Annotated in this window: 51 protein-coding genes and 1 pseudogene; 27 read left to right on the forward strand and 25 right to left on the reverse strand. The window is 61.4% G+C overall.

Annotated features, from left to right (window positions below; translation table 11 throughout):
• Positions 1–217: 217 nt before the first annotated feature.
• From EIEH_RS10385 to EIEH_RS10395, 3 genes are all read left to right on the forward strand, one after another.
• Entirely contained in the window at positions 218–1,954 is a 1,737-nt protein-coding gene (locus EIEH_RS10385; protein ID WP_015872667.1) for an ABC transporter permease, read from the forward strand.
• 36 nt (positions 1,955–1,990) lie between these two features.
• Positions 1,991–3,310: an ABC transporter ATP-binding protein gene (locus EIEH_RS10390; RefSeq protein WP_015872668.1), complete on the forward strand. Its 1,320-nt coding sequence runs from the start codon at positions 1,991–1,993 to the stop codon at positions 3,308–3,310.
• 99 nt (positions 3,311–3,409) lie between these two features.
• Positions 3,410–3,913: a GNAT family N-acetyltransferase gene (locus EIEH_RS10395; protein WP_015872669.1), complete on the forward strand. Its 504-nt coding sequence runs from the start codon at positions 3,410–3,412 to the stop codon at positions 3,911–3,913.
• A 319-nt stretch (positions 3,914–4,232) separates the two neighbouring features.
• Here EIEH_RS10395 and rraB read toward each other — a convergent pair whose 3' ends face one another.
• Positions 4,233–4,664 (reverse strand): ribonuclease E inhibitor RraB, encoded by a 432-nt coding sequence (gene rraB, locus EIEH_RS10400; protein WP_015872670.1) that lies wholly within the window; start codon positions 4,662–4,664, stop codon positions 4,233–4,235.
• Between the two features lie 170 nt (positions 4,665–4,834).
• Here rraB and argF point away from each other — a divergent pair, with 170 nt between their 5' ends.
• Positions 4,835–5,836 (forward strand): ornithine carbamoyltransferase, encoded by a 1,002-nt coding sequence (gene argF / locus EIEH_RS10405; protein ID WP_015872671.1) that lies wholly within the window; start codon positions 4,835–4,837, stop codon positions 5,834–5,836.
• 68 nt (positions 5,837–5,904) lie between these two features.
• Here the strand turns inward: argF and EIEH_RS10410 are convergent, their stop codons facing one another.
• The 4 genes from EIEH_RS10410 to glpA form a co-directional block, all read right to left on the reverse strand.
• Positions 5,905–6,387, reverse strand: a complete 483-nt coding sequence (locus tag EIEH_RS10410; RefSeq protein WP_015872672.1) for a NanQ anomerase/TabA/YiaL family protein — start codon at positions 6,385–6,387, stop codon at positions 5,905–5,907.
• A 221-nt stretch (positions 6,388–6,608) separates the two neighbouring features.
• A complete protein-coding gene (glpC, locus tag EIEH_RS10415; protein WP_015872673.1) occupies positions 6,609–7,808 on the reverse strand; it encodes an anaerobic glycerol-3-phosphate dehydrogenase subunit GlpC in 1,200 nt (399 codons plus the stop codon).
• Complete coding sequence (gene glpB / locus EIEH_RS10420; RefSeq protein ID WP_015872674.1) at positions 7,808–9,070, reverse strand: glycerol-3-phosphate dehydrogenase subunit GlpB; 1,263 nt, start codon at positions 9,068–9,070, stop codon at positions 7,808–7,810. The genes glpC and glpB overlap by 1 nt, the downstream gene beginning before the upstream one ends.
• On the reverse strand, positions 9,060–10,709 hold the full coding sequence (glpA, locus tag EIEH_RS10425) for an anaerobic glycerol-3-phosphate dehydrogenase subunit A (protein ID WP_015872675.1): 1,650 nt from the start codon (positions 10,707–10,709) through the stop codon (positions 9,060–9,062). Before glpA ends, glpB begins: the two co-directional genes overlap by 11 nt.
• A gap of 424 nt (positions 10,710–11,133) precedes the next feature.
• On the opposite strand from glpA, the gene glpT reads away from it, so the two are divergent.
• Together glpT and glpQ are read left to right on the forward strand one after the other, a co-directional pair.
• The gene (gene glpT / locus EIEH_RS10430; protein WP_015872677.1) at positions 11,134–12,486 is read left to right on the forward strand and encodes a glycerol-3-phosphate transporter; all 1,353 of its coding nucleotides are present in this window, start codon (positions 11,134–11,136) and stop codon (positions 12,484–12,486) included.
• A gap of 127 nt (positions 12,487–12,613) precedes the next feature.
• A complete protein-coding gene (gene glpQ, locus EIEH_RS10435; protein WP_015872678.1) occupies positions 12,614–13,693 on the forward strand; it encodes a glycerophosphodiester phosphodiesterase in 1,080 nt (359 codons plus the stop codon).
• Between the two features lie 50 nt (positions 13,694–13,743).
• On the opposite strand, the gene EIEH_RS10440 is transcribed toward glpQ, so the two are convergent.
• Positions 13,744–14,379, reverse strand: coding sequence for a hypothetical protein (locus tag EIEH_RS10440; RefSeq protein ID WP_035609466.1), 636 nt, complete (start codon positions 14,377–14,379; stop codon positions 13,744–13,746).
• Between the two features lie 263 nt (positions 14,380–14,642).
• Between EIEH_RS10440 and EIEH_RS10445 the strand changes: the two genes are divergently transcribed.
• The 5 genes from EIEH_RS10445 (at position 14,643) to kch (ending at position 21,675) form a co-directional block, all read left to right on the forward strand.
• Complete coding sequence (locus EIEH_RS10445; protein WP_015872680.1) at positions 14,643–15,254, forward strand: glutathione S-transferase; 612 nt, start codon at positions 14,643–14,645, stop codon at positions 15,252–15,254.
• Positions 15,255–15,329: 75 nt separating this feature from the next.
• Positions 15,330–16,721, forward strand: a complete 1,392-nt coding sequence (selA, locus tag EIEH_RS10450) for an L-seryl-tRNA(Sec) selenium transferase (RefSeq protein ID WP_015872681.1) — start codon at positions 15,330–15,332, stop codon at positions 16,719–16,721.
• Positions 16,718–18,595 (forward strand): selenocysteine-specific translation elongation factor, encoded by a 1,878-nt coding sequence (gene selB / locus EIEH_RS10455; protein WP_015872682.1) that lies wholly within the window; start codon positions 16,718–16,720, stop codon positions 18,593–18,595. The genes selA and selB overlap by 4 nt, the downstream gene beginning before the upstream one ends.
• 159 nt (positions 18,596–18,754) lie before the next feature.
• Positions 18,755–20,284, forward strand: a complete 1,530-nt coding sequence (exaC, locus tag EIEH_RS10460) for an acetaldehyde dehydrogenase ExaC (protein ID WP_015872683.1) — start codon at positions 18,755–18,757, stop codon at positions 20,282–20,284.
• Positions 20,285–20,388: 104 nt separating this feature from the next.
• The gene (kch, locus tag EIEH_RS10465; RefSeq protein ID WP_015872684.1) at positions 20,389–21,675 is read left to right on the forward strand and encodes a voltage-gated potassium channel protein; all 1,287 of its coding nucleotides are present in this window, start codon (positions 20,389–20,391) and stop codon (positions 21,673–21,675) included.
• Positions 21,676–21,762: 87 nt separating this feature from the next.
• On the opposite strand, the gene ridA is transcribed toward kch, so the two are convergent.
• The 6 genes from ridA to aaeX form a co-directional block, all read right to left on the reverse strand.
• On the reverse strand, positions 21,763–22,149 hold the full coding sequence (ridA, locus tag EIEH_RS10470) for a 2-iminobutanoate/2-iminopropanoate deaminase (protein ID WP_012849935.1): 387 nt from the start codon (positions 22,147–22,149) through the stop codon (positions 21,763–21,765).
• A gap of 99 nt (positions 22,150–22,248) precedes the next feature.
• Entirely contained in the window at positions 22,249–22,710 is a 462-nt protein-coding gene (gene pyrI / locus EIEH_RS10475; protein ID WP_015872685.1) for an aspartate carbamoyltransferase regulatory subunit, read from the reverse strand.
• 12 nt (positions 22,711–22,722) lie between these two features.
• Positions 22,723–23,658 carry an aspartate carbamoyltransferase gene (gene pyrB, locus EIEH_RS10480; protein ID WP_015872686.1) on the reverse strand — a complete coding sequence of 312 codons (936 nt, stop codon included), beginning with the start codon at positions 23,656–23,658 and terminating at the stop codon, positions 22,723–22,725.
• Between the two features lie 380 nt (positions 23,659–24,038).
• Positions 24,039–25,985 (reverse strand): p-hydroxybenzoic acid efflux pump subunit AaeB, encoded by a 1,947-nt coding sequence (gene aaeB, locus EIEH_RS10485; RefSeq protein WP_015872688.1) that lies wholly within the window; start codon positions 25,983–25,985, stop codon positions 24,039–24,041.
• 13 nt (positions 25,986–25,998) lie between these two features.
• Positions 25,999–26,934 (reverse strand): p-hydroxybenzoic acid efflux pump subunit AaeA, encoded by a 936-nt coding sequence (aaeA, locus tag EIEH_RS10490; RefSeq protein WP_015872689.1) that lies wholly within the window; start codon positions 26,932–26,934, stop codon positions 25,999–26,001.
• A gap of 10 nt (positions 26,935–26,944) precedes the next feature.
• Positions 26,945–27,148 (reverse strand): p-hydroxybenzoic acid efflux pump operon protein AaeX, encoded by a 204-nt coding sequence (aaeX, locus tag EIEH_RS10495; protein WP_012849940.1) that lies wholly within the window; start codon positions 27,146–27,148, stop codon positions 26,945–26,947.
• Positions 27,149–27,456: 308 nt separating this feature from the next.
• On the opposite strand from aaeX, the gene aaeR reads away from it, so the two are divergent.
• Entirely contained in the window at positions 27,457–28,377 is a 921-nt protein-coding gene (gene aaeR, locus EIEH_RS10500; protein WP_015872690.1) for an HTH-type transcriptional activator AaeR, read from the forward strand.
• Between the two features lie 54 nt (positions 28,378–28,431).
• Here aaeR and tldD read toward each other — a convergent pair whose 3' ends face one another.
• The 9 genes from tldD to csrD all read right to left on the reverse strand — a co-directional run bounded on the left by tldD (position 28,432) and on the right by csrD (position 41,777).
• Positions 28,432–29,877: a metalloprotease TldD gene (tldD, locus tag EIEH_RS10505; RefSeq protein WP_015872691.1), complete on the reverse strand. Its 1,446-nt coding sequence runs from the start codon at positions 29,875–29,877 to the stop codon at positions 28,432–28,434.
• A 7-nt stretch (positions 29,878–29,884) separates the two neighbouring features.
• Entirely contained in the window at positions 29,885–30,727 is an 843-nt protein-coding gene (nit1, locus tag EIEH_RS10510) for a deaminated glutathione amidase (RefSeq protein WP_015872692.1), read from the reverse strand.
• Entirely contained in the window at positions 30,724–34,509 is a 3,786-nt protein-coding gene (yhdP, locus tag EIEH_RS10515; protein ID WP_015872693.1) for an AsmA2 domain-containing protein YhdP, read from the reverse strand. The genes nit1 and yhdP overlap by 4 nt, the downstream gene beginning before the upstream one ends.
• Positions 34,510–34,571: 62 nt before the next feature.
• Positions 34,572–36,041: a ribonuclease G gene (gene rng, locus EIEH_RS10520; RefSeq protein WP_015872694.1), complete on the reverse strand. Its 1,470-nt coding sequence runs from the start codon at positions 36,039–36,041 to the stop codon at positions 34,572–34,574.
• Positions 36,031–36,624: a Maf family protein gene (locus tag EIEH_RS10525; RefSeq protein WP_015872695.1), complete on the reverse strand. Its 594-nt coding sequence runs from the start codon at positions 36,622–36,624 to the stop codon at positions 36,031–36,033. Before EIEH_RS10525 ends, rng begins: the two co-directional genes overlap by 11 nt.
• A 40-nt stretch (positions 36,625–36,664) precedes the next feature.
• On the reverse strand, positions 36,665–37,153 hold the full coding sequence (mreD, locus tag EIEH_RS10530; protein WP_015872696.1) for a rod shape-determining protein MreD: 489 nt from the start codon (positions 37,151–37,153) through the stop codon (positions 36,665–36,667).
• Positions 37,153–38,211: a rod shape-determining protein MreC gene (gene mreC / locus EIEH_RS10535; RefSeq protein ID WP_015872697.1), complete on the reverse strand. Its 1,059-nt coding sequence runs from the start codon at positions 38,209–38,211 to the stop codon at positions 37,153–37,155. The genes mreD and mreC overlap by 1 nt, the downstream gene beginning before the upstream one ends.
• 155 nt (positions 38,212–38,366) lie before the next feature.
• The gene (gene mreB / locus EIEH_RS10540) at positions 38,367–39,410 is read right to left on the reverse strand and encodes a rod shape-determining protein MreB (protein ID WP_015872698.1); all 1,044 of its coding nucleotides are present in this window, start codon (positions 39,408–39,410) and stop codon (positions 38,367–38,369) included.
• Between the two features lie 474 nt (positions 39,411–39,884).
• Positions 39,885–41,777, reverse strand: coding sequence for an RNase E specificity factor CsrD (gene csrD / locus EIEH_RS10545; protein ID WP_015872699.1), 1,893 nt, complete (start codon positions 41,775–41,777; stop codon positions 39,885–39,887).
• A 332-nt stretch (positions 41,778–42,109) separates the two neighbouring features.
• Here csrD and EIEH_RS10550 point away from each other — a divergent pair, with 332 nt between their 5' ends.
• From EIEH_RS10550 to fis, 12 genes and pseudogenes are all read left to right on the forward strand, one after another.
• Positions 42,110–42,721, forward strand: coding sequence for a HupE/UreJ family protein (locus EIEH_RS10550; protein ID WP_015872701.1), 612 nt, complete (start codon positions 42,110–42,112; stop codon positions 42,719–42,721).
• A 62-nt stretch (positions 42,722–42,783) separates the two neighbouring features.
• Positions 42,784–43,761, forward strand: coding sequence for an acrylyl-CoA reductase (NADPH) (gene acuI / locus EIEH_RS10555; protein ID WP_015872702.1), 978 nt, complete (start codon positions 42,784–42,786; stop codon positions 43,759–43,761).
• 118 nt (positions 43,762–43,879) lie between these two features.
• Positions 43,880–44,880: pseudogene (msrP, locus tag EIEH_RS10560) on the forward strand (protein-methionine-sulfoxide reductase catalytic subunit MsrP).
• Positions 44,880–45,479, forward strand: coding sequence for a protein-methionine-sulfoxide reductase heme-binding subunit MsrQ (gene msrQ / locus EIEH_RS10565; RefSeq protein ID WP_015872703.1), 600 nt, complete (start codon positions 44,880–44,882; stop codon positions 45,477–45,479). Before msrP ends, msrQ begins: the two are co-directional and overlap by 1 nt.
• A 241-nt stretch (positions 45,480–45,720) precedes the next feature.
• On the forward strand, positions 45,721–46,170 hold the full coding sequence (gene aroQ, locus EIEH_RS10570) for a type II 3-dehydroquinate dehydratase (protein WP_035609473.1): 450 nt from the start codon (positions 45,721–45,723) through the stop codon (positions 46,168–46,170).
• A gap of 75 nt (positions 46,171–46,245) precedes the next feature.
• A complete protein-coding gene (gene accB / locus EIEH_RS10575) occupies positions 46,246–46,710 on the forward strand; it encodes an acetyl-CoA carboxylase biotin carboxyl carrier protein (RefSeq protein WP_015872705.1) in 465 nt (154 codons plus the stop codon).
• 10 nt (positions 46,711–46,720) lie between these two features.
• A complete protein-coding gene (gene accC / locus EIEH_RS10580) occupies positions 46,721–48,070 on the forward strand; it encodes an acetyl-CoA carboxylase biotin carboxylase subunit (RefSeq protein WP_015872706.1) in 1,350 nt (449 codons plus the stop codon).
• Positions 48,071–48,210: 140 nt separating this feature from the next.
• Positions 48,211–48,453, forward strand: coding sequence for a YhdT family protein (locus tag EIEH_RS10585; protein ID WP_015872707.1), 243 nt, complete (start codon positions 48,211–48,213; stop codon positions 48,451–48,453).
• Positions 48,443–49,897, forward strand: coding sequence for a sodium/pantothenate symporter (gene panF / locus EIEH_RS10590; RefSeq protein ID WP_015872708.1), 1,455 nt, complete (start codon positions 48,443–48,445; stop codon positions 49,895–49,897). Before EIEH_RS10585 ends, panF begins: the two co-directional genes overlap by 11 nt.
• A 13-nt stretch (positions 49,898–49,910) precedes the next feature.
• Positions 49,911–50,792, forward strand: coding sequence for a 50S ribosomal protein L11 methyltransferase (prmA, locus tag EIEH_RS10595; protein WP_015872709.1), 882 nt, complete (start codon positions 49,911–49,913; stop codon positions 50,790–50,792).
• A 754-nt stretch (positions 50,793–51,546) separates the two neighbouring features.
• Positions 51,547–52,551 (forward strand): tRNA dihydrouridine synthase DusB, encoded by a 1,005-nt coding sequence (dusB, locus tag EIEH_RS10600; RefSeq protein WP_035609476.1) that lies wholly within the window; start codon positions 51,547–51,549, stop codon positions 52,549–52,551.
• Positions 52,533–52,829: a DNA-binding transcriptional regulator Fis gene (gene fis, locus EIEH_RS10605; RefSeq protein ID WP_000462905.1), complete on the forward strand. Its 297-nt coding sequence runs from the start codon at positions 52,533–52,535 to the stop codon at positions 52,827–52,829. Before dusB ends, fis begins: the two co-directional genes overlap by 19 nt.
• Positions 52,830–53,082: 253 nt before the next feature.
• On the opposite strand, the gene EIEH_RS10610 is transcribed toward fis, so the two are convergent.
• On the reverse strand, positions 53,083–53,628 hold the full coding sequence (locus EIEH_RS10610; protein WP_035609479.1) for a hypothetical protein: 546 nt from the start codon (positions 53,626–53,628) through the stop codon (positions 53,083–53,085).
• 2 nt (positions 53,629–53,630) lie between these two features.
• On the reverse strand, positions 53,631–53,930 hold the full coding sequence (locus tag EIEH_RS10615) for a DUF211 domain-containing protein (protein WP_226092364.1): 300 nt from the start codon (positions 53,928–53,930) through the stop codon (positions 53,631–53,633).
• 378 nt (positions 53,931–54,308) lie between these two features.
• Here EIEH_RS10615 and EIEH_RS10620 point away from each other — a divergent pair, with 378 nt between their 5' ends.
• Both EIEH_RS10620 and EIEH_RS10625 read left to right on the forward strand, forming a co-directional pair.
• The gene (locus tag EIEH_RS10620; RefSeq protein ID WP_226092365.1) at positions 54,309–54,701 is read left to right on the forward strand and encodes a hypothetical protein; all 393 of its coding nucleotides are present in this window, start codon (positions 54,309–54,311) and stop codon (positions 54,699–54,701) included.
• 188 nt (positions 54,702–54,889) lie between these two features.
• A complete protein-coding gene (locus tag EIEH_RS10625; protein WP_015872715.1) occupies positions 54,890–55,225 on the forward strand; it encodes a DUF2002 family protein in 336 nt (111 codons plus the stop codon).
• Between the two features lie 7 nt (positions 55,226–55,232).
• On the opposite strand, the gene EIEH_RS10630 is transcribed toward EIEH_RS10625, so the two are convergent.
• Both EIEH_RS10630 and EIEH_RS10635 read right to left on the reverse strand, forming a co-directional pair.
• Complete coding sequence (locus tag EIEH_RS10630; RefSeq protein WP_015872716.1) at positions 55,233–55,922, reverse strand: LrgB family protein; 690 nt, start codon at positions 55,920–55,922, stop codon at positions 55,233–55,235.
• Positions 55,922–56,338: a CidA/LrgA family protein gene (locus EIEH_RS10635; protein ID WP_035609488.1), complete on the reverse strand. Its 417-nt coding sequence runs from the start codon at positions 56,336–56,338 to the stop codon at positions 55,922–55,924. The genes EIEH_RS10630 and EIEH_RS10635 overlap by 1 nt, the downstream gene beginning before the upstream one ends.
• A 228-nt stretch (positions 56,339–56,566) precedes the next feature.
• Between EIEH_RS10635 and EIEH_RS10640 the strand changes: the two genes are divergently transcribed.
• Positions 56,567–57,505, forward strand: coding sequence for a LysR family transcriptional regulator (locus EIEH_RS10640; protein WP_015872718.1), 939 nt, complete (start codon positions 56,567–56,569; stop codon positions 57,503–57,505).
• The last annotated feature ends 98 nt before the right edge of the window (positions 57,506–57,603 follow it).

The following is a 57,603-nucleotide window of genomic DNA, read 5'->3' on the forward strand; positions in this document are numbered from 1 at the left end:
ACGACGACGACGACGACGACGACGACGACGCGCNCTCNNTNTNTTTTTAGTGTACGCCCGCGTCGGCCCGTAAATGCGCGATACCGGTGCCAAGCCTGCCGCAACGGTTATAATCACAGACAGCGTAATCAACCACCTACCGATATTGGGGGCCATCCGCGCACGCACTCCGCTATCATCATGCCGGATCGCGCCGCCCCCTGATGCGAGGAGCCCGATGGATATTCGACACCCCGGCAGCCACGGGCCGCTTAGCCTGAACCCCAATCGCTGGGATATCGTCGCCTTTCCGCTGATCATCAGCCTTATCGCCATGATGGCCATCGGTTTTCATCAGGCGCTGCAGCCCCTCGCCAGCCTGGGAAAGCAGAGCATCTCCCTGGCGCCGGATGCCCTGCCGGACTATGCCCTGCGCACCACCCTGCGCATGCTGCTGGCCATGCTGGCCTCGCTGCTGTTCACCCTGATCTACGGCACGCTGGCGGCCAAAAGCCGACGGGCGGCCAAGGTATTGGTGCCGATGCTGGATATCCTGCAGTCGGTGCCGGTGCTCGGCTATATCTCGTTTACCGTCACCTTCTTTATCGCCCTGTTCCCCGGACGGGTACTGGGGGTCGAACTGGCGGCCATCTTCGCCATCTTCACCAGCCAGGCCTGGAATATGACCTTCAGTTTTTACCAGTCCCTGCGCACCGTCCCCGGCGATCTGGATGAGGTCGCCCGCGGCCTGCACTTCACCGGCTGGCAGCGTTTCTGGAAGCTGGATGTCCCCTTCGCCATGCCGGGGCTTATCTGGAACATGATGATGTCGATGTCCGGCGGCTGGTTCTTTATTGTGGCCTCAGAGGCGATTACGGTCGGCAATACCCATTTTACCCTGCCGGGCATCGGCGCCTATCTGGCCGAGGCGATCCTGCAGCGCGATCTCCACGCCATCGGCTGGGTGCTGCTGACCATGGTGGCGGTGATCCTCATCTACGATCAGCTGCTGTTCCGCCCGCTGGTCGCCTGGGCCGACAGGTTCCGTATGGAGAATACCCGCACCGCCAATCCCCCCACCTCCTGGCTGCTCAACCTGCTGCGGCGCACCCGCCTGTTCCACCGGCTATTCACGCCGCTGGGACAGCTGCTGGGCTGGCTGGCACGCCTGCCGCTGCGCTGGCCCGGACAGCCGCGCTACCGCCCCGCTCCGGCACCGGGGCGCTCACAGCGCTATCTCGATCTGCTCTGGAGTGCCGCTATCCTCTTGCTGACTCTGTATCTGTGTACCCGGGTCATCCTGTATGTCCACAGCGGCGTTTCACTGCATGAGGTCGGCTATGTCCTGCTGATGGGGCTGGTAACCCTGCTGCGCGTCAGCCTGCTGATCCTGATCTCCTCGTTGATCTGGGTGCCACTGGGGGTGCTGATCGGCCTACGCCCGGCACTGGCCGGTAAGATCCAGCCGCTGGCCCAGTTTTTGGCCGCCTTCCCGGCCAACCTGCTGTTTCCTGCCTTCGTCATCGCCATCATGCACTTTCAGCTCAACCCCGATATCTGGCTGTCGCCTCTGATCGTGCTGGGCACCCAGTGGTATATCCTGTTCAACGTGGTGGCCGGTACCATGAATTTCCCCAATGACTATCGCGAGGTCACGGCCAATCTGCATATCCGCGGCTGGCAGTGGTGGCGCCAGATCATGCTGCCGGCCATCTTTCCCTACTATGTCACCGGCGCCGTCACCGCCGCCGGCGGGGCCTGGAACGCCAGTATCGTGGCCGAATATGTCCAGTGGGGTGATACCCGGGTGGTGGCGCACGGTCTGGGGGCCTATATCGCCGAAAACACCGCCAGCGGCAACTTCCCCAACATCATCCTGGGCATCGCCATCATGTCGCTGTTTGTCACCCTGTTTAACCGCCTGCTGTGGCGCCCACTGTACGCCTATGCAGAATCCCGCTTTCGCGCTAACTGATCCTGAACACCTGAACACTAACCGAGGAGCCGCGCCATGACCGATCCCCTTTTCCCAACGCCGCACAACGTCACGTCAGCGTCTATCCTGAGCGTACAGAACGTTGATCACGGCTATGAGCAGGCACACGGCGTCCAGACCATCCTGCAGGGGGTTAACCTGACGCTGCGCGAGGGCGAGATAGTGGCCCTGCTCGGCCGTTCCGGGTCGGGAAAATCCACGCTGCTGCGCATCATATCGGGCCTGATCACCCCCAGCGCAGGCCAGGTGGACTACCTTGGCGCGCCGGTGCATGGCCCGGCCAGGGGGGTGGCGATGGTGTTCCAGACCTTCGCCCTGTTTCCGTGGCTGACGGTGCTGCAAAACGTGGAGGCCGGTCTGGAGGCGCAGGGCATGGCGGCAGCCGTTCGGCGTACCCGGGCGCTGGCGGCCATCGACCTTATCGGCCTGGACGGTTTTGAAAACGCCTACCCGCGCGAACTCTCCGGCGGAATGCGCCAGCGCGTCGGCTTTGCCCGCGCCCTGGTGGTTGACCCCACGCTGCTGCTGATGGACGAGCCGTTTTCGGCCCTCGATGTCCTGACCGCCGAAACCCTGCGCACCGACCTGCTCGACCTGTGGGGCACGGGCAGGCTGCCGATTAAGTCGATGCTGATCGTCACTCACAACATCGAAGAGGCGGTGTTCATGTGCGATCGCATCCTGCTGCTCTCCTCACACCCCGGCAAGATCGTCGCCGAGATAGCCGTCCCCTTCCACCATCCACGCAGCCGCCTCGATCCGCCGTTTCGCCACCTGGTCGATGAGATTTACGCCCAAATGACCGCGCGCAGCGGCGACAATACGCTGCGTCACGAGCTGAAGCTGGGCTCCTGGCTGCCCCATGTCTCCACCAACCTGATCGCCGGGCTGCTGGAAACCCTGGCAGCCGCCCCCTACCACGGCCGCGCCGACATGCCCGATCTGGCGCTGGCACTACACATGGAGGTCGACCGGCTGTTTCCCGTCGCCGAGGTGCTGCAACACCTGGACTTCGCCAGCGTGCAGCAGGGCGACATCATCCTCACCCCGGCTGGCGAGCAGTTCGCCGTCATGGACACCCAGCCGCGCAAGGCGCTGTTCGCCACCCACCTGCTGCGCCATGTCCCGCTGGCCACGCTGATTAAAAACGTGCTCGACGAGCGCCCCGGCCACCGGGCACCGCGGGTACGCTTTGAGCAGGAGCTGGAGGATGTGCTCTCCGATGACGCGGCGCGCGAAACCCTGGACACCGTGATCAACTGGGGACGCTATGCCGAGATCTTCTCCTATAACGATCAGAGCGGCTCTTTTAGCCTGGAGGACGTCGAATTTTAATCCGCATCGCGCCGCTTTCCCCGGCGGCAGCTTGCATAATGGAGGGCGACGGTGCTATTTAAGAGGCCTCTTACCCGCTCACTGAACAGGGATCCCCAGATGACCGACCAACCCGCCCCCGACATCCGCATTCGCCCACTGACCGCCGCCGACAATGGGGCGATTGCCGACGTGATCCGCCGCGTCTCTGCCGAATGCGGCCTGAGCGCCGACAAGGGGTTCACCGTCTCCGATCCCAATCTGGATCGTCTGGCACAGACCTATGCGACACCGCGCAGCGCCTACTGGGTCGTCGAACTGGAGGGGCTGGTGGCAGGGGGCGGGGGCGTCGCGCCGCTGGAGGGGGCGGCACCACACCTGTGTGAGCTGCAAAAAATGTACTTTCTGCCCGCGCTGCGCGGACGCGGTCTGGCCAAGCGCCTGGCCCTGCAGGCGCTGGACTTCGCCCGTGCGCAGGGGTTCACCCACTGCTATCTGGAGACCACCGCCACCCTGCACGACGCCATCACCCTGTACCGTCATCTCGGCTTTGAGCCTATCGACGCCGCGCTGGGTGCCACCCGCCACGTGGACTGTGAAGTTCGCATGCTGCGTACGCTATAGGCGATCGGCCTGCGGAACACCCGCCGCCCAGGAAGAGGACAATCTGGCCCAATCGACGCACCCTCGGAGTGCGGCCAGGCAGGCCAGGTCTCAACCACCGCAATGGCTGTATCGTCCGGGAGAGGCGCCGCCTGGGACTCTCGTATCCCCCGGCAGTGCAGGATGCACAAATACGCGATCCCTCTGGGGGTATGGCTAACTCAGGGGCGTCATCGCTGACGCAATGCTGGATGCACCCTGTCTGGCAGGGGCGCTTACGTGGGGCAAAAAAACAGGAGCCCACAGGCTCCCGTCAGCACGATCACGATCGGTGTCGATCTCAGTGGCGACGACCGTCGTCGTCCTCGTCGATCGCCTCGTTGTCGTACTCCTCGCCGTCGTCACCCTCTTCGCCGTCCGGATCCTCAAAATAGGTTCCCCAGCCGTCGTAGCTGACGTCGTGTTTTTCCGCCAGGGCGATCAGCTGCTCGACCTGGGCGTCGATGATCTCGGCGTTCAGACCCACTTCGCTTATCACATCACAGCACATCAGCAGGATGCCCTCTTCAACCTCCAGCTCCTCAGCATCGGTCACTTCGTAACCCAGCTTGAACGCCTCCACGGCGGCCTGCTCCAGCGCCTCAAAGCTCTCCGCCGACAGATGGTGCTCAATGGTGTACAGCGCATCCGGATCGCTGCCATCGTCCAGCAGCTCCTCGATAATCATGCGGGTCTCTTCACGCTGTTCTTCCAGCAGCTCTCGGTTTGCCATTTCACTGATCCTCAATCGCTAAGCCTTTGACGCATTCTCCCACAGGCGACGGCGCCTCACCACTCAAGAAAAGACAATATTTCACGCTCGGGGGTTGAAAATGAATTTTAATACACATAATGTGAATATAAATTCATCACAACACACCCCCACAGACGGAGATGTTCCATATGGATCAGCTTAATCAGCAGCACTTTCTGAGGTTACTGGATTTCACCCCGCAGCAAATTGCATATCTAATCAATCTGGCCGCCGAGCTGAAACAAGCCAAAAAACAGGGGTGCGAACGCCCCCGTCTGCATGGGAAAAACATCGCGTTGATCTTTGAAAAGGACTCCACCCGTACCCGCTGCTCCTTTGAGGTGGCCGCCTACGATCAGGGCGCCCACGTCACCTACCTCGGCCCCAGCGGCAGCCAGATAGGCCATAAAGAGTCGATCAAGGATAGCGCGCGGGTGCTCGGCAGGCTGTATGACGCCATTCAATACCGCGGCTTTGGCCAGCAGGTGGTGGAAACCCTGGCGCACTACGCCGGCGTACCGGTATGGAATGGCCTGACCGATGAGTTCCACCCCACGCAGATTTTGGCGGATCTGCTCACCATGAGCGAACACTGCGCCAAGCCTCTTTCCGCCATGAAGCTGGCCTATCTGGGCGACGCGCGCAATAACATGGGCAACTCACTGCTGGAAGGCGCGGCACTGATGGGGATGGAGCTGCGGCTGGTCGCGCCCAGGGCCTACTGGCCGGAAGCCGGACTGATCGCCCAATGCCAGACCGTGGCGCAGCAAACCGGCGCCAAGCTGGTGCTGACGGAGGACGTCGCCGAAGGGGTACTGGACGCCGACTTCCTGTATACCGATGTGTGGGTCTCCATGGGCGAACCCAAATCGGTCTGGCAGGAGCGCATTACCCAGCTGCTGCCATATCAGATCAACATGCAAACGCTACAGCTGAGCGGCAACCCGCAGGTGAAGTTCCTGCACTGCCTACCCGCCTTCCACGACGAGATGACCGGCGTAGGGCAGCAGATGGCCGCGCAGTATGGGCTGCACGATGGTATTGAGGTGACCGATGAGGTGTTTGAATCACCCCACAGCATCGTCTTCGATCAGGCGGAGAACCGCCTGCATACCATCAAGGCGGTGATGGTGGCGACCCTGGGAGAATAATGGCGCGCGCAGCCTCTGAGGCAGCGCACCACGCGGCCAGCGGTCACTGCCGCTGGCCGCCGTAACCGCTACAGCAGGCCGAGCGCCTGGGCATCCAGCTTGATCACCGCCTTGCGCACCCGTGCCGGCCCATCCAGCGCACACAGTGGTTTATGCACCTCGCCGGGATAGAACACCACAAAATCACCCGCGCACAGCGTCAGCAGTTTCTCCTGCAGACCGCCCGCCCCCACCGGCAGGAAAGCGATATCCTTCTCCGCCAGCAGATCCTCTCCGGCTACGCCCGGCGCCAGATTGCTGAAGCCCATGCCCTCCTGCCCCTCCAGCACGATCTGGATATCCAGATAGCGGGCATGGTATTCGGCGCGGCGCGTTTCGGCCGGTGCCGTATCATCGTGGGCGATCAGTACGAACTGGCGCTGCGCATCAATTTCATAGCAGCCCGCCGGGGTCTCGGCGCTGAAGTTGGCCATCACATATTCAATCGCCTGGCGCAGCGCGACCGGCAGATACGGCATCTGATCCAGATAGTGAACGTTACCCGTTAACATGACTCATCATTCCCTTATTTATAAAACTGTGTTTTATTTTAACCGGACTGGACGGACGTAACTGCGCCGTTCGCCACATTTATGGCAGGGGTGTCAGAAAGAAAAAAAGTCCCGGCGCAGGCCGGGACCAAACAGGGACACTCACTCAAACAGGAATTAATAACAATAGAAAACAGTATAATACAGCGTTACCCTTCTCAGCCTGCAGCGCCACCGACAGACTACGCCAAGGCCTGCGCCAGCAGGGTGATCGGATGCTCGCAGCGCTTGCTGGTGGACATTTCGATCTGCCATTTACAGGTTTCACAGTCGGTCACCACCAGATCCACCCCACTGGCTTCGATCTGACGGAACAATCCGGCGCCGATGCCCTGTGCGGTCTCGTAGTTCTCTTTCTTGAAACCGTAGGTACCGGCGATGCCGCAGCACTGGGAGTCCAGAATGATAAGCTCTACACCCGGGATCATCTGCAGCAGCGCCAGGGTATAGGGCGCCCAGCCCATTCTCTCCATATGGCACGGCGTATGGTAGGCGATCTTCAGGTTCAGCGGCTTTAGGGGCAGCGTGCGTCCGCCGTCGAGCAGACGGTAAAGATGGCGGGTCGCCAACTCGACCCGGTCGCGCACCGGCGTGGTATCGATATCCAGTACGTGCGGGTATTCATCGCGCAGCATGAAGGTGCAACTTGAAGAGGTCGCCACCACCGGCAGCCCCTTCTCCAGCACCGCCTCGCTCAGGGAGTCGGCGTTCACCCGCGCCTGTTTCCTGGCCTGATCGATAAAGCCGTTGGCCACCAGCGGCACGCCGCAGCACTTCTCGCGCGACAGCAGCTGTACCCCGATATCCATGGCGTTAAACACCCGCACCAGATCCTTGCCCAGCTGCGGATGGTTGTAGTTCACGTAGCAGCCGTGAAAGAACGCCACCTGCTCGCTAAAGCGCGCCTGCTCCGCGCTCTGCTTGCGCATCCAGCTGCGGAAGGTGCCATGGGAGTACTTGGGCAGCTCGCGGCGGTGGTCGATCTTCAGCGCCTTATCCAGCAGCTGACGCACCGGCTTCAGGCCGGTGGTGGCGTTGATCAACGGCGCAAACGGCGTAGAGAGGGTGCCCATCAGATCGGTATGGCTGAGGATGGCGTCGCGCAGCCTGGGCTTATGGTTACCGTACTGATTCTTGGCACGCAGAATGATGTCGCCGATCTTCACATCGGACGGGCAGGCCACCTCACAGCGCTTGCAGTTGGTGCAGTACTTCAGCGCCTCATCGTACAGCTGCGGATCCTTCAGGCGCAGACGCTCCCCGTCCGGGCCCGCCTGTTTCGGACCGGGATAGGCCGGATTCACCTTGGCGACCGGACAATAGGTGGTGCACACGGTGCACTTGATACATTGTTCAAAGCTGTTATCAGCAGGCAGGCTCATTACGCGTCCTCCGCCAGGATCTGTTGCGCGGCGTGCAGGGCGGTGAGCAGGGAAACCCCGGCGCCGCAGCCCTGATGGATCGGATCATAGCCGCCCAGCACGGCGCCGGCGGCATACAGATTATTGACAACGGTGCCGTTGACGGCGGCACGCTGCCCGGCGTCGCCGCGTACCCCGAACTGCAGATACGGCTGCGGCGCGAACATCGACTCGCTGCACCAGTCGCTGCGATCGGCGGCCGAGATGACGTCCAGACCGAACACCGGCTCACGCACGCCGCCGAAGTCAGCGCGCAGCCCGTTGCTGAAGAAGCTGCCGCTGGCCAACACCACATGACGCGGACGCAGCGGAATATCGCCGTGATTGCGGGTGTATACCCGGGCCACCCGGTTATTCTCATACTCCGCGCGCAGCACCGTATCCCCCGGCATGATCAGGCCACCCAGCGCCTGAAAGCGGCGACGCAGCTGCTGGTGAATATGGATCCCCAGCACCGACGGCGGCAGGGTCGGCAGCAGCAGCAGCGGACGGGCGACCGCCGCGCGCAGCTGCGCCAGCGCATCGTCGCAGTCCACGCCGACGCAGGCGGGCATCAGGATGGCATCCGCCTGCGCCCCATGACGGTTCAGCTCCTCGGCCAGCAGGCGGCGGTTCTCTGCCACGTCGAGCACCCGTGCAATGTTGACCGCGCGGAACTCGCTGGGGTTACCGCGCAGGCGATCCAGCGCCGGCAGCGTCAGCTCGACCACCTCGCACTCGCCCCCCTGCTCCTGCAGGGAGCTGGCCACCAGCTGCGGCTGAAAATCGAGAAACCCTTCGATACCGGCCACCAGGATACGCTGCCACGGCAGCGCGGCATCCACGTCGCTTACCGGCACCTCATTCGGGCTCAGCCAGGTCAGACGGCGGGTGCCCAGGGGGGTGACCCGCAGATGGTTACGCCGATGGTCGCCCACCAGTGCCAGCCCGCTGCGCTCCAGCAGACGCTCGGCCTCAACGGCGTAGCGGGAAAACTGCCCGGCGCCCATCAGGCTATAGGGGTGCTGCGGCGCCTGGCGCTGCAGCTCGTCGATCGCCGCGCGCGGATCGGTAACCGCTGTGCCGTCCGGCAGGCGCGACAACAGGTCGAAGGAGCCGGAGGAGAAGTGCAGCGCACTCTGCCCGGCGCTGACGATAGCACAGCGCTGCCCGGCCTCCGCCAGACGAATGCCACAGGCCAGTCCGGCCAGCCCTCCGCCGATCATCAGGGTATCAAATTTCATCGTCGCTCTCCCCGCGCTGCGGCAGCGCGGTATCCATCCCGCACAGCCCCTGGTAAACCCAACTGGTAAATTCGCTTTCGCGCAGTGCATTACCCCAGGCGATCGGACGGATCCCCTTCCAGCGTTCGTTCAGGAAGTGGGACAGCTGATCGATAGACTGCTGCGGCGTGGTGACCTTAAATCGGTTCAGCAATCCGGCCGCACGGCAGGCGCACAGCTCGCCCTGACAGGTGCCCATCCCCACGCGGGTGCGACGGCGCAGATCCACCAGGTTATTCACCGTCAGGGAGTCCACGGCGTAGCGGACTTCCCCGGCAGTCACCGCTTCACATTCACACACCAGGCTGCTGTTCAGGCGATCGCCGTTCAGCAGGCGATCGGCGCGATCGCCATGGCGGTAAACCGCCGAGCCACGGATCGGCGCCGGCAGCGAAACCACCTTGCGCAGCGTCTCTTCGGCCGACTGACCGGAGCCGGGCAGCGGCTCGCTGGCGGTGGTGCAGAGGGTGGTGACGCCCAGCTTTTCACAGACTTTATCAGTGGCCCATTCGGCCATCAGGCGATAGGTCATCAGCTTACCGCCGGTAATGGTGATAAAGCCCTCCAGCCCATCGCGCACCGCGTGATCCAGCAGCACGATACCGCGGCTGACGTTACGCCCGCTCGGATCGTCATCGCTGGCCACCAGCGGACGCACTCCGGCGTAGGCCCGCAGAATGCGGGTCGCCGCCAGCTTGGGTGCCAGCTTCTCCCCTTCGCGGATCAGGGTATCCACCTCCTGCGGCGTGACCATCATGTTGTCTATCTGATCGTAATCGACGTGGGTCGAGGTGGTACCGATCAGTGAAATGGTATCGCCCGGCACCAGAATATCGGCATCCGCCGGCTTGCGGCAGCGGTTGATCACCATGTTGTTGATACGGTGCCCCAGGATCAGCAGCGCCCCCTTGGCTGGGAACATCTTGATACGCAGATCGGCATACTCGGCGATGTGCTGCCCCCAGATCCCGGCAGCGTTGACCACAATCTGTGCGTGAATGTCATAGCGCTGGCGCGATTTATGGTCGATAACGCGCACACCGTTCACCCGATCGCCCTGGCGCAGCAGCCCGCACACCTCATGATAGGTCAGCGCCTGGGCGCCGTGCTCACGCGCATCCAGCATGTTGGCCGCCGTCAGGCGGAAAGGATCGACAGTACCATCCGGCACGCGCACCGCGCCCAGCAGATTCGGGTTGGCGGCAGGCTCCAGGCGCAGCGCCTCGGCCGGATCGATGGCTTCGGCATCGATACCCGCGGCGCGGCAGGACGCAATAAAACGCGGCTGATAGGCCAGATCATCTTCCGGCAGCGTAATGAACAGCCCGTCGGTACGCTCGACGCAGTGGCGGGCGATGCGCTTCAGAATACGGTTTTCTTCAATACATTCGCGCGCAGACTCGTCGTCGGTCACCGCGTAACGGGCACCGCTGTGCAGCAAACCATGATTACGGCCGGTCGCGCCGGTGGCGATGTCGTGGCGCTCCAGCAGAATGCAACGCAGGCCACGGCGCGCGCAGTCACGGGCGATACCGGCGCCGGTGGCGCCGCCGCCGATAATGACGACATCAGTTTCCTGTGATGCGGGGCTCTGTAACATGAGTGGCTCCCAAGCCAAATGAGTAGTAATGAACCTAGTAAGCCATATTACGGCGATAAAATGTTTGATAAGGAGCAAATACGCGCACAAAACGAAACCAAAATGACGACAAAAGATCATTGGCGTGATCTCATCCACATTTTTAATACATTTCAATCACGCGAATAGATGTTATTTTTTTACTCCATGGATTAATTTGTATATCAATATCATAAAACTGTAACAATATGAGCGATCTCTCACAGTATCAGCTTTCGCAATTGCCTATCCTGCGCTCGAAAATGAAAACAAATGGTATGTCTACTCGCCTCCTACGCCGGTGGATGCATCCCTCTCTCTTAATAAGCATAGGGTGTGCCTTAACCGCATTCATTGGGAAAACGGATTGAGACAGTACAAACAATAACAGTCATCGGAGACATTTATGTTAAGCATGTTTAAGCCCGCGGCACATAAAACGCGGCTGCCGGATACGCAGGTAGACCCGACCTACCGCCGCCTGCGCTGGCAGATTTTTATGGGGATTTTCTTTGGCTATGCCGCTTACTACCTGGTGCGTAAAAACTTCACCCTGGCGATGCCTTACCTGGTAGAACAGGGGTTCTCGCGCGGCGATCTCGGCTTTGCCCTCTCCGGCATCTCCATCGCCTACGGCTTCTCCAAGTTCATCATGGGCTCCGTCTCTGACCGCTCCAACCCGCGCGTCTTCCTGCCGGCCGGTCTGATCCTGGCCGCCGTGGTGATGCTGGTGATGGGCTTCGTTCCGTGGGCAACCTCCAGCATCATGACCATGTTCGTGCTGCTGTTCCTGTGCGGCTGGTTCCAGGGTATGGGATGGCCGCCGTGTGGCCGTACCATGGTGCACTGGTGGTCGCAGAAGGAGCGCGGCAGTATCGTGTCGGTATGGAACTGCGCCCACAACGTGGGCGGGGGGCTGCCGCCACTGCTGTTCCTGCTGGGGATGGCCTGGTTCAACGACTGGCATGCCGCGCTGTACATGCCGGCCTTCGCCGCCATTCTGGTCGCCCTGTTCGCCTTTGCCATGATGCGCGATACCCCCCAGTCTTGTGGACTGCCGCCCATCGAGGAGTATAAGAACGACTATCCGGACGACTACTCCGCCAAGGCGGAGCAAGAGCTGAGCGCCAAGCAGATTTTCATGCAGTACGTCTTCCCCAACAGGCTGCTGTGGTACATCGCCATCGCCAACGTGTTCGTCTATCTGCTGCGCTACGGCATCCTGGACTGGTCACCGACCTACCTGAAAGAGGTGAAGCACTTCGCGCTGGATAAGTCCTCCTGGGCCTACTTCCTGTATGAGTACGCAGGTATCCCCGGCACCCTAATCTGCGGTTGGATGTCTGACAGGGTCTTCCGCGGCAACCGCGGCGCTACCGGCGTGTTCTTCATGACCCTGGTGACCATTGCCACCATCGTTTACTGGCTCAACCCGGCGGGCAACCCTAACGTCGATATGGCCTGCATGATCATCATCGGCTTTTTGATATACGGTCCGGTAATGCTGATCGGCCTGCACGCCCTGGAGCTGGCGCCGAAGAAAGCAGCCGGTACTGCGGCGGGCTTCACCGGCCTGTTCGGTTACCTGGGCGGCTCCGTGGCAGCCAGCGCCATCGTCGGCTACACCGTCGATTACTTTGGCTGGAACGGCGGCTTTATGGTGATGATCGGCGGCAGCATCCTCGCCGTGGTGCTGCTGTTGGTCGTGATGATCAACGAAACCAAACATCACCGCGAGCTGGAAGCCAGGAAAGAGTGATAGAACGCAATGGCGGCGGCATCCCGCGCACCGACGCCATTGCACAAGGCTGTGCCGCTCACCCGGGGTGCGGCCTTTTGTTTACCCCTGCACCTCGTAAAACAACACCAAAAATAAGGATAACCCTATGAAAATCAAACTTAACTCGATTGTCACCGGGCTTCTTCTCGGCGGAACGCTGGCAATGAGCGCCCAGGCGGCTGACAACAAAGTGGTGATTGCTCACCGCGGCGCCAGCGGCTACCTGCCGGAGCATACCCTGCCCGCCAAAGCCATGGCCTACGCCCAGGGTGCCGATTTTCTGGAGCAGGATCTGGTGATGACCAAAGACGACCAGCTGGTAGTGCTGCATGACCACTATCTGGATCGGGTAACCGACGTCGCAGACCGCTTCCCTGACCGAGCACGCAAGGATGGCCGCTACTATGCCATCGACTTTACCCTGGATGAGATTAAATCCCTGAAGTTCACCGAAGGGTTTGATATTGAAAACGGCAAGAGGGTACAGAGCTACCCGGGCCGCTTCCCGATGGGGAAATCTGACTTCCGGGTACACACCTTTGCAGAGGAGATCGAGTTCGTTCAGGGGCTAAACCACTCCACCGGCAAGAACATCGGCATCTACCCGGAGATCAAGGCGCCCTGGTTCCACCAGCAGGAGGGCAAGGACATCTCCGCTAAGGTACTGCAGGTGCTCAGGCAGTACGGCTATACCGATAAAGATGCCAACGTCTATCTACAGTGCTTCGACGCCAACGAACTCAAGCGGATTAAAAACGAGCTGATGCCGAAGATGGGGCAAAACCTCAAGCTGATACAGCTGATCGCCTATACCGACTGGAACGAAACCCAGGAGAAGAAGCCGGACGGCACCTGGGTCAACTACAGCTATGACTGGATGTTCAAGCCCGGCGCCATGAAGCAAATTGCCCGGTATGCCGACGGCATCGGCCCGGATTACCACATGCTGGTCAGCGAAGACTCCCGTAAGGGCAGCATCAGGCTGACCAATATGGTGAAAGAGGCGCACGCCAACAACATGGCCGTCCATCCCTACACCATTCGCGCCGATCAGCTGCCGGACTACGTCACCGACGTCAATCAGCTGTATGACGTGATCTACAACCAGGCCGGCGTCGACGGCGTGTTTACCGACTTCCCGGACAAGGGCGTACAGTTCCTGCAAAGGCAGGGACAGCATCAGTAAGCCGGAGCAACCGGGGCACATGCCCCCGGATCTCCGCGGCGGGGTAGGGTTTAAAAGGGCGGAATCACCCCGTTAATGCCGACAAAGGCGCGCAGCACCTCCGCCGTAGCGCGCCCTTCGCGTACCGTCAGGATCAGCACCGCTGCCTGCCCCGGCCGCAGCGCGCCGCGCGTGAGTGAATCCACAAACACCACCGGTGTCTGCAGGCCGACCCTAATCTGCTGCGTCCCCCCACCATAGCGTAATACCAACGGCTGTCCCGCCACATCGCCGTCTCCGCGCCAGGTTCCCCCGACATCGACGGTGCCGTTGGTCATACTGCCCTGTTCACCGCTGACCAGCCGCCAGGGGGTATGTCCCTCGCCCGCGCCACGCAGACGATCGGAGAACAGGTGAAGTGTCTGAGCCTCCAGCGTACCATCCGCCAGCGGCAGCGCCACCGCCCCCAGAAATGCGCCGGGACGGATATCGTCCAGCGATGCGCTGAACACCCCGAACAGGCGCGTTGCGGGGGTCATCCTCAGCATCAGCTCTCCACCGTGACGCTCGCGCAGCTGCAGCGCATCGGGCGAAACGGCACTCAGGGTGCCGCGCACGGTCAGCATCCGCGCATCGGTATCGCCCGCTTGGGCGCAGCCGGAAAGCAACCAACAGAAACAGAGACAACACAATATCCGATATCCCATGATCTCCTCCTTGAGTCGTAGCGCTGACCCACGGTGGCCACGCGCCGATCTTTCCAGCATACGGTGGTGCGCACGGCGATAACAGACACAATCCCTGCAACTCGCTCGGATAACGCCTCCATACCCTGAAAACAGCTTTTTCTGTGCAAGGATTGTGCGATGTGCCCGGTAGCATGCTTAATTTCTGTCATACTTGAGTGTCGCGGCGGTTCTCCCCGCCAATCCGGCCATGGGGCGTCATGGCCAGCCAACAGGAGGCCCGTATGAAACTGATCGGCAGTTATACCAGTCCCTTTGTACGCAAAATCTTTATTCTGCTGCTGGAAAAGCAGCTGACCTTCGAGTTCGTCAACGATAATCCCAATCTGGACAGCTCCCGGGTGCCCGACGTGAATCCGCTGGGCAAAGTGCCCGCGCTGGTGACGGACGACGGCGAGGTCTTCTTCGATTCACCGATCGTGGCCGACTATATCGACAGGCTCACGGAAACGCCCCGCTTTCTGCCTCTCGACGGGGAACACGCGCTGCGGGTGCGCCAGACCGAGGCGCTGGCCGACGGCATCTGCGATGCCGCAGTCACCATTGTGAAAGAGCTGCGCCGTCCCGCCGAACGTCGGGATGGGCATGAGCTGCAGCGCCAGCGCGACAAGATCCTGCGCGGACTGGATGCACTGGAACGCTGCGTCGCCGAGGGCCGCTGGATCGGCGGCGAGACGCTGAACCTCGCCGATATCGCCGCCGGCTGCTGCCTGAGCTATCTCAACTTCCGCCGCGTCTGCCCCAACTGGTGCGTTGGACGCCCAGCGCTGGTACGCCTGGCGGAGCGCCTGTTTCAGCGCGACAGTTTTCTGCGCACCGCGCCACCGGCCAACTAGGCTGTATTCCTGCCCCGTCAGCCTTTATCATGGGGGTCATTCGCCCCGCGCAGATTAAAGGTACGGAACAGTTCAATGAGTTCAGATAGTCAGGTGCTTTACAGCCAAATCCCCGCGATCGATACCCTGCTGCGCACGCCCGCGTGCGCAGCCCTACAGGCGCAGTATGGCAGTCAGCTGGTTACCCAGGCCCTGCGTTCGCTGCAGCAGCAGGCCCGTCACGCCATCCAGCGGCAGCAGGCGTTGCCTGACTGGTGCGTCGACTGGGGTGTGGCCTGCACCCGGCGGCTCGCTGAGACGCTGCAACCGGCCATGCGTCGGGTCTTTAACCTGACCGGCACCGTCCTGCACACCAATCTTGGCCGGGCACTGCTGCCCGATACGGCGATCGCGGCAGCGGCCGGGGCGATGGGTGCCCCGGTCACCCTGGAGTACGATCTGGACGACGCGGGGCGCGGCCACCGCGATCGCGCTATCGCCGATCGGCTGTGCGCCCTGACCGGTGCCGAAGACGCCTGTATCGTTAACAATAACGCGGCAGCGGTGCTGCTGATGCTGGCGACCCTGGCGCCGGGGCGCGACGTGATCGTCTCGCGCGGTGAGCTGGTGGAGATCGGCGGTGCGTTCCGTATTCCCGACGTCATGACCCAGGCCGGCTGCCGTCTGCGCGAGGTGGGCACCACCAACCGCACCCACCTGCACGACTACCGCCAGGCCATCGGTGAGCACAGTGCGCTATTGATGAAGGTGCACACCAGCAACTACGCTATCGCCGGGTTCACCGCCGCCGTCAGCGAGGCCGAGCTGGCTGCCCTGGGCCAGGAGTATGGTCTGCCGGTCATCAGTGATCTCGGCAGCGGATCGCTGCTGGACATGGCCCACTACGGTCTGCCCGCCGAGCCAATGCCGCAGCGTATGCTGGCCGATGGCGTCGATCTGGTCAGCTTCTCCGGTGACAAGCTGCTCGGCGGTCCCCAGGCCGGGATCATTGTTGGCCGCCGGGAGCTGATCCACCGTCTGCAGCGCCATCCGCTCAAGCGCGCCCTGCGCTGCGGCAAGATGACGCTGGCGGCGCTGGACGCCACGTTGCAGCTGTACCAGCAGCCGGAGAAGCTGCGGCAGGCGCTGCCCACCCTGCGCCATCTGACGCGGGAGGCGAGCGAGATCGCCGCCTGCGGCGAGCGGTTGCTGGCCCGCCTGCGCCCCCACTATGAGGAGGCGTTCGTCCTGACGCTGGAGCCCTGCCTGTCGCAGATCGGCAGCGGATCGCTGCCGGTGGATCGCCTGCCGAGCCATGCGATCACCCTGACCCCGCGTGACGGTCGCGGCGGCACCCTGACGGCGCTGGCCGACCGCTGGCGCGCGCTGCCCTGTCCGGTCATCGGGCGACTGCAAGAGGGCAAACTGTGGCTCGATCTGCGCTGTCTGGACGATGAGCAGGCGCTGCTCCAGGAGCTGTGCCAATGATCATCGCCACCGCAGGACACGTTGATCACGGCAAAACCACCCTGCTGCGCGCCCTGACCGGCATCGATACCGATCGCCTGCCGGAGGAGAAGCGCCGCGGCATGACCATCGATCTCGGCTATGCCTACCTGCCGCTGGCGGATGGGCGGGTACTGGGATTTATTGACGTCCCCGGACATGAAAAATTTCTGGCCAATATGCTGGCCGGCATCGGCGGCATCCCACAGGCGCTGCTGGTGGTCGCCTGTGACGACGGCGTGATGGCCCAGACCCGTGAGCACCTGCTGCTGCTGCGCCTGGCCGGACGACCCGGCCTGACCGTGGCACTGACCAAATCCGGGCGGGTCGATGCACCGCGACGGGCGCAGGTGCGCGACCAGGTGCAGGCGCTGCTGGCGGAGCAGGGCTGGCCAGACGCGGCGCTGTTCGAAACCGATGCCATGAGCGGTCAGGGCATCGAGGCGCTGCGCCACCATCTGTTGACCCTGAGCGCAGTCCCACCACAGGCCGATCGGCGCTTCCGCCTGGCCATCGATCGCGCCTTCAGCGTCAAGGGCAGCGGGCTGGTTGTCACCGGTACAGCGCTGGCCGGAACGGTATGCTGCGGCGATACGCTGTGGCTGACCGGCTGCGATAAGGCGGTACGGGTACGCACCCTGCACGCCCAAAACCGGGAGGCGCAGCGGGCACAGGCCGGTCAGCGCGTGGCCCTGAACCTCAGCGGTGACGTAGAAAAAAGCCAGATCCAGCGCGGCGACTGGCTGCTGGCGCAGCGACCCGCCGCAGCGGCAGCCCAGCGGGTGCTGGTCGCAGTAGACAGCGTCGCACCGCTGCAGCACTGGCAGCCGCTGCATCTCCACCACGCCGCACGCCACATCACCGGGCGCCTCTCGCTGCTGGAAACCACCGCTGCGCCGCAGGCGCCGACCCTGGCCGAACTGGTGCTCGACACCCCCCTCTGGCTGGCCGAGGATGACACCCTGATCCTGCGCGACATCGCCGCGCGCCACACCCTGGGCGCGGCACGGGTGCTACAACTGGAGGCACCGCGCCGCGGCAAGCGTCAGCCCGCCTTTTTGGAGACCCTGCGTCGCCTGGCTCAGGCCCGCGGCGACCGTGAGGCGCTCAGCCTGCGCCTGCCCTCGGGCACCCTGAGCATCGCCAACCTGGCCTGGTCGCGCCAGCTGACGGAGGAGTCCTGCCGGACGCTGCTGGCGCAGGACGATCTGCTGGTGGTCGGCGATCACCTGCTCTCCCGCACGACGGCGACGCGGCTGCGTCAGCGGCTGCTGGATACCCTGGCGTACTATCATGCCCAGCACGGCGATCAGCTGGGCGTCGGGCGCGCCCGCCTGCGACGCATGGCGCTGCCGACCGGGCCAGAGACGCTGGTATTTCATCTGATAGGCGAGCTGCTGGCCGAAGGCGCGCTATGCAACAGCCGCGGCTGGCTGCATCTGCCACAGCACCGCCTGGCCATGACACCGCCGCAGCAGGCGCTGTGGCAGCGGGCGCAGCCGCTGTTCGCCGACGATCCATGGTGGGTGCGCGATCTGGCCAATACCCTGAACGCCGATGAGAATGAGATGCGCCAGACGCTGCGCCAGGCGGCGCTGCTCGGGCATATCACCGCCGTGGTGCGCGATCGTTACTACCGCAACGAACGGCTCTACCAGTTTGCCGAGCTGATCCGCCAACAGGATCACAGCCAGGGCAGCACCAATGCAGCTGACTTCCGCGATCAGCTCGGCGTAGGCCGTAAGCTGGCAGTACAGATCCTGGAGTTCTTCGACCGCTGTGGCTTTACCCGGCGACGCGCCAACGACCATCTGCTGCGCGATGCCGGTCTATTTTGCGCCGACGACAAAATGTAATCAATGAGTTATAAAAAAGTAAATAAAAGTGTGATCATGGGCAAATATTGACCGTATTTCGCTGTCTGCCGGTGCAATATCGCTTATGCTGGGAGGATGGCTGCATTATTGCCTGTTACCCGCCAGCACCCGTTGGCGCCACCAGCCAAGGAGACAGTAATGACCGATCACGCGCCCTTCACACCGGCCAGCGCCGGCTCGCCATTGCAGCTAAAAGCCCGCTATGACAACTTTATCAACGGCCAATGGCGGGCTCCCGTCGAGGGCAACTACTTTATTAATTTAACGCCCATCACCGGGCAGCCGCTGTGCGAAGTCGCCAGTTCCGGGCGGCAGGATATCGATTTGGCGCTGGATGCCGCCCATGCGGCCCGTGCAGCCTGGGGACAAACCTCGGTACAGCAGCGTGCGGCCCTGCTGAACAAAATCGCCGATCGTATGGAGCAACATCTGGTAGAGCTGGCCCATGCCGAAACCTGGGATAATGGGAAACCCATCCGGGAAACCCTCAATGCCGATGTGCCGCTGGCTATTGACCATTTCCGCTATTTTGCCGCCTGTATCCGCGCCCAGGAGGGGGGGATCAGCGAAATCGACCATGAAACTGTCGCTTACCACTTCCATGAACCGCTTGGCGTGGTCGGCCAGATAATTCCGTGGAACTTCCCGCTGCTGATGGCCTGTTGGAAACTGGCACCGGCGCTGGCGGCAGGCAACTGTGTGGTACTCAAACCCGCCAAACTGACGCCGCTGTCCGTGCTGACGTTAATGGAGCTCATCGGCGATCTGTTGCCACCGGGCATCGTCAACGTGGTCAACGGTGCAGGGGGAGATATTGGCGAATATTTGGCAACCTCGCCACGTATCGCCAAAGTTGCTTTTACCGGTTCGACAGAGGTCGGCCAGCGCATCATGGGGTATGCGGCCCAAAACGTTATCCCGGTGACGCTGGAGCTGGGGGGAAAATCACCGAACATCTTTTTTGAAGACGTCATGGATAAGGATGACGCCTTTCTGGATAAGGCGCTGGAAGGCCTGGCCATGTTCGCCTTTAACCAGGGAGAGGTCTGCACCTGTCCCAGCCGGGCGCTCATCCAGGAGTCCATCTATGAACGCTTTATGGAGCGCGCCATCCGGCGGGTAGAGACTATCCGCAGCGGGAACCCCTTAGATACCGAAACCCAGATGGGCGCACAGGTCTCTGCAGGTCAAGTGGAGACCATCCTCAACTACATCGCCCTGGGACAAAAGGAGGGGGCGCAGCTGTTGACCGGCGGTGGGATACACCACCAGACGGGCGCACTGGCGCAAGGGTACTATCTGCAGCCCACCATTCTGCGCGGCCACAACCGCATGCGTATTTTCCAGGAGGAAATCTTTGGCCCGGTGCTGGCCGTAACCACCTTCCGCGATCGCGATGAGGCGCTGGCGCTGGCCAACGACAGCCACTATGGCCTTGGCGCTGGCGTATGGACCCGTAATGGCACACTGGCTTACCAGATGGGGCGAGGCATTCAGGCCGGACGGGTCTGGACCAACTGCTACCATGCCTACCCGGCTCACGCGGCATTCGGTGGCTATAAACAGTCCGGAATCGGGCGTGAAACCCACAAAATGATGCTGGATCATTATCAACAGACGAAATGCCTGCTGGTCAGCTACAGCGATCGCGCATTGGGGTTTTTCTGATTCTGAGATTTATCCGCCCACAGACCCGCCCTTAAGGCGGGTCTCCCTATCCATTACCGCCCATACGCGTTACACTTTTTATTATTTCCTTAACGCGCATCGCTATGAAAAAACTGTTCCACCGCGTATGTAGCCTGTTTAAGCCTTCATGGTGTCTGGCGCTGCTGGTTGCCCTTGAGGGCTATCTGTTTGCCGAACCGGTGGTCATCCAGGCATTCCGCTATGTTCCCGGCGCAATACAGTCATTCCGCAGCTGGAGAGAAGCACTCTCCATGGTTAATCTGCTGGAGATCCCCCGCGTCATGCTGGGGGTAGCACTGATGCTGATGTCCATCGGTATGCTGTTACGCGCACGCGTCGCCTGGGCGTTTACCCTGCTGCTGCTGATCGCCATCGCCGTGCTGTCGCTGATCCAGGATCCCAGTCTGCCCATCTGGCAGGCACAGGATCTGGTACGCCTGCTGTGGCACGATCTCAGGGTGTGGAACTGGCAGGACATCTCGCTGACCAATCTGGAGGGCTACAGCCATAACCTGACGCTGTATACCCTGGTTCTGATCGCCCTACTGATACGCTACTGGGAGCGATTTGACCGGGCCAGCCTGGCTGCCGGCAGCCTGTTTGCCCTGGTCAGCTTTGCCTCGTTGCTCATCTACGCCATCTTTGGCTCGCTGTATCTGGGCAACGAGTTCAAGCCGCCGATCCTGGACGTGGTCACCGCGTTCTACTTTTCAGTCGTCAGCATGTCCACCGTCGGCTTCGGCGATATCGTTCCCTATACCGCCACCGCGCGGCTGTTCACCATCTCGGTGATCGTGATGGGAATTACGGTATTCGCCACGTCAATCAGCGCCATCATCGGTCCGGTGATCGGCGGCAACCTTAAACGCATGGTTAAAGGCAGGATCTCTCACGTGATGCGCAAAAACCACTTTATCATCGCCGGCGCGTCGCCGCTGGCGCTCAGTATCTACAAGGGGCTGAAGGAGCGCGGCGATGCGATCACCGCCATCGTCCCGATGAGCGTCGCCCACGAGTACCCGCAGGATGCTGATGTGGTGGTCGGCGATCCCTCCAGCGCACAGGTGCTGACGGAGGCCGGCGCCGCGCGTGCGCTGTACATTCTGGCGCTGCGCGAGGACGATGCGGAAAACGCCTTTATCGTCCTGGCAGCCAAAGAGGTGGCAGGCGGCGCCACCAAGACCATTTCGCTGGTCAACGCCAGTAAGCATCTGCAGAAGATCAAGCGGGTACAGCCAGATATGGTGTTCTCGCTGCAGCTGCTGGGCAGCGAACTGCTGGTGCGCACCCTGAGCGGCGAAGCCATCGACAACAAGCTGGTTACGCAGCTGTTCTTTGGCAATGCCGAGGTAGCAGGGGAGCAGGACTGACCTCCGTCCGCGCCCCCATGGCCGCTGCGTTACCCCCATCGGCGGGGGTAACGCAGCGGTCAGCCCATTCGGGCTGACCGATAGATATCAGCGACGTAGCGCGATAGCCTCGATTTCGATCTTCACATCTTTCGGCAGGCGAGCCACTTCCACACAGGAGCGGGCCGGGAACGGCGCACTGTGCTCATTAAAGAACGCTTCATAGGTGGCGTTCACCGTCGCAAAATCATTCAGATCTTTAACGAATACGGTCGTCTTCACGATGCTGGCCACACTCAGGCCGGCGGCTTCAACGATCGCTTTCACATTTTCCAGCGACTGACGGGCCTGGGCGGCAACATCGTCCGCAACCAGACCGGTTTTTGGGTCAACCGGGATCTGGCCGGAGGTGATGATCATGTTGCCCAGATCAACGCCCTGTACATAAGGCCCAATGGCGGCCGGTGCGTGCTCAGTGCTGATGGTGCCAGACATATCTGCTCCTTAAGGATGGTAGGATGTGACGTTACCGCGGGACTACGGTAACCAGGCCCCATTATAAGGAGCCCGCACGGCAAATCCCACCCTGCCGGATCACTGTTCCATCACGGCGTGATGCGCAAACTCTTTCTCACAATACTTGCACTTAAGCAGTACCTCACCGGCACGGGCGCGCACGCTGAAGCTGGAGCAAACCGGTTCGCTGCGGCTGATGCAGTTACTGTTGGGACAGGTCAGTACGCTGTCGATGCGCTCCGGCAGGCTCGGCACCATCTTGCGCACCACGCTGTAGTTCTCAATGCAGTTGACCGTAGCGCGCGGGGCGTAAATCGCCAGCTGGTTCACCTGCTCCTCGCTGAGAAAGACATCCTCAATCTTGATCAGATCCTTGCTGCCCTGTGCGTTAGAGGGCAGATTCAGGCCGATGGTGACCCGCCGATCGGTCTCCGTCAGCTTGAACAGGGTCAGCAGCTTAAAGCCAACGTGCGCCGGGATATGGTCAATGACGGTGCCGCATTTAATCGCTTCAACCTGTAATTTGTTGTCGTGAGTCATTTCGTTTCTCCCTTAGAAATTCAGTTCAGCGTTGAGGATCAGGGCCAGCAGCGCCTGACGGGCGAAGATACCGTTGCCCGCCTGCTGGAAATAGTAGGCATAGGGGGTGACATCGACGTCGGGGGTGATCTCGTCGATACGCGGCAGCGGATGCAGCACTTTCAGGTTATCGCGCGCTCCCTCCAGCATCGTGGCGCGCAGAATGAACTGCGACTTAACGTTGGCGTATTCGGAGGGATCCAGACGCTCTTTCTGTACCCGGGTCATATACAGAATATCCAGCTGTGGAATCACCTCTTCAATGGTTTCATGCAGGCTGTAGGCGATCCCCTTCTCCTCCAGCATGGTCAGAATATAATCCGGCATCGCCAGGGCCTGCGGAGCGATGAAGAAGAAGCGGTTACCCTCAAACTTGGCCAGCGCCTGAGTCAGGGAGTGCACGGTGCGCCCATACTTCAGGTCGCCAACCATGGCGATATTGATGTTATTCAGGCGCCCCTGGGTCTCCTGAATAGTAAATAGATCCAGCAGCGTCTGGGTCGGGTGCTGGTTGGCGCCGTCACCGGCGTTGACCACCGGGATGCGGCCGCAGAACTCCGTGGCCAGACGGGCGGCCCCCTCCTGCGGGTGACGCATCACGATGGCGTCGACATAGGTGCCGATCACCGAGATGGTATCCGCCAGCGTCTCCCCCTTCTTGCCCAGCGAGGTGTTGCTGCTGTCGGCAAAGCCGACCACCGAGGCGCCCAGGCGGTGCATGGCGGTTTCAAAAGAGAGGCGGGTACGGGTGGAGGCCTCAAAGAACAGGCTGGCGATCACCTTGTGGCGCAGCAGCTCCGGCTGCGGCGTGGCCTTCAGGCGGGCGGCGGTATCAAGTACCAGCTCAAGCTCGCGGCGACTCAGATCGTTGATGGAGACAATATCTTTTAGATACAAGGGATTAGCCATTGGTGCTCTCCTATTCTGACGCCAGCGACGCGGGCATCCTGTTCACTCGGGTTAATTTTTCAACTTGCCGGATTATGGGCAAAAAAAAACCCTCAAATGAGGGGTTTTCTACGATCGAGGATACGACGGGAGAAAAACGGCCAGTGGCTGCCCTGATGGGGCAGATTTTTCGGTCGCATCACGACCGATAAACCACAATAGCCTACGCTGTTTCTCATGCTGTCTCCCGGCAAATTGTCCGGCATTATACTCATCGATCCCCTCGCCGCAAGCACAATCTTCCCCAGTGATTGATTTAGCGCAAACGGTTACTTGATTAATAAAGCATCCGTTTGGTTAATCATCGTACCGATGCAAGCGCCACCGGGTTAGCGATGCACCTAATCCAGCAGCACGCTGCGGTATCGATACAGCACATCGGCAAGCTGATGCAACGGCTGCAGCACGGCGCTGGCGATACCCTGCCGCGCCAGACAATCGGCATAGTCACCCAGCTCCGTCGTCAACTGCAAAAGAGCACCGCTGCACCGTGCCGAACCGCCCCCGCTCAAGAGCCGGGTTGCCGCTGCGTCGATAGCACGCAGCCGCCCGGCATCACATGGCAGCGCCGAGTGCGCCAAACGCTGCTGTAGGACGATCAGCGTCAGCGCCAGGCGATAACGCCCAATGTCATCGGGAAACAGCGTCAGCAGCAAAAGCAGCTGGCGGTAGAGGGCCGGCAGCAGGTTTCCACGCGTCCCCTCTCTCCGCAGGGCCGCCACTGCGCCAAACGCCAGATGCCGCATCAACGCCCGCCCGGTGCGGGCGCGCGAACGATCGTGTACCACCAGCAGCACCACCAGCGCCAGCAGGCAACCGACCATCTGGCCGATAGCGCTGTCGACAAAGCGCTCTATCGGAAACCCCATCGGATTGCTGAGCGCCAGAATATTCAGGGTCGAGGCCAGCGTTCCCATCGATCCCAGACGGCGCTTTTGTACCGCCATCCCGCAGATAAAGGTCAACGCGCCCAGGCTCAGGCACAACAGTACCAGGCTTTGTTGCGTGGCGGGAAGGATCAGCGTGTAGTACAGTGCGCCGACCGGCAGCGCCACCAGCGAGCCCATCAAAAAGTCAATCGCCGCCATCCGCGGATTGGGGGTGCGTACCGCCAGCGAGGTCACTACCGCGATCATGATCATACAGCCGCTGCCCGCGCTCCAGCCGCTCCACAGCCAAAACAGCGCGCCCAGCGAGGTGGCCAGCCAGGTGCGCAGGCCATTGATCAATGCATGGTGCCCCTGGACGGAGTAGAGCGGGCGCGGTGCGGTGTCGTGAGCGAGGGTCGCCGCCTCATACCGCCCGATACGGACATTGCTCGCCACACCTTTGACCAACAGTTGCAGCCGACTGGCGCCACCGATCCAGCCGATCAGCGCGGGCGGCAGCTGATGCTCCCCGTGCGCCACCAGCAGGCGACGCAGCTGCTTTAAGCGTTGATAGGCCTCCTCAGGCGTGTCTACCGGAGCAGCTATCAGGGCCAAAAACGGCGCAGGCAGCGCCATAGGGGTCTGACACTGAGTCAGAAAAATTTCACATGCCCGGGTGATCAGCGTCAGCGATAGGGTGTGCAGCGCCGTTAGCCGACGACAGGCACGCGGCCAGCGAGACGACTCCAGCGCCAGGCTGGCGCGCATCTCTTCCAGCGTATGACTCTCCCTAATCAACCTGTGCCAGCTCCGGTCGATGGCATCACCGTCGCGACCGTCGACACAGCACTGTAGCAGGCGTAGCTGGCCGAGCAACATGCCGCCGACGACGCGATCCACCTCCCCCTTAACCGAGCGCGGCGCCAGCAGCGTATCTACCAGCACCGCGCAGACGATCCCCAGCACGATCTCCCCACAGCGCTCCAGAGCCAGCTGCAGGATAAACTGCGGCTCGCCGAGGCAGGAGACGACGATGATCAACGCCGTATAACCGGACAACCCCAGTGCATAGGAGTTCTCCATACGCACCAGCGACGACAGCCAAGTGCAGACACCCGCCCACAGGCAGCACAGCAGGATCATCAGTAGCGGTGCGCGAATCAATAGCATCATCAGCAGCAGGGCGCACAGGGAACCCAATACCGTGCCGATGATACGCAGCCAGCCGCGGTAGCGAATGGCGCCAGAAAAAGGCTCACCGCCAGCGGCAAAGGCCGGGGCAGCGGCCACCAGGGCAGCGGTCAGCGCTGACCAGCGCGGCATCGGCAGACCGAAATAGAACCCGAGCAGCAGCGACAGAACGCTTGCCAGCGTCAGCTTGCAGGCAAAGCGCAGGCGGATCGCGCGTGGATACAGCATATTAGCCCCCGACTCAGCCCAACTCACGCAGACGTTGCAGCAGACGCCGGTACGGCGCCGGGCGCGCGGCCTGCGCCTCACCGCCGGTGCCGATCACTACCGTCGCCGTGGTACCCGCCGGATAGGGATGCGCCTGGGTCGCCGCATCCAGGCGAATACGCACCGGCACCCGCTGCGCCAGACGTACCCACTCCAGATTGGAGTCCACCGTCGCCAACCCTTTACGCCCCGGCGTCGCGCTGCCGTCGTTGACCCCGGCGGAGATACTGTCCACCGTACCGTGCAGAATGCGATCGCTGCCCAGCGGCGTGATCTGCACCGGTGAGCCGCGGCGGACTCCCGTCAGCTTGGTCTCCTCCATATAGGCCTGCACGTAAAAGCTGTTCTGCTTAATCAGCGCCACGGCGTTAACCCCGCGGTTGATAAACTCGCCGCCGTGAACCTGCAGGTTGGTCACCCAGCCGCTGGCCGGTGCCCGCACCACCGTGCGCTCCAGATCCAGCTGCGCCAGGGTCAGGGTCGCCTGGGCTCTGGCCAACTGTTGCTCGGCCGCCGCCAGCGCGCTGTAGGCGAGATCGATGCTCTCCTGAGCGACGAGACGTCCGCCCAGATCGGCCCGGCGCTGCGACTCTCGCCGTTTCTCCGTCACCAGCGCCTGATAGTAGCGCTCGTCCGCCTCGGCCTGCGCCAACGCCGCGCGGTAGCGCTGCGGATCGATGCGGAACAGCACCGCCCCCTGCGCCACCCGCTGGTTATCTTGTACCTGCACGCTTTCCACCAGCCCACTGACGTCGGGGGCGATGGCCACCACGTCGGCGCTGAAACGCGCATCCCGCGTCCAGGGAGAGGCGGTATAGAACACCCAGGCCTTGGAGACCGCCAGTACGGCCAGCGCCAGTAAGGCCAGCGTAACGGTCGCCCGCGTCATGCGTCCAATCCAACGCTTCACAGAACCCCCTTCAGATAAAAAGCCAGCTCACCAAATAAAAAAGACACCCGTACAGCGCGCAGTTAAACAGCGCGGGATGCCAAATCATGTCGTACAGCCCGCTGGGCTGCAGCAGACGCCGCAACAGCCAGAACAGGGGCAAAGCCGCCAGCAGCGCAAAAAAGGCCGGCGGGAAAGAGAGGCCAAACAGCACCATCACGGGCAGCGTTCCCATGGCAAAATCCTTACTCAACGACGCATGCCCGCACGCGGCTGATGACGAAGTGCGACGGACAGAGAAAAAAGGGGTGGAGGTTACGCGATGTACGCCGCAGGCGCCGGGCGGAACAGATGCGTCCCGACATCGGCGACGCGGGAGCATGTTAGCCTAATGCGCCGTGGGGATATATAATCTGTGACGCAAATCACTTTTTACTATAAATAAACAATCATCGGTGATTATCTATTATTGACAGAGAAAAACGAACATAAAACATACAAATGGTTTTAAATGCGGCTACCACCATTAAGACAGGATTAAAAATGGAGCGATTAAAGCGTATGGCCATCTTCGCCCGGGTGGTCGAATGCGGCTCATTTACCGGCGCCGCAGCGCAGCTGGCGATGAGCGTATCATCCATCAGCCAGACCATTACCAAGCTGGAGCAATCTCTGCAGATCAGGCTGCTCAACCGCAGTACCCGCCGCATCAGCCTGACCGAGGCCGGACGCATCTATTATCAGGGCTGCCGTAAGATGCTGCAGGAGGCCCAGGAGGTGCACGAACAGCTGTATGCCTACAACAATACTCCCAGCGGAACCCTGCGCATCGGTTGCTCGGCCACCATGGCGCAAAACGTTCTGGCACCGATCAGCGCCAGGATGCTGGCCGAATACCCCGGACTGTCGGTCAATCTGGTCACCGGCGTCCCGGCGCCCGATCTGATCGCCGACGGGCTGGATCTGGTGGTCCGCGCCGGCGATCTACAGGACTCACGCCTGTTCTGCCGCTCCCTGGGCGCCATGCCCATGGTGATCTGCGCCGCCAAATGCTATCTGCAGCGGCACGGAACTCCGGAGAACCCCGCCGAGCTGGGCAGCTATAGCTGGCTCAACTTTAGCGGCCAGCCCGCCCCCGAACTCACGCTGACCGCCCCGGAGGGGGAGTCGCTACGGCTGATGCCCAGCGGACGTTTCCATACCAATGATGCCCAGACCCTGCTGAGCTGGCTGAATGCCGGGGCCGGGATCACCTATCTGCCACTGATGTGGGTGATCGATGCGGTGCGGCGTAAAGAGGTCGAGATCCTGTTTCCCCAGTACCAGTCCCCCCCGCGCCCGGTATATGCGCTATACGCCCAGAAAGCGCACCTGCCCATCAAGCTGCGTCTCTGCCTGGAGTACCTGAGCGACTACTTTGCCCAGATGGCGGATACCTTCCGCGATACCCGCCAGGAGAAATAGCGCGGGCCGGCAAAGGCCGGCCCGCGGGAGATACCGTGGCGAATCGCGCCGAACTCAGGCGGTGCCGCCGACGGTCATCGCATCCAGCCTCAGCGTCGGCTGGCCGACGCCGACCGGCACGCTCTGCCCCTCTTTGCCGCAGACCCCGACCCCCTTATCCAGCGCCAGATCGTTGCCCACCATCGAGATCTGCTGCATCGCCTCAATGCCGGAGCCGATCAGGGTCGCCCCCTTCACCGGATGGGTGATCCGTCCCTTCTCGATCAGATAGGCTTCAGAGGTGGAGAAGACAAACTTACCTGAGGTGATATCGACCTGACCACCGGCGAAGTTAGGGGCATACAACCCATACTCCACGCTCTCGATAATCGCCTGCGGCGTGCTCTCCCCGGCCAGCATATAGGTGTTGGTCATCCGCGGCATCGGCAGGTGGGCATAGGATTCGCGGCGGCCGTTGCCGGTCGGCGCCATCCCCATCAGGCGGGCGTTGAGCTTATCCTGCATATAGCCACGCAGCACCCCGTTCTCAATCAGTACGTTGTACTGGCCGGGTACCCCTTCGTCATCCACCGCCAGCGAACCGCGCCGCCCCTCCAGCGTACCATCGTCCACCACGGTACACAGCGGCGAGGCCACCTGCTGGCCCAGCTGACCGCTGAACACAGAGGTGCCGCGCCGGTTAAAGTCCCCCTCCAGCCCGTGGCCGACCGCCTCGTGCAGCAACACACCCGGCCAGCCGGCGCCGAGTACCACCGGCATGGTACCGGCCGGTGCCGCCTTGGCGTGCAGGTTGACCAGCGCCATGCGTACCGCCTCGCGCGCATAGGCATCGGCACACACCTCGCCGTCGTGGGGGGTCAGGAAGCAATCATAGCCAAAGCGGCCGCCGCCACCGCAGCTGCCGCGCTCGCGTCGGCCATCCTGCTCCACCAGCACGCTGACGGAGAGGCGCACCAACGGCCGTACGTCCGCCGCCAGCGTACCGTCGCTGGCGGCCACCAGCACCAGCTCATACACCCCGGTCAGGCTGGCATTCACCTCCTGAACCCGGGCATCGGCCGCCCGCGCCACCCGATCGACCTGCGCCAGCAACGCGATCTTCTCCTCGCGTGGCAGGCTATCGAGCGGGGAGTGCGTGCCGTAGCGGGAGACCGCCTTGAGCCCTCCCAGGGTGTGCGATCGCCCATCGCCCTGCTCGCGCACGATGCTGCGCGCGGCGTGGGCGCTCTGGGTCAGCGCCTGCAGGGTTATCTGATCGGCATAGGCGAACCCGGTCTTTTCACCGTGGATGGCCCGCACCCCCACCCCCTGATCGATATGGTAAGAGCCCTCTTTAATGATGCGATCTTCCAATACCCAGGATTCGTGTACGCTGGACTGGAAATAGAGATCGGCATAGTCCAGGCGCCGTGCATTCAACTGCCCCAAGACATTATATAAATCCTGATGATTCAGATTGTTGGCAGCCAGTAACTGCTCACTGACAAACGTCAGACTCATGGTGTATTTACCCTTGGTGAAGATGGATCAGCTCAGGCTGGAATCGGTTGTGCTGTGCCAGTGGCATCTGATCGCGCAGCACGCTCAGTGAGTTGGTATTCACGTTAATCTTTATCGGCCGTACAGCGTCGGTGTTCTGCTGCAGCACGCGGCCCCAGCCGTCCACTGCCATGCTGTGGCCCCAGGTGCGCCGGGTATCTCCGTGGCTGCCGACCTGGGCCGACGCCAGAATATAGCACTGGTTTTCTATCGCCCGGGCGCGCAGCAGCACCTCCCAATGCGCCTCCCCCGTCACCCGGGTAAAAGCAGCCGGTACCGAGATAATCTCCGCCCCCTGCGCGCGCAGCGCCTGGAACAGGCCGGGAAAGCGCAGATCGTAGCAAATGGTCATCCCCAGGCGGCCAACCGGCGTATCCACCACCGTCACCATTTCACCGTGACGGTAAACGTCAGACTCGCGGTAACGGCCGTGCGCGTCACGCACCTCGACGTCGAACATGTGCAGCTTATCGTAGCGGGCGCGCAGCGTGCCGCCGTCGTCAAACAGCAGACTGCTGGAGGTAATGCCACCGACATCCTCGCGGCTGTACAGCGGCATTGAGCCGACCAACAGCCACACCCCGTAGCGACGTGCCAGAGAGCACACCGCCGCCTGAAGCGGACCGTCACCCTCCCGCTCAGCGTGCTGGCGGTACCCCGCGGCGTCGCTGAACAGCAGCGCATTCTCCGGGGTCAACGCCAGCCTGATATTGCCGTTGAGTTGCTTCAACTGCTGCTCAATCTGTGCCAGGTTGGCGCGGCTGTTTTCGCCGCTGCACAGTTGCAGTAAGGCGACGTTGGCATTCCTCATTGTGCCTTCTCCTTCTTCGGCTGACGTAACACTTCATGGATCGTCGGGCTGTCGAGCCCACCGCTTATGTTGTAGCGTATCAGCGATATTTTATTCCACAATGGCGCCAGCACTTTTGACGCGGCAAAGACCGCGGCCCCCACCACCGGATTAACGGCAAAGGCGGTGGCCACGCCGACCGTCGCCGACAGCTCCGGTGCGATCACCGCCTGCATATCGATCCGCTGGGTCACCAGGTTCACCGTGCCGTCCATCGCCACGTCCGCAGAGAGGCCATCGATCAGCAGATTGTCCGTCGACATCACCCCGTTATGCAGGGCGATATGTCCCTTGATGCCATCGAAGTAAAAACCTTCGCCGAAGGTGTCTCTAAAGTCCAGACGCAGCTTGCGCAGCAGGGCATCAAAGCTTACCAACCGCAGTAGCTGGCCAGCGCGGCCGGTATCCATGCTCTCAAGCACCCCCTTGCCCAGGCGTACCCGCAGCGTGCCATCCAGCGTCTCTATGTGCGGCTGCCAGGGTTCCCCCTGCCAGCGGAGATCGTAGTCGCCCTTAAAGGCGGACTGCTTCAGCGGCAGGGTCAGGCCAAAAAAGTCCGCGCTGTCCGTCAGGTTCGCGCCCTGCAGTACCCCGCTGATCTGCGTCCGGCTAATGCCGTCCTGTTGCTGCCAGCGGCCACTCAGCGTCAGGCGGGTGTTACCGCTGTCCAGCAGGCCATCCGTCAGCTGCAGGGTATCCCCCTCCACCCGCATATCGGCGGCCACTTTCCCCAGATTTTGCCCCATAAACCAGCACGACTTACAGCGCAGCTGCATGGTCGGCCAGCGACGAAACAGGGGCGGCTGACCGGTGAGCGGCCGGGCGATGGGCTCCGCCGCGCTCCCCTGTGTCACCGGCTGGGGAGCGTAGTAGAGAAAGTCCAGCGCGGCGCTCAGCGTCCCGGCGCCCAGACGCGCGGTACCGCGGATTTCTCGGCCATTGGCGCGCAGATGCGTCGTCTCCCCCTGTCGCGTCAGCGCCAGGCTCAGCTGGTGCCAGGCCTGGCCACCCAACAGCAGACGCGGCGTAGAAAGGGCTATCTGCGTCGGCAGGCGCAGCACGCTGCGGCTGTCCAGCTGCGGCGACAGCGGCGCCGCCAGCAGGGCCAGCCACCCGGCACCGTCCAGCGGCGGCAGGCGCAGCGTGACCTGGCCGGGCTGTGTCTGCGGCGCAGCGCTGCTCTGACTGTCCCAGCTCAGACTGTCCAGCACCACGCCGCGTGGGGCGAGCGCCACGTTCGCGGCAAAATGGCTATCGTGGCCCAGGCTGCCGCTGAGCGTAAAGCCCGCCATATCGCCGTCGGCGTTAACCTTCAGCCGCTGGGCCGCGCCGGCCGCTTTCGTCAGCGGCGCGGGCAGCGTGCTGGCCACCGCGCGCAGGTCGGCCTCGACGTTGACCTGATAGCGGCTGGCGCCGCGCTCAGGCAGATCGATCGTCACCTTACCCTGCCAGGGGGCGTTCCCCTGCAGACGCGTATCCATTCCCGGCGGCAGCCACGGCAGACGGGACGGCAGCCAGTCGCCGTTCAGATCGACTGCAACCTGATACCGTTCGGTCTGGGGAGCAGTGGCAAACTGCAGCGTCAGCGGCTGCCCCAGCCAGTGGGCGCTCAGCCGATCGCTCTGCAGGCGGCCATCGTCGAAGCGAAACGCGCCGCTGACCCCCTGCATCTGGCTGTCTATGGGCTTGATAAAAAGTGAGTTATTGTCCAGGCGTACCTCTCCGCGGGCGCGGGTATCGCCGCCGTCAAGCGGGATATCCAGATCCAGGCGGCCGGTTACGTCACCGCCCACCTGCAGCTCATCCAGCGTTGCACCTACCGAGTTTTTCAACGGCGACCGCATGAAGTAGTCGCGCACCGCCTTGCCGCTGCCAGCTACCCCGGCGCGGATCAGCAGACGCTCAGCACCATACCGCGGTATGTCGGCGTAAATATTGCTTCCGCGCGCCGCCCCCAGATGGGCTGACGGCGCAAACATCCACAGCCCGTCGTTAAGAAAATTGAGGTCGATGGACAGATCGGTCAGGGGAGCCCAGTCCGGCTGAAAGCGGAAGGTGGCCTGGCGCAGCGGCACATAGACCTGGAACTGACCGTCGTGATGCAGATAGGGGAACTGCTGCGGATCGCCGTCATACAGCAGCGTGGCGTTCTCCACCGCCCCCCCCTCCAGCGCCCCGCTCAGGTAGTCCGTCAGCGCCGTTCCCATCAGCGGCTCGGGGAAGTAGCGCCAGGCTTCGCGGGCGTCCGTCAGGCGAATACCGGCCAGAATACTGAGCAGCGCCGACCCCGTCGTCGGCTGATGGTAGCGGAAGCCCCCGTGGCTCCACAGGGCACGTGCCTGCACATCCATATCTTGCCCGCTCAGCGTCCACCCCTGACCATCACGGGTAAAGCTGACCGTGCCGCTGGCGCGCTGCACCGACAGCGGTACCCGGAACATCGCGGCATAGGGCAGGGTGCTCTCTTGCAGCTTAAAGCGCAGCCGGGCATCCTGCCCGCTGCCGCTCAGGGAGCCGCTGAAGCGATCGATGCCGGGCAGCCGCTTCCAGGGCTGCCAGCTGACGCCGTGCCAATCAGCCAGCACCCGGCTGCGCCCGGGCTGCTGCAGCGGAATATCGATGCCCACCCGGCTGATGTATCCCTGCGGCTGCAGACGCTGCAGTGGCTCCACCAGCGCCGGTGACAGAAAGCTGAAGGCCGGCAGCAGCGGTGTAATACGCGCCAGCTGCAGATCGGTGGCCCGCAGCCGCAGCTCCTCATCCTGCGTCGTTCCCTGTTGAGGCAGATAGAGCAGGCTCAGATGCCCCGCGGGCCACGGCTGCCCGTCCGTCGCCAGGTTGAGTCTGGGGACATCCAGCTGCCAGCCGCCGTCGCGACGCGTCGCCTGGAGCGTCAGATCGTTCACCGTCAGCCGGTGCGGCCGATCGTCTGCACGCCATCCCGCCTGGCCATCACGCAGGCGGATCAGCGCCCCCGCCAGCTCGCCGTCACGGACGCTGAGCCAGGAGGCCAGGCTAAAATCGGCCGCGTTCAGTCCGGTATTGCGGTTGATCCAGCGGCTCAGCCAGGGTCGCAGATCGATTTGGTCCGCCTGCAGGTAGATCTCGCCGTCGCTGAGCAGGCCATTCTTATCGCGCAGATCCATGCGCAGCTGCAGATTTCCGTGCTGCCCCTGCGGGGTGGAGAAGCTGACCTCCCCTTCTGCGCGGTGACGCTCTGGGCCGTTGACCCAGGTCAGCTGGGAGACGGTCAGCTGCAGCGGAACGCCGGAGGGAGAGGGAAAGCGCAGGCGGCTGTCGCGCAGGGTAAAGTGGTCAAACTGGCGCAGGAAGATGTTGCTCAGCTCGTCGCGCTTCAGGCCGCCGTGGCCCTCTTCGCGCGCCAGTGGGCGATCGGTGCTGGCCTGCAGCTGATAGAACGTCAGATCGCGAAACTGCGGACGCGCGTGCAGCAGTGACTGCCAGACGTCCAGTCCCAGCGTCATACGCCGTACCTGCAGCAGCCCCTGCTCTCCCCGCAGAGCGATGTCGCGCGCCTCCAGCATGGGGCCAAAAGCGTGCCAGCTGGCGCTCAGCTCGCCGATGGTCAGCGGCGCACCGATAAACTGGCCGAGGCGTGCGGCGATCTGCGGGCGTACGCTGTCAATATGCGGCAGCAGTAAACGCAGCCCGCTCACCAGCAAAGCGACCAGTACGATCAGGGTCGCCAGCGTTGCCAGCAGGTAACCGGACAGTCGCCTCACGCCGTTCTCCTATCGTTCAAACCTAACCCAGCGGATCGATCCCGTCCCCGGCGTCAACGCCGTTACATCATCACCACGTCGAACTGCTCCTGACTGTAGAGCGGCTCAATCTGTACTTTAACCTGTTTGCCGACAAACAACTCGACCTCCGCCAGTGCGTGGGACTCTTCGCTCTTCAGCGCCTCACCCACCGCCGGAGAGGCATACACCAGAAAGCGATCGCTGTCATAGGCATGGTGCACCCGCACGATCTCACGCAGCACCTCATAGCAGACCGTCTCCACGGTTTTTACCGTGCCGCGGCCGTGGCAGGTAGGACACTCACCGCACAGTACGTGCTCGATGCTCTCACGGGTACGCTTACGGGTCATCTCTACCAAGCCTAGCTGCGAAAAGCCATTGATGCTGGTTTTCGCCCGATCCTTGCCGAGAGCCTGATCCAGCGAGTGCAGCACCCGCCGCCGGTGATCCTCGCAGCTCATGTCGATAAAGTCGATGATGATGATGCCGCCCAGGTTGCGCAGACGCAGCTGGCGGGCAATGGCCTGGGTCGCCTCTACGTTGGTATTGAAGATGGTCTCATCCAGGTTGCGATGGCCGACGAAGGCGCCGGTGTTAATGTCGATGGTGGTCATCGCCTCGGTCTGATCGATGATCAGATAGCCGCCCGACTTCAGCTCCACCCGGCGCTCCAGCGCCCGCTGGATCTCATTCTCCACATCGTACATGTCAAAGATCGGCTGCTTACCGCTGTATAGCTCCAGGCAGTGGGTCATCTCCGGCATATATTCGCGGGTGAAATCCTGCAGCAGATCGTAGGTCAGGCGCGAGTCCACCCGGATGCGATTCAGCGGGGCACCGGCAAAGTCGCGCAACACCCGCGGCGCCAGCGCCAGCTCACCGTACAGCATACACTTGGTCTTATTGCGACGCTTACGCTCCATCACCTTGATCCACAGACGCTTGAGAAAGGCAGCATCCTGCGCCAGCTCCTCATCATCGATCCCCTCCGCCGCCGTGCGGATAATAAAGCCGCCCAGCGCATCGCAGTGCGGGGCGACGATCGCCTTCAGGCGCTCACGCTCTGCCTCGCTGTCGATGCGCTGCGATACCCCGACATGGCTGGCACCCGGCATGAATACCAGATAGCGCGACGGCAAGGTAATATCGGTGGTCAGCCGCGCCCCCTTGGTGCCCAGCGGATCCTTTACCACCTGCACCATCAGATCCTGCCCCTGACGCACCAGCTCGGCGATATCACGCACGTGAAAGTTCTTCTGCTCATCACCGGCAACGCATTCAGTGTGCGGCATAATGTCGGAGGCGTGCAGAAACGCCGCCTTCTCCAGACCAATATCTACAAAGGCCGCCTGCATTCCAGGCAGAACCCGGCTCACGCGCCCTTTGTATATATTGCCAACGATGCCCCGCTTGGACTCCCGCTCAATATGGATCTCCTGCAGGATACCACCATCGATATAAGCTACGCGCGTTTCCGATGGGGTAATGTTAACCAACAGTTCAGTTGTCATGATCTCTCCTCTCATCCCTTAACGCCATAAAGCGTGCCAGCAGCTCGCGGGTCTCCGCCAGCGGCAGTCCCATCACCGCATGATAACTGCCGTTGATCGCGCGGACGAAACAGCCCCCCTGACCCTGAATGCCGTAGGCACCGGCCTTATCCAGCGGCTCGCCGCTGGCCACATAGTCGGCGATCTGCGCCTCGCTCAGGGTACAGAAGGTCACGTCGGTCACCACATGGCAGCTGAGGCAGTCCCGCCGATCGGCCAGAGTCAGCGCCGTGATCACCTGATGGCTGCGCCCGGACAGGCGCCGCAGCATCAATGCCGCCTGCGCCGGATCCTGCGGCTTTTCCAGCACGTCGCCGTCGAGCACCACGATGGTATCGGCCCCCAACACCGGACGATCCTGCGCCGCGGCAACCACGCCGGCCTGCGCCTTGTCGCGCGACAGGCGACAGACATACGCCAGCGGCGCCTCGTTTGGACGGCGCTGCTCCTCCACACTCAGCGTTAAACGCTCAAAGGGAATGGCCATCAGCGTCAGCAGTTCACGCCGACGCGGGGAGCCAGAGGCCAGATAGATTTCACACATACGCTTTCGATAACCCTGTATTCAGCACCGCCGCACACCGTCACTGCACGGCAAACTGGCGGCGGACCTTACGCATCAGCAGGAACAGCCACGGCCATAGCAACCCGTTCACTACACTACTCCAGAATACTTCAGGGCGGAATGCGGCGTTCGTTACCACAAACTCTCCCCAGAAAATCACGATGTCCATCGCCGCCGTCAGCGCCATGACCATCAGAGCCTGCTGCCACAGCGCCATATTGCGCAGCAGCTGAAACTTAAAGGCCACCAGATAGGCCAGCAGGCTAAAGGCCAGCGCGCGGATCCCCAGGGTTGACCCCAGGATCAGATCCCATCCCAGTCCCAGCAGAAAGCCGGTGCCGACGTTAACCCGGTGCGGCAGCGCCATGGTCCAGTAAATCAGAAACAGCGCCATCCAGTTAGGGCGAAACATGGCAATATCATCCGGCCAAGGCATAATCTGCAGGACATAGGCCAACAGGAAGAACAGCACGATAATCCAGCTTCCATGACTACGGTATCCCGACATCAGCGCACCTCCTGTTTATTGCCCTGCGGCGGTACCGTACCCGGCGCGGCGGTCAGCTTCGCGCCTCCCACCGCAGAGGCGGAGGGAGGCGTCGATGCAGACTCTGCATCCGATGCGGGAGGCGGCGCCGGCGGCCCCATCGCCGACGGCGGCGGCAGCACCTGCGGCATCATCTGCATCAGGCGCTCGTTGGCCACCCGCTGTACCGCATCCGGCGGCAACGGCGGGCTGCCGTCACGATCGCCGCTCCACAGCAGCAGCAGGTAACGCAGGCGCTGCAGACCGGCGGTCGGTCGCGCCTTGATCACCGTATAGGCACGCTGGTTATCCACCTTCACCGACGAGACAACCGCCACCGGGTAACCCTCTGGGAAACGACCGCCCAGACCGGAGGTCACCAGTACATCACCGACGCGAATATCGGTGTTTGCCGGCAGATGCTCCAGCTGCAGATCGTCACTGCAGCCATTACCGGCGGCCAGCACGCGGATATCGTTACGCAACACCTGAATCGGCAGTGCGTGGGAGGCGTTGCAGATCAGCAGCACCCGGCTGGTCGCTTTACCGACCGCCACCACCTGGCCAACCACTCCTTTATCGCTGATCACTGGCTGGCCGAAGTAAACGCCGCTGTTGCTGCCCTTATCGATCACCACCTGATCGCTGTAGGGATCGGGCAGCGTAGAGATGACCTGGGTCACCATCTTGTGTTCATCCTGACGCAACGGCGAACCCAACAGTTCGCGTAGGCGCGCGTTTTCCTGCTTCAATTGTCCCTGCAGCAGCAGATCGCTGTTTTTTAATAAGAGTTCTTGGCGAAGCGCCCGGTTTTCCAGCTCCAGCCGATCACGGGTGGCGAACGTATTGGAAAGGGTATCCAGGAACTGACGGGGACCGTTGGACAGATAATAGAACGGACTCACGGAGGTATCGAGGTAGGTGCGGAGCTGCTGAAACATACCCAGACGACTGTCAGCCACCACCAATCCTACCGCCGCCACCACCGCCAAAAAAAGTCGCAGTTGCAGGGAGGGGCCCCTGCTGAATATCGGCTTCATAAAATTGCGTTATCCTCGACGTCGAACCTGCGCCGCACGCAGACCCGCGCATGTAGCGATCGCGCGATACACGAACACCGGACAGGGAGATCTCCCCACCCGGTGTCAGGCATTCGTATCATCCCCGGCGGACGCCCGCGCCCGCCGCAGAGGGATTACTCTTCGCTGAACAGATCACCGCCATGCATGTCGATCATTTCCAACGCCTTGCCGCCGCCGCGCGCCACACAGGTCAGCGGGTCTTCGGCCACCACGACCGGGATCCCTGTCTCTTCCATCAGCAGACGGTCCAGGTTGCGCAGCAGCGCTCCACCGCCGGTCAGCACCATGCCGCGCTCGGAGATATCGGAGGCCAGCTCCGGCGGGCACTGCTCCAGTGCCACCATCACCGCGCTAACGATGCCGGTCAGCGGCTCCTGCAGCGCCTCCAGGATTTCATTGGAATTGAGGGTAAAGCCGCGCGGAACCCCTTCAGCCAGGTTACGCCCGCGCACTTCGATCTCACACACCTCATCGCCCGGGTAGGCGGAGCCGATCTCATGCTTGATACGTTCCGCGGTCGCCTCACCGATCAGTGAACCATAGTTACGGCGCACATAATTAATGATCGCTTCGTCAAAACGGTCACCGCCGATGCGAACGGAGGAGGAGTACACCACGCCGTTGAGGGAGATCACCGCCACTTCCGTGGTACCGCCGCCGATATCCACCACCATGGAGCCCGTCGCCTCGGAAACCGGCAGACCGGCACCGATCGCAGCCGCCATCGGCTCTTCGATCAGGAATACCTCGCGGGCACCGGCGCCCTGGGCAGATTCACGGATAGCACGGCGCTCAACCTGCGTGGCACCTACCGGCACACACACCAGCACGCGCGGACTCGGACGCATGAAGCTATTGCTGTGCACCTGCTTGATAAAGTGCTGCAGCATCTTCTCGGTGACAAAGAAGTCGGCGATCACGCCGTCTTTCATCGGGCGGATAGCGGCAATATTGCCCGGCGTACGGCCGAGCATCTGCTTCGCTTCATGCCCCACGGCGGCAACACTTTTCGGAGAACCGGCGCGGTCTTGGCGAATAGCGACCACGGAGGGCTCATTCAAAACAATGCCTTGTCCTTTTACATAAATCAGGGTATTGGCAGTACCCAGGTCGATGGACAAGTCATTGGAAAACATGCCACGAAATTTTTTAAACATAACTGAAGGATAATCCTGAAAGCTGGAGGCGAAAAATAAAATCCGCTTACTTTACCAACCACGCGGAACAGCGACAAGGCGCAAAAACATTCTGCTCCGGTGAAAAAGTACACCGCATTTACCATTCAACAGATTAGGGGGTGGTATTTATCATGACACCACGTTGGAACGCCGACGAAAACGGGGAAAGGCTATCCCGATGACACCAGCACGCCCTACATCGCCACGTTACCGCACCACGCATCCGTTACCGGCTGCAACACAGCGCATCAATAATTCAGATAACTCATATTTCAACGACACAGATATGGGGAAATCTGCACCGTTTTCCCGCACGTCGGGAGGACATTGACGACACGCACCGGGCAGCGCGTAAGCGCCCACCAACCGTAGAAGCACAGATTACACGTTATTCTACGTGAATTCTCCCTGACAAAAAGCGCAATTCATTATCCGTCACAATATTTTTTCCGACTAGAGAACCGGTCGTGATTTTGCAAAAAAATCCCCCTGACCACCGGCGATCCCTTTCTCCCTGAGAACCCGCCACTCCTCTTTGCTACGCACCCCAGTGGCGAAGACCTGTGCGACGGTACCCTCGCAAGCGCCAGTGATACTCTGAACAAACAGCTGGTTTTCGATACGCCGATCAATATTGCGCACCAGCGCCGGATGCAGTTTCACCAGCGCCACCTGCAGCTGCTTGATATAGGTGGTACTGACGATGCGCAGCCCGGCCTGAGAGACCACTATCTGGCACTCCAGCCCACGCAGCAGGCGCAGAATTGGACCCAGACGCGCCTGATGGGCGCAGACATCCGCCTCGCTCAGTTCGATCAGGATGCGCCGCCGCAGCAGGCGCTCACTCTGCAGCAGGGTGTCGCGCAGCCAGCGCTGAAAGCTACGCTGTAATAATGAGTCAACCGTCAGCGGAAAGGCCAGCCTTTGTCCCGGCAGACGGCGCAACAACGGAATAATCTGACTGACCATCTGGCGATCGAAGCGCTCCGCCAGCCCCAACTGTTGCACCAGCGGCATAAATTCAGCGCTGAGGATTGGCTGATTACCGTCATAAATATACGGCAGGATGTAATGGTGATGCACCCGCCCATCCACCGTTACCGCGGGCTTATGGAACAACCTCGCCCCGCCGCGCGCCAGGGTCTGCTCCAGCAGGGTACGCCAGCGCACGCTACCGCGCACCATCTCCGGCTGCGGCGTCTTATCGACAAACCATCCGTTGCCGCCCTGCAGGGTCGCGCTGCGCGCCGCCTGCTCGGCACGATCCATCACCGACTCCACCTGCTCGCCAGCGCGGTACAGAGTGATCCCGATATGCAACACCTCATCGGTGCTCACCCCCGGTGCCGAGGGAATAGCCGCCAGCGAAGCCAGCAGCTGAGCGGCAAAGCCCTCCGCCTCTTTCAGCGAACGATGCGGCAGCAGCACGGCAAAGTTATTCTGAAAATAGTGGGCCAACAGGCCTGAAGGGTAGCGCATGACATAGGTCGACAGCATATTGGTCAGCGCATAGCGAAACTCTTCGCGCTGGCGCCGTCCAGGCTGGCTGACCAGCGTCTCCAGATCCGGCAGACGCAGGATCATCACCACGCCGTGGGCTCCCTCATCCTCTAGCAGGGTGGTCAGTTGATTATCGAAAAACAGGCGGTTGTTCAACCCGGTGCGCGAGTCCTGTGCAGCAAAAGCGCGGATCAGCGAGTCGATACGGCTGCGCTCTTCGCACGCATCGGACAGCTCGGAGAGCAGGCAGTCGAGCGCGCTGCTGACGCTGGCGGGAAACTCGCCGACGCCGCCCACGCGCAGATCGCGATCGCCGGACAGAATACGGCGCGACCGGCGATCCAGCCGCTCGATCCCCAGGGTCTGTCTACGCAGCCAGCGATAGGCGATAAACAGCATGATCACCATAACGCCAATGGAAAGCGAGAGCGGGAACATGCGCTCCAGCGAGTGGCTATAGCTGTCCGTTGGTTCAATGTAGACCAGCTTCAGACGATAGCCCGGATGCTGCAGCAGCGGCGACTCAAAGCTACGCAGGTTATCGTCGGTGCGCCACGGGTTGTACAGCGCGGGCAGATGGTGGTAATAGACCTGGCTACCGTCATGATAAACCGACAGCTCGACGGCACCGGCCGATCGCATCATCACCGGAAGCCAACGCTTTACGCTGTCGCGGGACTCGGTCAACAGCTGTTGGTCGATCATCGCCGTCAGGATATTAAGCTGGATCTCTGCACGCTGATGGGTCTGGCTGTAAAAGCTATAGGTGCTGCCCAGCAGCATCAGAAACATCCCTAACACAACCAGTAAGGTAGTAAAGGCAAAGAATTTTGTTGTAATACGCATCCCTGACCCCACCCATTCCGTTAAGCGTCATCGCCGTGAAAAAAAGACGCCCTCTGCGTGCGCCGCCTGGGGAGAGTGTCTGCCTCAATAGTAAACAATTCCGACGCTGACCATATCATCATTTATATAAATTATTTTCGTAGATCGGATTTTTCCTTTTAATGCAAACAACCTCTGGGAATGTACAAAATGTCGGATACACCACAGTTCTGACATTTACCATCTGAGCACATCGCCACCGCACTTTACATCGCCGTAGAGACACACCAAAAATCCCCTTGCAATACAATATATTAAACATAAACTCAATGATTAATAGACAGGGTTATCCTATGAAAAAATTATCTTTTCTGAGCAGCCTACACGGCCTGCTCCTACTCCTGCTGCTGTGCGCCGCGACGCCGACGCTGGCTCACACCGGTGTCGGGGCGACCCACGGCTTCTGGGCGGGTGCCTACCACCCGCTTTCCGGCCTCGATCACCTGCTGGCGATGTTAACGGTGGGGCTGTGGGCCGCCCAGCGCGGCGGTAAGGCGCTGTGGGGGATCCCCGCCGCTTTTGTTCTCACCATGATCGTCGGCGGTGCCCTGGCTCTGGTATTCAACAGGGTGCCCGGACAGGCAATTGAATTCGGCATCACCGCCTCAGTGCTGGTGCTGGGACTGCTGGTCGCCGCCCGGGTACGTCTTCCCCTGCTGCCAAGCTGCCTGCTGGTCGGGCTGTTCGCCCTGTTTCACGGCTACGCCCACGGCATGGAGATGCCGGCAGACGCCGACGGTCTGAGCTACGGCCTGGGGTTCGCCCTGGTGACCGCCCTGCTGCACGGGGCCGGGCTAACGCTGGGGCTGCTGTTCGGGTACATCGAGCGGCGCGGGGTGCATTATCTGACGCCGCTCACCGGCGGAATGGTCGCCGTCGCAGGCGGCGCCCTATTCCTGTTATAGAATAGGCATCGCCGCCGCAGAAACGCGTCGGTATTCAGCCACTCAATCAACAGGATCCCATCATGAAAGCGCTGCTACTCGACAACCGTGACGGTCAGACCCATGCCCATATTCAACAGCTGAACAGCGACGAGCTGCCCGCCGGGGAGGTTCTGGTTGACGTCCACTGGTCCGATCTTAACTATAAGGATGCATTGGCCATCACCGGCAAAGGCAAGATCGTGCGCCAGTTTCCGATGGTACCGGGCATCGATTTTGCCGGGATCGTAAACCAGAGCAGCGATGTGCGCTTCGCTCCCGGCCAAGAGGTATTGCTGACCGGCTGGGGCGTCGGGGAGCATCATTGGGGCGGGCTGGCGCAGCAGGCGCGGGTCGCCGCCGACTGGCTGCTGCCGATGCCACAGGGGCTGGATGGCCGCCGGGCGATGATTATCGGCACTGCCGGCCTGACCGCCATGCTGTGTGTGATGGCACTGGAAGAGGGGGGAGTCACCCCCGATCAGGGTGACGTGCTGGTCACCGGCGCCAGCGGCGGCGTCGGCAGCACCGCCGTCGCGCTGCTCAGCCGCTTGGGCTACCGGGTGACGGCCGTCAGCGGACGGGAGGAGAACCACGACTATCTGCTGGCGCTCGGCGCTCAGCAGGTGCTGCCGCGGGCCGATTTCCAGACCCCGGCCCGCCCGCTGGAAAAACAGCGCTGGACCGGCGCCGTTGACACCGTCGGCGGCGAGGTGCTGGCCAAAACGCTGGCGCAGATGGACAGCAACGGCACGGTCGCTGCCTGTGGGCTGGCGGGCGGCTTTACCCTGCCGACCACCGTGATGCCGTTCATTCTACGCAACGTACGGCTGCAGGGCGTGGACTCGGTCATGGCCTCCCTGGCGCTGCGCACCCAAGCCTGGCAGCGCCTGGCCGAGCTGCTGCCGGCCGATTTCTACCGCCGCTGCGCCAACGAGATTACCCTGGAGCAGGCGATCCCGGCCGCGGCCGATCTGATGGCTAACCGCATCACCGGACGTACCTTGGTGCGCCTGCGCTAGACCCTGCTGTGCGGCGGCGGGCTCCCGCCGCCAAGTATAACAATTTTGTGATACTCACCACACCCGGTCACTTTCCTGCCATGATGTAGAATAAGACCTATTATCAAGGAGTGCGACCATGGCCCGATACCCAACACTGCGCGATGCCGATGTCACCCCTGAAGATCTGTTCTACCAGCGGCGACGCGTACTCAAAGCGCTCGGCATCAGCGCCGCGGCGCTGGCCATCACCCCGTCGGCCCACGCCGATCTGCTCAGCTGGTTTAAGGGGAACGATCGTCCGCCGGCGCCGCCGGGCAAGGCGCTGGAGTTCACCCGCCCCCCACCTGGCAGGCCGATCTGCCGCTGACCCCGGAAGACAAGGTCAGCGGCTACAACAACTTCTACGAATTTGGCCTGGACAAGGCCGATCCGGCCGCCAACGCGGGCTCTCTGCGCACCGACGGCTGGACTATCACCCTCGACGGTGAGGTGGCCAAACCGATGACTCTGGATATGGACGATATCCTGCGCCGCTTCCCGCTGCAGGAGCGCATCTACCGCATGCGCTGCGTAGAGGCCTGGTCCATGGTGATCCCCTGGGTCGGTTTTGAGCTGGGACAGCTGCTGCGCCAGGCCGAGCCCACCAGCCGGGCGCGCTATGTCGCCTTTACCACCCTGTACGATCCCGAACAGATGCCGGGTCAAAAGGATCGCTTTATCGGCGGCGGTCTGAAGTACCCCTATGTCGAAGGGCTGCGGATAGATGAAGCCATGCACCCGCTGACCCTGCTCAGCGTCGGCGTCTACGGCAAAGGGTTGCCGCCACAAAACGGGGCGCCGATCCGCCTGACGGTGCCGTGGAAATACGGTTTTAAAGGTATCAAGTCGATCGTGCACATCCGCCTGGTGGAAAATGCGCCACCCACTACCTGGAATCTGCTCGCCCCCAAAGAGTACGGCTTTTATGCCAACGTCAATCCGCAGGTTGACCACCCGCGCTGGTCCCAGGCCAGCGAGCGACTGATCGGCAGCGGTGGGATTCTGGACGTCAAGCGGCAGCCAACGCTGCCGTTTAACGGCTATGCCGATCAGGTCGCCTCGCTGTATCAGGGGATGGACCTGAGGAAATACTACTGATGAGGCGCCTGAACCCTGCCCGGATTACCGCGCTGAAGTGGCTGATTTGGCTGGCGGCGGGCCTGCCGCTGCTGTGGCTGCCGCTGGCGGCCTCACAGGGCTGGCTCAGCGCCGATCCAGCCAAGGACATTCAGCACATGACAGGATTGATGGCGCTAAAACTGCTGCTGGCTACGTTGGTTGTCTCTCCGCTGGCGCGGCTGACCCGCCAGAGCCAGCTGATGCGGACCCGGCGTCTGCTGGGAGTATGGTGCTTTGTCTGGGCCTCGCTGCATCTGCTGAGCTACCTGCTGTTGGAGCTGGGTGGCAACGTCGCGCTGCTGGGCAGCGAGCTGCTGCACCGCCCTTACCTCACTCTGGGGCTGGCGGCTTGGCTAATCCTGCTTGCCCTGACCCTGACCTCCACCCGGCGCGCCATGTCCACCCTGGGTCTCCGCTGGCAAAAACTGCATAACCTGGTCTATCTGGCGGCGATTATCGCTCCGCTGCACTACCTGTGGTCAGTCAAGACGCTCTCTCCGCTGCCGTTTTTTTACGCACTCGGCGCTCTTATATTGTTAGCATTGCGTTATCAAAAAATCCGCCAATGGTGGCGATAACCAATGGAACTTACAGCCATTTTTAAAATCTAACCTCTAATTCGTCGTCGCGATCTTCGCGGCGGCGGGTTGCATATCTTCGCTGATTCGACCAGTATTCAGCTGCGAATTGAACCGAAATCATTATAATGCCCGACTTTATACGCCGATCGATGCCACAAATTGGCAGAGAAAGAGTGACAACGTGGCGACATCGGGTTATTTTGGCAAAATTCGTCTGATTGCCGGAGATAGCAGCACAATGGCAGATAAATTCAACATTTTGCTTCTTAACGGCCCCAATCTGAATATGCTGGGCGTCCGCGAGCCGGAGAAATATGGCACCCTGACGCTGGCGCAGATTGCGGCGCGCCTGGATCGGCGTGCGCAGGCGCTCGGCGTTTCGCTGCGCCATATTCAGTCCAATGCAGAGCATGAGCTGATCGCCCAGATCCATGCCGCGTTTGGCAATACCGATTTTATTCTGGTTAATCCGGCAGCGTTTACCCATACCAGTGTAGCGCTGCGCGATGCCCTGTTGGCGGTGCAGATCCCGTTTATCGAGATCCACCTGTCCAACGTGCACGCCCGGGAGCCGTTCCGCCACCACTCCTATCTGTCCGATATCGCCGTGGGGGTCATTTGCGGTCTGGGCGCCGAGGGGTATGAATATGCCCTGCAGGCGGCGGTTAATCGCCTGAACAAATCATGATAAACAGGGATATGCGTCCGTCTGCCGCGGCGCGCGTCCACAATCTTCGTAACAACAACGAGTACGGAATCACACATGGATATTCGTAAAATCAAGAAACTGATTGAACTGGTTGAAGAATCCGGCATCGCCGAGCTGGAAATCTCTGAAGGTGAAGAGTCAGTACGCATCAGTCGTGCCCCGGCCGCTATGCCGGCCATGCAACCGTTTTACGCCGCAGCCCCGGCTCCGGTTGCCGCCCCGATCGCCGCAGCGCCGGCCGCTGCTGCCCCGGCCGCAGCCGACAACGGCAGTGCAGCCCTGAGTGGCCATGTCGTCCGTTCTCCGATGGTTGGCACCTTCTACCGCACCCCAAGCCCGGAAGCCAAAGCGTTCGTCGAGGTGGGCCAGAAGGTCAACGCCGGCGATCCGCTGTGCATCGTTGAAGCGATGAAAATGATGAACCAGATCGAAGCTGATAAGTCCGGCGTCGTTAAGGCGATCCTGGTAGAAAACGGTCAACCGGTTGAGTTTGACGAGCCGTTAGTGGTTATCGAATAACGGGGCGAACATGCTAGATAAAATTGTTATCGCTAACCGTGGTGAAATCGCCCTGCGGATCCTGCGCGCCTGTAAGGAGCTGGGGATCAAAACCGTAGCGGTGCACTCCACGGCGGATCGCGATCTAAAACACGTACTGCTGGCGGACGAAACCATCTGTATCGGCCCGGCGCAGTCCGTTAAAAGTTACCTCAATATCCCGGCCATCATCTCCGCTGCGGAGATCACCGGTGCGGTGGCGATCCACCCGGGGTACGGGTTCCTGTCTGAAAACGCCGACTTCGCCGAACAGGTGGAGCGTTCCGGTTTTATCTTCATCGGCCCCAAAGCGGAGACCATCCGCCTGATGGGGGATAAAGTCTCCGCCATCAATGCAATGAAGAAAGCCGGCGTACCGTGCGTTCCCGGCTCAGATGGCCCGCTGGACGACGATATGGATAAAAACCGTGCCTTCGCCAAGCGTATCGGCTATCCGGTGATTATCAAGGCCTCCGGCGGTGGCGGCGGTCGTGGCATGCGCGTCGTACGCAGCGATAAGGATCTGGCCCAGTCGATCCTGATGACCAGGGCGGAAGCCAAAGCGGCGTTCAACAACGACATGGTCTACATGGAGAAGTACCTGGAGAATCCGCGCCACATCGAGATCCAGGTACTGGCCGACGGCCAGGGTAACGCCATCTATCTGGCCGAGCGCGACTGCTCCATGCAGCGCCGCCACCAGAAAGTGGTGGAAGAAGCACCGGCACCGGGCATTACCCCGGAGCTGCGCCGCTACATCGGCGAGCGCTGCGCTAAGGCCTGTGTCGATATCGGCTACCGCGGCGCGGGGACCTTTGAGTTTCTGTTTGAGAACGGTGAGTTCTATTTCATTGAGATGAACACCCGTATCCAGGTTGAGCACCCGGTGACCGAGATGATCACCGGCGTGGATCTGATCAAAGAGCAGCTGCGTATCGCCGCCGGTCAGCCGCTGTCCATCAAACAGCACGAGGTGCAGGTGCGCGGTCACGCGATCGAATGCCGCATCAATGCCGAGGATCCGAAGAGCTTCCTGCCGAGTCCGGGTAAGATCACCCGCTTCCATGCGCCGGGCGGCTTCGGCGTTCGCTGGGAGTCCCATATCTACGCCGGTTATACCGTACCGCCATACTATGACTCCATGATCGGCAAGCTTATCTGCTACGGTGAAAACCGTGACGTCGCCATCGCCCGCATGAAGAATGCGCTGGCGGAGCTGATCATCGACGGTATCAAGACCAATATCGAGCTACAACAGTCGATCATGAACGATGCCAACTTCCAGGCCGGCGGCAGCAACATTCACTACCTGGAGAAAAAGCTGGGCCTGCAGGAGAAGTAACGCTCCGTTAGGCTCCGTTCCTCAAAGGCCGGGCGACCGGCCTTTTGTTTTCCTGCGTAAACCCGACGCTGCATCTGTGTGCGCATTGCCGTACAATTCCCTGCTTTTTGCTTGTTTGCTTACCGATACTGGGAGATCCCATGGATGCACGTTTCGCGCAGGCGCACCGTGAAGCCCGCTGGGCCTTAGGGCTGACGCTGGTCTATCTGTTCGCCTGGATTGCCGCAGGCTACCTGCCCAACAGCCTGCTGGGCATCACCGGTCTGCCGCACTGGTTCGAAATGGCCTGCCTGCTGCTGCCACTGCTGTTTATTCTGCTGTGCTGGACCATGGTCCGCCTGATATTCAAGTCTATACCGCTGGGGAGCGATGATGCAGACTGACGTAATCCTGCCGCTGGTAGGCTACCTCGCCTTGGTGTTCGGCCTGTCGATTTACGCCTACCGTCGCCGCCAGAAAGGCAACTTCCTCAACGACTATTTTCTGGGCGACCGCTCGATGGGCGGGTTTGTCCTGGCGATGACCCTGACCGCCACCTACATCAGCGCCAGCTCCTTTATCGGCGGCCCGGGGGCAGCCTATAAATATGGCCTTGGCTGGGTGCTGCTGGCGATGATCCAGTTGCCGGCCGTATGGCTCTCGCTGGGCATCTTGGGCAAGAAGTTCGCCATTCTGGCGCGCCGCTACCAGGCGGTCACCCTCAATGACATGCTGTACGCGCGCTACGGCAGCCGTCTGCTGGTGTGGGTCGCCAGCCTCAGCCTGCTGGTCGCCTTTATCGGAGCGATGACGGTGCAGTTTATCGGCGGCGCGCGCCTGCTGGAGAGCGCCGCCGGTATTCCCTATGACGTCGGGCTGCTGATCTTCGGGGTCACCATCGCCCTGTACACCGCCTTCGGCGGCTTTCGCGCCAGCGTGCTCAACGATGCCATGCAGGGCGTGGTGATGCTGCTGGGCACCCTGCTGCTGTTGGTCGGCATTATCCACGCCGCCGGTGGCATGCACGCCGCCGTAGAGACCCTGCAACGCATCGATCCAAAGCTGGTCTCCCCCCATGGGGCCGACGATATCCTGAGCCTGCCGTTTATGGCGTCGTTCTGGATCCTGGTCTGCTTTGGCGTCATCGGTCTGCCGCACACCGCCGTCCGCTGCATCTCCTACAAGGACAGCAAGGCGGTTCACCGCGCCATCATCATCGGCACCATCGTGGTGGCGCTACTGATGTTTGGCATGCATCTGGCCGGTGCCCTTGGCCGGGCGGTGCTGCCGGATCTGACAGTGCCGGATATGGTGATCCCCACGCTGATGGTACGGGTGCTGCCCCCCTTCGCTGCCGGGATCTTCCTGGCGGCGCCGATGGCGGCGATCATGTCGACGATCAATGCCCAGCTGCTGCAATCTTCGGCGACCATCGTCAAAGATCTCTATCTGGGGCTGCGTCCTCAGGCGTTGCACAATGAGCGCCGTCTGGCCCGCCTCTCGGCCGCCTCAACCCTGATCCTCGGCGCCTTGCTGCTGCTGGCAGCCTGGCATCCGCCGCAGATGATCATTTGGCTTAACCTGCTGGCCTTCGGCGGCCTGGAGGCCGTATTCCTGTGGCCGCTGGTGCTGGGACTCTACTGGGAGCGGGCCAATGCGCACGGCGCCCTGTGCTCCATGATCGTCGGCGCCGCCAGTTACGCACTGCTGGCCAGCCTGAAGATCCAGCTGTTCCAGCTGCACCCTATCGTGCCTTCCCTACTGCTGGGCCTGCTGGCCTTCTGGGCAGGCAACCATTTTGGCAGCCGTCCGAATACTGCGATCGCTGCCAACGAATCAACTGACTAAAAAGAGACATGCCATGCCTTGGATCCAAATTAAAATCAACTCAACCGGCGGCCAGGCGGAAACCCTGAGCGATGCGCTGATGGAGAACGGCGCCGTCTCCGTTACCTTTCAGGACAGCCACGACAACCCGGTCTTTGAGCCGCTGCCGGGCGAAACCCTACTGTGGGGCGATACCGACGTCATCGGTCTGTTCGATGCCGAAACCGAGATGTCTGCGGTGATCGCCGAGCTGGAAAACCATCCGGCGCTGGGCGCAGGCTTTCGCCACAAGATCGAGCAGATCGAGGATAAAGACTGGGAGCGCGAGTGGATGGATAACTTCCACCCGATGCAGTTTGGCCACCGCCTGTGGATCTGTCCGAGCTGGCGGGAGATCCCCGAGCCCGATGCCGTGAACGTGATGCTGGATCCGGGGCTGGCCTTCGGTACCGGCACCCACCCGACCACGGCCCTGTGCCTGCAGTGGCTGGACGGTCTGGATCTGGCCGGGAAGACGGTGATCGACTTCGGCTGCGGCTCCGGTATTTTAGCTATCGCCGCCCTGAAATTGGGCGCCGCGCGCGCCATCGGTATCGACATCGATCCGCAGGCGATCCAGGCCAGCCGCGACAACGCCGAACGCAACGGCGTCTCTGGGCGCCTGGAACTCTATCTGCCCAAGGATCAGCCTGCCGATCTCAGCGCCGATGTGGTGGTCGCCAATATCCTGGCCGGCCCGCTACGCGAGCTGGCGCCGCTGATCGGCTGTCTGCCGCGTCAGGGTGGCCTGCTGGGCCTGTCCGGCATTCTGGCAAGCCAGGCCGAGAGCGTCTGCGAAGCCTACCGCGAGAAGTTCGCCCTGGATCCGGTGGCCGAACGCGAGGAGTGGTGTCGCATCACCGGCGTACACCGCTGACACCATGCTGACGGCGCACAGGCGCCGTCAGCCCCGCCGATTGACCCGTCGCGCAGGAGCTCCGCCCCGCCAGCGCGCGGAGAGATGCCGCCCCCGGCCGACGGCATCGGCGACGACACCCGCAGGCCCGCAGGCCATTCCCCTACGCCGCAGGGCGCCTCACCGATGCGCCCTACGTCAGTGCTACCACCGCCGTCACACGCCCTGTAACGCCCCGTATCAGCCTCACTCCGCCCACCTGAGGTAATGGCTCTCCGGCAGCCCTCAGGCACACAGCGCCCCGTTTACGCCCGGGAAGCCCGGCGGCACGACGATGCCTGCCACCCTCTCTCCTACCGTCCACACAGGCTCAGAGGCGGGTGGCGCACCGGAGCGTACTGCGCTGTTGATTTCCCCGGTAGGGACACGCTGCCGTCCGTTGGGCGCCGTGCGGTTTCGCGGCAGATTAAGCAGAAAAATGAGACTCAGCTCGCATAAAATAGTGAATAATTGCGGATAAAAGTAGCGTTTTCACTTGGACACACTGTTTTCCCCACGTGACATCCACAATAACTTTGCAGAAAATACGCCGGTACACCTTTTAACCTTTCAACGTCAATATCATGATTAATAAAGATTAATTTAAAAAAATGAGCGAAACGCACAGATTTCATTGATCTGCAACAGTCGATTGTTCAAAGTTTGGCCTTTCATATCTGTGCAAAAATGCGTAATATACGCGCCCTTGCGGACACAGTATGGTCACTCTTTGTCTATGCGCATCGGAAATATCCAACTTAAAAATCGTCTGATCGCCGCGCCCATGGCGGGCATTACCGATCGACCCTTTCGCACCCTGTGCTATGAGATGGGCGTCGGTATGGCGGTTTCCGAGATGCTCTCTTCCAACCCGGAAGTATGGCGGACGGATAAGTCACGTCTGCGCATGGTACATATGGATGAGCCAGGTATCCGAGCCGTGCAGATCGCCGGTAACGACCCCGATGAGATGGCCGCGGCAGCCCGCATCAATGCTGATAACGGCGCGCAGATCATCGACATCAATATGGGTTGTCCGGCAAAGAAAGTGAATCGCAAGCTGGCCGGTTCTGCCCTGCTGCAGTATCCCGGACTGGTGGAACAGATCCTGCGTGCCGTCGTGGACGCGGTGGATGTTCCGGTGACACTCAAGATACGCACCGGCTGGGATCCTGCGCACCGTAACTGTGTCGAGATTGCCCAATTGGCTGAACGCTGTGGCATTCAGGCCCTGACCATTCATGGCCGAACCCGTGCCTGCCTGTTTAACGGCGAGGCCGAGTACGACAGCATTCGGACAGTTAAGCAGCATGTTTCCATTCCGGTCATCGCGAACGGAGACATAACTGACCCGCATAAAGCCAGGGCGGTGCTCGACTACACCGGAGCCGATGCTCTGATGATTGGTCGCGCCGCTCAGGGAAGACCCTGGATCTTCCGGGAAATCCAGCATTATCTGGACACAGGGGAGCTGCTGCCGCCCATGCCATTGGGCGAGATAAAGCGGCTATTGGCCGGGCATGTCAAAGAGCTGCATGATTTTTACGGCTCGGGAAAAGGACTGCGCATCGCCCGTAAACACGTGTCCTGGTATCTCCAGGCGCACGCCCCGAATGACCAGTTTCGGCGCACATTCAACGCCATTGAGGACGCCAGCGAGCAGCTGGAGGCGTTGGAGGCATACTTCGAAAAACTTAGCGTAAAAAAAGAGCTGACAGAACTATGTTCGAACAACGCGTAAATTCTGACGTACTGACCGTTTCTACCGTTAACTCTCAGGACCAGGTTACTCAAAAACCTCTGCGTGACTCGGTCAAACAGGCACTGAAGAACTATTTTGCTCAACTGAACGGTCAGGACGTCAACGACCTGTATGAGCTGGTACTGGCTGAAGTGGAACAGCCTCTGTTAGACATGGTGATGCAGTACACCCGCGGTAACCAAACCCGCGCAGCCCTGATGATGGGGATCAACCGCGGCACGCTGCGCAAGAAGCTGAAAAAATACGGCATGAACTGATTTCGGTCGGTTAATGCATTGAAAAAAGGCGCCTCTGTCGCAAGATAGGGCGCCTTTTCTCTTTTCTGTATCGCCGCGCAGATAGCAGCAGCGTAAGCGATAGACTGACCGGTGGACTCACTGCCTCCCCTCTGGCTGAGCTGAGCGGGCCTTCCCTCGCTAACGGGTGTCATTGGTGGTAATCGTACCGCTGCTACGCGGCGACGCCCCATGAGCTGGGACATCGACATACCACAGCAGGACGGCACACGCTCTAGCGATAGCGCAGCAGCGTCCCAATCAGGACGCACAGGGCAAAGCCGGACAGCACCAGCCCCAGGGTGGCCAGCAGACGCGACTGCATCACCCGCGCCAGCGCCGCTGAAATGACCGCGATCAGCAACAGGGTCACGGCACCCGGCAGCCACGCCTGCGCAGGGAGCAGCCTGGCGATCAGGAACGGCAGGCTGAAAAACAGCAGGTAGCAAACCGCAGCATACAGTGTGGCCAGCAGGGTCTGGCGCAGGATCTTACGCCCCAGAACACCGCTGGCCAACCGCCCGGAGACCGTCAGGTTCAGCTGGTGCTCGGCGTACAACAGCGTGTCACGCAGGCCGGCATAGTGCGACAGCAAAAAGGCAAAGGCGCTGGAGAGGGCACTGATGATCCCGATGGCCATCAGCGTCGGCCAGGCGGGCAATGCCCGCCCGGCGCACAGGGTTCCAAGAGAGAGCAGCGCGGCTGTCAGGGTGCCGGCAACCGCACCGCCCAACAGGGCGACCAAGTTGTAGTTCCGATTCTCCCGCCGTAGCAGGCGCATACTCAGCGTACCCGCGCGATACGCTCAACGATATCGCTGCCGCAGACGATCTGATCGACGCTGTGCACCGCTGCGCCGGTATTCTCCATCGCCTCGACCAGCCGGTCGTGATCGAGGTAGTCCCCGACGATGGTAATGTCCATGCCGACGGTTTCGATATCGATATTGCTCACCGTAATATTAAATGCGCTTACGCCAGGGCAGCCGTGAATGGCCTGGGCTATCTCCAGGATCGTGGGCTGTGACATCGCTTTATCGACATCAAACGTCAGACGGCGGATATTCATGGCATCATGCATCATATGCTCCTCTGTAGCCCGGTCGGCGGGCTGCTTCTTCCAGCGCAATAACGCGATCCTACGCCAACGCGCCCCCCCCTAACGTCCCTTTTTGGCAAATAAATATTTCTCGCCCTGACCCTGCTTGACACTCACCACCCGGTGCGACGGTTCGATGGAACCTCGGCCGCCCGCCGTTGTCATAAATTTTTGCATTGCCCCCGTAGACGCCACGATATGTATTCATACACTAGGTAATGAGGTGATGCTTTTTGCTTCGCCACGGATGACGTTGGCGGCGCTTTTCGACTGCCATGGGGTGCCCTCTGCCCCGGCTGTATTTTGATGACATGACGTCCTTTATCACATCAGGCAAACATGACGATGATGAAAAAAACTTGTATGGCTTTACTGACGATAGCTTCCTTTTCAGGTATCGCTCAGGCGACGGAGATGATCGGCCCCTACCCAGCCGTGGGTGAAACGAACTGTGGGGGGCTGAAAGTGCTCTCTACCGCCATCAACAGCGATAATATGATGGCGCTGAAAATCACCGATCCGTCGAATAACCTGACCCAGACCTATTTGGCCAAGCGCACCGAGGATATGTCCGACCAGGTGGTCTATACCCTGTCGCGCTACGACGGGGCCAGCCGCCGTTTCACGCCGGATCCGGCGCACATTACCATCCGCTTCGGGATCAAGATGCAGACCGGCGTACCGGGCACCGATCGCTATAACATGACCATCGGCAACCAGCAGTTTGTCTGCTCACCGTTCACCATCTTTCCCTGAGCCTAAGCGGGCGCCGGCGCGCGCCCGTTTACCCCAGCGCTCCCCCCGCCTCGGTGCGCATCTCCTGGCCAAAAACGCCACGTTTTACCGGCGATCGCCGTGGATCTCAAGCCTTCCAGAAAAGTCCGCTTGTGACGTGCGGCCTATCCGTTAAGGTCATAGGACAGTAATAAACAGGGAGAATGACGATGTATTTACGTCCCGATGAGGTCGCACAGGTTCTGCAGCGCGCCGGGTTTACCCGCGATTCAGTCAGCGATCAGGCCTATGGTTTTCATAAGGGAGAGCACTATGTGTATGTCAATCGCGAGGTACGGCTCGGGCGAACCGCACTGCTGATCCACCCGGCGCTGGCCCAACGCAGCCTACGCTTTGCCCAGCCCTCTGCCGTCCAGCGTAGCAGCCCGGCCTACGTCCGCTTTCCGCCTGATCCCGACGCCGCGTCACCGGCTTTTATCGGTGTTCCCCACGGCTTTACCTCGCGCGAACGTTTGAATCACTATCTGGCGCAGATGTTTCCCTGAGCGATCCCTACCACAGCAGGCGGCCGATTAGCGGCGAAAGCAGCACTGTCACCACGCCGGCCAGCATCATCACCAGGCTGGAGACAACGCCTTCGGTCTGCCCCATCTCATAGGCCTTGGCCGTTCCGGCGCCGTGGGACGATGCGCCGAGCCCGGCGCCCTTGGCCATGCCGCTGCGCACAGAGAGACGCAGCAGCAGCATGTCTCCCACCGCCATACCAAACACCCCGGTCAGCACCACGAACAGCGCCACCAGATCCGGCTGTCCCCCCAGGCGCTTGGCCGCCTCAATGGCGAATGGCGTGGTAATCGACCGTACTGCCAGGCTACGCTGAATACTTTCCGGCAGGGTCAGCAGCCGCGCCAGCCACACCGAGCTGAGCACCGCCACCAGCGTCGAGGTCAGTACACCGACCGTCAACGACAGCCAGTGACGGCGGATAATCGCCAGGTTCTCATACACCGGTACGGCAAAGGCGATGGTCGCCGGTCCCAGCAGCCACAGCAGCCAGTGGCTCTCTCCCATGTACTCGCGGTAGGAGATATGCCCGATCAGCAGCAGCGCGACCAACAACAGCGGCGTCAGCACCAGCGGCATCAGCCAGATACGGTGAACCCGACGGTACAGCTGCTTATTGGCGAAGTAGAGCGCCAGCGTCACTGCCAGACACAGCATGCCGATCCCCAGATCGCTCATCAGCGCACCACCCCGGCGCGGCGCCGCTGTAGCCACAGCTCCAGCCGGTAGACTCTATCCACCACCAGCGCCGTCATCCCCAGCGTTAACAGGGTGCTCAGAGCGATCACCGCCACGATTCGCCCCCCCTCCACCATCAGCAGCGAGGCGTAGTTCACCACCGCCACCACCGCTGGGACGAAAAACAGCAGCATCTCGGCCAGTAGCCAGCGGGAGCCCGCCTTCACCCATGCCAGCGGCAAAATACGCAGCGCGATCAGCACCAACAGCAGCAGCATGCCGACGATATTGGCCGGCAGCGGCAGGGCAAAACGGCTGACCAGCCATTGGGAAAAGAGAAACAACAGCGCATAAAGCACCACCTGCAACGGCACCTGGGTATGGGTGCGCAGGTGCGCAGGTGCGCAGGTGCGCAGGTGCGCAGGTGCGCAGGTGCGCAGGTGCGCAGGTGCGCAGGTGCGCAGGTGCGCAGGTGCGCAGGTGCGCCATAATAGGGCGCAACGCCAGAGACATACAAACCTCAGAAGGGGATTAATGTGATAAGTCGCACAGTATAGGCAAAGAAGATCCCGGGTATAAAATGAATTAAAATTATCGCCATCATTGATAAATGGCATACCTATTCCTGTAAAGCGGAGTCCTGCATGGACGTGAGAACGTTACGTTATTTTGTTGAGGTGGTACGCCAGCATAGCTTCACCCGGGCGGCGGAAAAGCTGTTTGTCACCCAGCCCACCATCAGCAAAATGCTGCGCAACCTGGAAGAGGAGCTGGGGTGCACCCTGCTGATCCGTGAGGGGCGTGGCCTGCGCCTGACCGATAGCGGCAACGTGGTCTATCAACGAGCGCAGACGATCCTAGACCAATTTGGCCAGCTGAGAACCGAGCTGGACGATCTCGGTGCCCTGAAAAAGGGGAGCCTGAAACTGGGTATTCCACCGATGGTCGGTACCCAAATGGCCGGCCTGATCGGCGAATTCCGCCAGCGCTACCCGGGCATTGAGCTGCACATCGCCGAGTTCGGCGGGCTGACCGTCGAGCAGGCGGTGCTCTCCGGCGAGCTGGATCTGGCGCTCACCGCCCTCTCTGCCCAGCCCGATCCGGCCATCGCCTCGCTGCCGCTGTTCAGCCACCCGCTGTATGTATTGCTACCGCGCCAGGCGCCCTGGCTGACCCGCTCTGCCCTGGGCATGACCGATCTGGCCCAGCAAAACATTCTGCTGTACAACGAGGACTTCGCCCTCTATCAGCAGCTGATGCAGGCCTTTTCCGCCGCCGGTGTGAAGCCGCAAATCGCGGTACGCAGCGGTCAATGGGACTTTCTGGCCGCCATGGTGCAGGCCGGGGTGGGTATCGCCATCCTGCCACAGCCGATCTGTCAGCGTCTGGATCCACACAGCCTGCTGTGGCTACCGCTCGCACCGACGCTCATGTGGCGACTGGGGCTGATCTGGTGCCATGGCCGCTATCTGTCACACAGCGCTCAGGCGTGGATCGCCCGCTGCCGCGAGTTCTGGCCTGAGAGGGACATGCACCCCGAGCGCCTGACCCAGCACGGTAACGGGACACCGCCGACGGCATAGCATCAAGATCCCCCCGCTCTCGCCGGGGCCAAGAGACAAAAAATCTATGGTCACCCCCATTTTTGCAACACTGATTTTTGATTATTGGTTGGCTTGCT

Source organism: Edwardsiella ictaluri ATCC 33202 (assembly GCF_000264785.1).
Classification (GTDB): Bacteria; Pseudomonadota; Gammaproteobacteria; order Enterobacterales; family Enterobacteriaceae; genus Edwardsiella; species Edwardsiella ictaluri.

What these genes read in the sequence shown, in the direction of transcription:
- EIEH_RS10385 (WP_015872667.1), top strand. Translation starts at nt 218, where the DNA reads ATGGATATTCGACACCCCGGCAGCCACGGGCCGCTTAGCCTGAACCCC.
- EIEH_RS10390 (WP_015872668.1), top strand. Translation starts at nt 1,991, where the DNA reads ATGACCGATCCCCTTTTCCCAACGCCGCACAACGTCACGTCAGCGTCT.
- EIEH_RS10395 (WP_015872669.1), top strand. Translation starts at nt 3,410, where the DNA reads ATGACCGACCAACCCGCCCCCGACATCCGCATTCGCCCACTGACCGCC.
- rraB (WP_015872670.1), bottom strand. Translation starts at nt 4,664, where the DNA reads ATGGCAAACCGAGAGCTGCTGGAAGAACAGCGTGAAGAGACCCGCATG.
- argF (WP_015872671.1), top strand. Translation starts at nt 4,835, where the DNA reads ATGGATCAGCTTAATCAGCAGCACTTTCTGAGGTTACTGGATTTCACC.
- EIEH_RS10410 (WP_015872672.1), bottom strand. Translation starts at nt 6,387, where the DNA reads ATGTTAACGGGTAACGTTCACTATCTGGATCAGATGCCGTATCTGCCG.
- glpC (WP_015872673.1), bottom strand. Translation starts at nt 7,808, where the DNA reads ATGAGCCTGCCTGCTGATAACAGCTTTGAACAATGTATCAAGTGCACC.
- glpB (WP_015872674.1), bottom strand. Translation starts at nt 9,070, where the DNA reads ATGAAATTTGATACCCTGATGATCGGCGGAGGGCTGGCCGGACTGGCC.
- glpA (WP_015872675.1), bottom strand. Translation starts at nt 10,709, where the DNA reads ATGTTACAGAGCCCCGCATCACAGGAAACTGATGTCGTCATTATCGGC.
- glpT (WP_015872677.1), top strand. Translation starts at nt 11,134, where the DNA reads ATGTTAAGCATGTTTAAGCCCGCGGCACATAAAACGCGGCTGCCGGAT.
- glpQ (WP_015872678.1), top strand. Translation starts at nt 12,614, where the DNA reads ATGAAAATCAAACTTAACTCGATTGTCACCGGGCTTCTTCTCGGCGGA.
- EIEH_RS10440 (WP_035609466.1), bottom strand. Translation starts at nt 14,379, where the DNA reads ATGGGATATCGGATATTGTGTTGTCTCTGTTTCTGTTGGTTGCTTTCC.
- EIEH_RS10445 (WP_015872680.1), top strand. Translation starts at nt 14,643, where the DNA reads ATGAAACTGATCGGCAGTTATACCAGTCCCTTTGTACGCAAAATCTTT.
- selA (WP_015872681.1), top strand. Translation starts at nt 15,330, where the DNA reads ATGAGTTCAGATAGTCAGGTGCTTTACAGCCAAATCCCCGCGATCGAT.
- selB (WP_015872682.1), top strand. Translation starts at nt 16,718, where the DNA reads ATGATCATCGCCACCGCAGGACACGTTGATCACGGCAAAACCACCCTG.
- exaC (WP_015872683.1), top strand. Translation starts at nt 18,755, where the DNA reads ATGACCGATCACGCGCCCTTCACACCGGCCAGCGCCGGCTCGCCATTG.
- kch (WP_015872684.1), top strand. Translation starts at nt 20,389, where the DNA reads ATGAAAAAACTGTTCCACCGCGTATGTAGCCTGTTTAAGCCTTCATGG.
- ridA (WP_012849935.1), bottom strand. Translation starts at nt 22,149, where the DNA reads ATGTCTGGCACCATCAGCACTGAGCACGCACCGGCCGCCATTGGGCCT.
- pyrI (WP_015872685.1), bottom strand. Translation starts at nt 22,710, where the DNA reads ATGACTCACGACAACAAATTACAGGTTGAAGCGATTAAATGCGGCACC.
- pyrB (WP_015872686.1), bottom strand. Translation starts at nt 23,658, where the DNA reads ATGGCTAATCCCTTGTATCTAAAAGATATTGTCTCCATCAACGATCTG.
- aaeB (WP_015872688.1), bottom strand. Translation starts at nt 25,985, where the DNA reads ATGCTGTATCCACGCGCGATCCGCCTGCGCTTTGCCTGCAAGCTGACG.
- aaeX (WP_012849940.1), bottom strand. Translation starts at nt 27,148, where the DNA reads ATGGGAACGCTGCCCGTGATGGTGCTGTTTGGCCTCTCTTTCCCGCCG.
- aaeR (WP_015872690.1), top strand. Translation starts at nt 27,457, where the DNA reads ATGGAGCGATTAAAGCGTATGGCCATCTTCGCCCGGGTGGTCGAATGC.
- tldD (WP_015872691.1), bottom strand. Translation starts at nt 29,877, where the DNA reads ATGAGTCTGACGTTTGTCAGTGAGCAGTTACTGGCTGCCAACAATCTG.
- nit1 (WP_015872692.1), bottom strand. Translation starts at nt 30,727, where the DNA reads ATGAGGAATGCCAACGTCGCCTTACTGCAACTGTGCAGCGGCGAAAAC.
- rng (WP_015872694.1), bottom strand. Translation starts at nt 36,041, where the DNA reads ATGACAACTGAACTGTTGGTTAACATTACCCCATCGGAAACGCGCGTA.
- EIEH_RS10525 (WP_015872695.1), bottom strand. Translation starts at nt 36,624, where the DNA reads ATGTGTGAAATCTATCTGGCCTCTGGCTCCCCGCGTCGGCGTGAACTG.
- mreD (WP_015872696.1), bottom strand. Translation starts at nt 37,153, where the DNA reads ATGTCGGGATACCGTAGTCATGGAAGCTGGATTATCGTGCTGTTCTTC.
- mreC (WP_015872697.1), bottom strand. Translation starts at nt 38,211, where the DNA reads ATGAAGCCGATATTCAGCAGGGGCCCCTCCCTGCAACTGCGACTTTTT.
- mreB (WP_015872698.1), bottom strand. Translation starts at nt 39,410, where the DNA reads ATGTTTAAAAAATTTCGTGGCATGTTTTCCAATGACTTGTCCATCGAC.
- csrD (WP_015872699.1), bottom strand. Translation starts at nt 41,777, where the DNA reads ATGCGTATTACAACAAAATTCTTTGCCTTTACTACCTTACTGGTTGTG.
- EIEH_RS10550 (WP_015872701.1), top strand. Translation starts at nt 42,110, where the DNA reads ATGAAAAAATTATCTTTTCTGAGCAGCCTACACGGCCTGCTCCTACTC.
- acuI (WP_015872702.1), top strand. Translation starts at nt 42,784, where the DNA reads ATGAAAGCGCTGCTACTCGACAACCGTGACGGTCAGACCCATGCCCAT.
- msrQ (WP_015872703.1), top strand. Translation starts at nt 44,880, where the DNA reads ATGAGGCGCCTGAACCCTGCCCGGATTACCGCGCTGAAGTGGCTGATT.
- aroQ (WP_035609473.1), top strand. Translation starts at nt 45,721, where the DNA reads ATGGCAGATAAATTCAACATTTTGCTTCTTAACGGCCCCAATCTGAAT.
- accB (WP_015872705.1), top strand. Translation starts at nt 46,246, where the DNA reads ATGGATATTCGTAAAATCAAGAAACTGATTGAACTGGTTGAAGAATCC.
- accC (WP_015872706.1), top strand. Translation starts at nt 46,721, where the DNA reads ATGCTAGATAAAATTGTTATCGCTAACCGTGGTGAAATCGCCCTGCGG.
- EIEH_RS10585 (WP_015872707.1), top strand. Translation starts at nt 48,211, where the DNA reads ATGGATGCACGTTTCGCGCAGGCGCACCGTGAAGCCCGCTGGGCCTTA.
- panF (WP_015872708.1), top strand. Translation starts at nt 48,443, where the DNA reads ATGCAGACTGACGTAATCCTGCCGCTGGTAGGCTACCTCGCCTTGGTG.
- prmA (WP_015872709.1), top strand. Translation starts at nt 49,911, where the DNA reads ATGCCTTGGATCCAAATTAAAATCAACTCAACCGGCGGCCAGGCGGAA.
- dusB (WP_035609476.1), top strand. Translation starts at nt 51,547, where the DNA reads ATGCGCATCGGAAATATCCAACTTAAAAATCGTCTGATCGCCGCGCCC.
- fis (WP_000462905.1), top strand. Translation starts at nt 52,533, where the DNA reads ATGTTCGAACAACGCGTAAATTCTGACGTACTGACCGTTTCTACCGTT.
- EIEH_RS10610 (WP_035609479.1), bottom strand. Translation starts at nt 53,628, where the DNA reads ATGCGCCTGCTACGGCGGGAGAATCGGAACTACAACTTGGTCGCCCTG.
- EIEH_RS10615 (WP_226092364.1), bottom strand. Translation starts at nt 53,930, where the DNA reads ATGATGCATGATGCCATGAATATCCGCCGTCTGACGTTTGATGTCGAT.
- EIEH_RS10620 (WP_226092365.1), top strand. Translation starts at nt 54,309, where the DNA reads ATGGCTTTACTGACGATAGCTTCCTTTTCAGGTATCGCTCAGGCGACG.
- EIEH_RS10625 (WP_015872715.1), top strand. Translation starts at nt 54,890, where the DNA reads ATGTATTTACGTCCCGATGAGGTCGCACAGGTTCTGCAGCGCGCCGGG.
- EIEH_RS10630 (WP_015872716.1), bottom strand. Translation starts at nt 55,922, where the DNA reads ATGAGCGATCTGGGGATCGGCATGCTGTGTCTGGCAGTGACGCTGGCG.
- EIEH_RS10640 (WP_015872718.1), top strand. Translation starts at nt 56,567, where the DNA reads ATGGACGTGAGAACGTTACGTTATTTTGTTGAGGTGGTACGCCAGCAT.